50 protein-coding genes and 1 pseudogene are annotated in these 56,497 nt (G+C 59.1%); 25 read left to right on the top strand and 26 right to left on the bottom strand.

Annotation, left to right across the window (positions count from 1 at the left end):
- Positions 1-65: 65 nt before the first annotated feature.
- The 3 genes from rpoD to rpsU all read right to left on the bottom strand — a co-directional run bounded on the left by rpoD (position 66) and on the right by rpsU (position 4,658).
- Positions 66-1,913: an RNA polymerase sigma factor RpoD gene (gene rpoD / locus ASE98_RS12360; protein WP_060541642.1), complete on the bottom strand. Its 1,848-nt coding sequence runs from the start codon at positions 1,911-1,913 to the stop codon at positions 66-68.
- A 67-nt stretch (positions 1,914-1,980) separates the two neighbouring features.
- Positions 1,981-3,960, bottom strand: coding sequence for a DNA primase (gene dnaG / locus ASE98_RS12355; protein WP_060541641.1), 1,980 nt, complete (start codon positions 3,958-3,960; stop codon positions 1,981-1,983).
- A 482-nt stretch (positions 3,961-4,442) separates the two neighbouring features.
- Positions 4,443-4,658, bottom strand: a complete 216-nt coding sequence (rpsU, locus tag ASE98_RS25805; RefSeq protein ID WP_002551877.1) for a 30S ribosomal protein S21 — start codon at positions 4,656-4,658, stop codon at positions 4,443-4,445.
- A gap of 199 nt (positions 4,659-4,857) precedes the next feature.
- Between rpsU and tsaD the strand changes: the two genes are divergently transcribed.
- Positions 4,858-5,883 carry a tRNA (adenosine(37)-N6)-threonylcarbamoyltransferase complex transferase subunit TsaD gene (gene tsaD, locus ASE98_RS12345; protein ID WP_060541640.1) on the top strand — a complete coding sequence of 342 codons (1,026 nt, stop codon included), beginning with the start codon at positions 4,858-4,860 and terminating at the stop codon, positions 5,881-5,883.
- 23 nt (positions 5,884-5,906) lie between these two features.
- Here tsaD and plsY read toward each other — a convergent pair whose 3' ends face one another.
- A complete protein-coding gene (plsY, locus tag ASE98_RS12340) occupies positions 5,907-6,476 on the bottom strand; it encodes a glycerol-3-phosphate 1-O-acyltransferase PlsY (protein ID WP_060541639.1) in 570 nt (189 codons plus the stop codon).
- 74 nt (positions 6,477-6,550) lie between these two features.
- Between plsY and folB the strand changes: the two genes are divergently transcribed.
- Positions 6,551-6,907, top strand: a complete 357-nt coding sequence (gene folB / locus ASE98_RS12335; protein WP_060541638.1) for a dihydroneopterin aldolase — start codon at positions 6,551-6,553, stop codon at positions 6,905-6,907.
- Complete coding sequence (folK, locus tag ASE98_RS12330) at positions 6,898-7,416, top strand: 2-amino-4-hydroxy-6-hydroxymethyldihydropteridine diphosphokinase (protein WP_060541637.1); 519 nt, start codon at positions 6,898-6,900, stop codon at positions 7,414-7,416. The genes folB and folK overlap by 10 nt, the downstream gene beginning before the upstream one ends.
- A gap of 82 nt (positions 7,417-7,498) precedes the next feature.
- Here the strand turns inward: folK and ASE98_RS12325 are convergent, their stop codons facing one another.
- From ASE98_RS12325 to ASE98_RS12275, 11 genes are all read right to left on the bottom strand, one after another.
- Positions 7,499-8,728, bottom strand: coding sequence for a multifunctional CCA addition/repair protein (locus ASE98_RS12325; RefSeq protein WP_060541636.1), 1,230 nt, complete (start codon positions 8,726-8,728; stop codon positions 7,499-7,501).
- Positions 8,729-8,791: 63 nt separating this feature from the next.
- Positions 8,792-10,354 carry a SpoVR family protein gene (locus ASE98_RS12320; RefSeq protein ID WP_060541635.1) on the bottom strand — a complete coding sequence of 521 codons (1,563 nt, stop codon included), beginning with the start codon at positions 10,352-10,354 and terminating at the stop codon, positions 8,792-8,794.
- Positions 10,351-11,622, bottom strand: a complete 1,272-nt coding sequence (locus ASE98_RS12315) for a YeaH/YhbH family protein (RefSeq protein WP_007980218.1) — start codon at positions 11,620-11,622, stop codon at positions 10,351-10,353. The genes ASE98_RS12320 and ASE98_RS12315 overlap by 4 nt, the downstream gene beginning before the upstream one ends.
- A gap of 141 nt (positions 11,623-11,763) precedes the next feature.
- A complete protein-coding gene (locus ASE98_RS12310; RefSeq protein WP_060541634.1) occupies positions 11,764-13,686 on the bottom strand; it encodes a PrkA family serine protein kinase in 1,923 nt (640 codons plus the stop codon).
- 297 nt (positions 13,687-13,983) lie between these two features.
- Positions 13,984-14,313, bottom strand: a complete 330-nt coding sequence (glpE, locus tag ASE98_RS12305) for a thiosulfate sulfurtransferase GlpE (RefSeq protein WP_060541633.1) — start codon at positions 14,311-14,313, stop codon at positions 13,984-13,986.
- Between the two features lie 32 nt (positions 14,314-14,345).
- On the bottom strand, positions 14,346-15,227 hold the full coding sequence (locus ASE98_RS12300; protein ID WP_060541632.1) for a symmetrical bis(5'-nucleosyl)-tetraphosphatase: 882 nt from the start codon (positions 15,225-15,227) through the stop codon (positions 14,346-14,348).
- Positions 15,227-15,607: a Co2+/Mg2+ efflux protein ApaG gene (apaG, locus tag ASE98_RS12295; protein WP_060541631.1), complete on the bottom strand. Its 381-nt coding sequence runs from the start codon at positions 15,605-15,607 to the stop codon at positions 15,227-15,229. The genes ASE98_RS12300 and apaG overlap by 1 nt, the downstream gene beginning before the upstream one ends.
- 114 nt (positions 15,608-15,721) lie before the next feature.
- Entirely contained in the window at positions 15,722-16,540 is an 819-nt protein-coding gene (gene rsmA, locus ASE98_RS12290) for a 16S rRNA (adenine(1518)-N(6)/adenine(1519)-N(6))-dimethyltransferase RsmA (protein ID WP_060541630.1), read from the bottom strand.
- Entirely contained in the window at positions 16,537-17,526 is a 990-nt protein-coding gene (pdxA, locus tag ASE98_RS12285) for a 4-hydroxythreonine-4-phosphate dehydrogenase PdxA (RefSeq protein WP_060541629.1), read from the bottom strand. Before pdxA ends, rsmA begins: the two co-directional genes overlap by 4 nt.
- Complete coding sequence (gene surA, locus ASE98_RS12280; protein ID WP_177336968.1) at positions 17,523-18,845, bottom strand: peptidylprolyl isomerase SurA; 1,323 nt, start codon at positions 18,843-18,845, stop codon at positions 17,523-17,525. Before surA ends, pdxA begins: the two co-directional genes overlap by 4 nt.
- The gene (locus tag ASE98_RS12275; protein ID WP_060541628.1) at positions 18,820-21,621 is read right to left on the bottom strand and encodes an LPS-assembly protein LptD; all 2,802 of its coding nucleotides are present in this window, start codon (positions 21,619-21,621) and stop codon (positions 18,820-18,822) included. Before ASE98_RS12275 ends, surA begins: the two co-directional genes overlap by 26 nt.
- A gap of 130 nt (positions 21,622-21,751) precedes the next feature.
- Between ASE98_RS12275 and ASE98_RS12270 the strand changes: the two genes are divergently transcribed.
- The 3 genes from ASE98_RS12270 to ASE98_RS12260 are packed head-to-tail and all read left to right on the top strand — an operon-like array spanning position 21,752 to position 24,208.
- On the top strand, positions 21,752-22,771 hold the full coding sequence (locus ASE98_RS12270) for an aminoglycoside phosphotransferase family protein (RefSeq protein ID WP_060541627.1): 1,020 nt from the start codon (positions 21,752-21,754) through the stop codon (positions 22,769-22,771).
- Complete coding sequence (murU, locus tag ASE98_RS12265; RefSeq protein WP_060541626.1) at positions 22,768-23,439, top strand: N-acetylmuramate alpha-1-phosphate uridylyltransferase MurU; 672 nt, start codon at positions 22,768-22,770, stop codon at positions 23,437-23,439. Before ASE98_RS12270 ends, murU begins: the two co-directional genes overlap by 4 nt.
- Before the next feature lies 1 nt (position 23,440).
- A complete protein-coding gene (locus ASE98_RS12260; RefSeq protein ID WP_060541625.1) occupies positions 23,441-24,208 on the top strand; it encodes a DnaJ domain-containing protein in 768 nt (255 codons plus the stop codon).
- 139 nt (positions 24,209-24,347) lie between these two features.
- Here the strand turns inward: ASE98_RS12260 and ASE98_RS12255 are convergent, their stop codons facing one another.
- On the bottom strand, positions 24,348-25,337 hold the full coding sequence (locus ASE98_RS12255) for an alpha/beta hydrolase family protein (protein ID WP_060541624.1): 990 nt from the start codon (positions 25,335-25,337) through the stop codon (positions 24,348-24,350).
- Positions 25,338-25,410: 73 nt separating this feature from the next.
- Here ASE98_RS12255 and ASE98_RS12250 point away from each other — a divergent pair, with 73 nt between their 5' ends.
- From ASE98_RS12250 to trpE, 10 genes are all read left to right on the top strand, one after another.
- Complete coding sequence (locus tag ASE98_RS12250) at positions 25,411-27,801, top strand: PAS domain-containing sensor histidine kinase (RefSeq protein WP_060541623.1); 2,391 nt, start codon at positions 25,411-25,413, stop codon at positions 27,799-27,801.
- A gap of 47 nt (positions 27,802-27,848) precedes the next feature.
- A complete protein-coding gene (locus tag ASE98_RS12245; protein ID WP_060541622.1) occupies positions 27,849-28,478 on the top strand; it encodes a response regulator in 630 nt (209 codons plus the stop codon).
- A gap of 345 nt (positions 28,479-28,823) precedes the next feature.
- A complete protein-coding gene (locus ASE98_RS12240; RefSeq protein ID WP_060541621.1) occupies positions 28,824-29,948 on the top strand; it encodes an ABC transporter ATP-binding protein in 1,125 nt (374 codons plus the stop codon).
- A gap of 50 nt (positions 29,949-29,998) precedes the next feature.
- Entirely contained in the window at positions 29,999-31,042 is a 1,044-nt protein-coding gene (locus tag ASE98_RS12235) for an ABC transporter substrate-binding protein (RefSeq protein WP_060541620.1), read from the top strand.
- 238 nt (positions 31,043-31,280) lie between these two features.
- Positions 31,281-32,528 (top strand): ABC transporter permease, encoded by a 1,248-nt coding sequence (locus tag ASE98_RS12230; protein WP_060541619.1) that lies wholly within the window; start codon positions 31,281-31,283, stop codon positions 32,526-32,528.
- Positions 32,529-32,540: 12 nt separating this feature from the next.
- Positions 32,541-33,365 (top strand): ABC transporter permease, encoded by an 825-nt coding sequence (locus tag ASE98_RS12225; protein WP_060541618.1) that lies wholly within the window; start codon positions 32,541-32,543, stop codon positions 33,363-33,365.
- Between the two features lie 231 nt (positions 33,366-33,596).
- Positions 33,597-34,745, top strand: coding sequence for an iron-containing alcohol dehydrogenase (locus ASE98_RS12220; RefSeq protein WP_060541617.1), 1,149 nt, complete (start codon positions 33,597-33,599; stop codon positions 34,743-34,745).
- 115 nt (positions 34,746-34,860) lie between these two features.
- A complete protein-coding gene (gene rpe / locus ASE98_RS12215) occupies positions 34,861-35,535 on the top strand; it encodes a ribulose-phosphate 3-epimerase (RefSeq protein ID WP_060541616.1) in 675 nt (224 codons plus the stop codon).
- Positions 35,532-36,350 carry a phosphoglycolate phosphatase gene (locus tag ASE98_RS12210; protein WP_060541615.1) on the top strand — a complete coding sequence of 273 codons (819 nt, stop codon included), beginning with the start codon at positions 35,532-35,534 and terminating at the stop codon, positions 36,348-36,350. Before rpe ends, ASE98_RS12210 begins: the two co-directional genes overlap by 4 nt.
- A gap of 70 nt (positions 36,351-36,420) precedes the next feature.
- Complete coding sequence (trpE, locus tag ASE98_RS12205) at positions 36,421-37,902, top strand: anthranilate synthase component I (protein WP_060541614.1); 1,482 nt, start codon at positions 36,421-36,423, stop codon at positions 37,900-37,902.
- A 167-nt stretch (positions 37,903-38,069) separates the two neighbouring features.
- Here the strand turns inward: trpE and estP are convergent, their stop codons facing one another.
- Positions 38,070-39,980, bottom strand: coding sequence for an esterase EstP (gene estP / locus ASE98_RS12200; protein WP_060541613.1), 1,911 nt, complete (start codon positions 39,978-39,980; stop codon positions 38,070-38,072).
- Between the two features lie 408 nt (positions 39,981-40,388).
- Between estP and ASE98_RS12195 the strand changes: the two genes are divergently transcribed.
- The 4 genes from ASE98_RS12195 (at position 40,389) to ASE98_RS12180 (ending at position 43,730) form a co-directional block, all read left to right on the top strand.
- A complete protein-coding gene (locus tag ASE98_RS12195; protein WP_007906885.1) occupies positions 40,389-40,982 on the top strand; it encodes an aminodeoxychorismate/anthranilate synthase component II in 594 nt (197 codons plus the stop codon).
- 9 nt (positions 40,983-40,991) lie between these two features.
- Positions 40,992-42,041 carry an anthranilate phosphoribosyltransferase gene (gene trpD, locus ASE98_RS12190; protein ID WP_060541612.1) on the top strand — a complete coding sequence of 350 codons (1,050 nt, stop codon included), beginning with the start codon at positions 40,992-40,994 and terminating at the stop codon, positions 42,039-42,041.
- Complete coding sequence (trpC, locus tag ASE98_RS12185) at positions 42,038-42,874, top strand: indole-3-glycerol phosphate synthase TrpC (protein WP_060541611.1); 837 nt, start codon at positions 42,038-42,040, stop codon at positions 42,872-42,874. The genes trpD and trpC overlap by 4 nt, the downstream gene beginning before the upstream one ends.
- A gap of 154 nt (positions 42,875-43,028) precedes the next feature.
- On the top strand, positions 43,029-43,730 hold the full coding sequence (locus ASE98_RS12180) for a lipoate--protein ligase family protein (RefSeq protein ID WP_060541610.1): 702 nt from the start codon (positions 43,029-43,031) through the stop codon (positions 43,728-43,730).
- On the opposite strand, the gene crp is transcribed toward ASE98_RS12180, so the two are convergent.
- Positions 43,727-44,374 (bottom strand): cAMP-activated global transcriptional regulator CRP, encoded by a 648-nt coding sequence (gene crp, locus ASE98_RS12175; RefSeq protein ID WP_060541678.1) that lies wholly within the window; start codon positions 44,372-44,374, stop codon positions 43,727-43,729. The genes ASE98_RS12180 and crp overlap by 4 nt on opposite strands.
- A gap of 230 nt (positions 44,375-44,604) precedes the next feature.
- Here crp and ASE98_RS12170 point away from each other — a divergent pair, with 230 nt between their 5' ends.
- Both ASE98_RS12170 and speD read left to right on the top strand, forming a co-directional pair.
- Positions 44,605-45,027, top strand: coding sequence for an OsmC family protein (locus ASE98_RS12170; RefSeq protein WP_060541609.1), 423 nt, complete (start codon positions 44,605-44,607; stop codon positions 45,025-45,027).
- A gap of 239 nt (positions 45,028-45,266) precedes the next feature.
- Positions 45,267-46,061 (top strand): adenosylmethionine decarboxylase, encoded by a 795-nt coding sequence (gene speD / locus ASE98_RS12165; RefSeq protein WP_060541608.1) that lies wholly within the window; start codon positions 45,267-45,269, stop codon positions 46,059-46,061.
- A 119-nt stretch (positions 46,062-46,180) separates the two neighbouring features.
- On the opposite strand, the gene coq7 is transcribed toward speD, so the two are convergent.
- The 6 genes and pseudogenes from coq7 to hemJ form a co-directional block, all read right to left on the bottom strand.
- Positions 46,181-46,828 carry a 2-polyprenyl-3-methyl-6-methoxy-1,4-benzoquinone monooxygenase gene (coq7, locus tag ASE98_RS12160; protein ID WP_060541607.1) on the bottom strand — a complete coding sequence of 216 codons (648 nt, stop codon included), beginning with the start codon at positions 46,826-46,828 and terminating at the stop codon, positions 46,181-46,183.
- Between the two features lie 172 nt (positions 46,829-47,000).
- The gene (locus tag ASE98_RS12155) at positions 47,001-47,339 is read right to left on the bottom strand and encodes a histidine triad nucleotide-binding protein (protein ID WP_060541606.1); all 339 of its coding nucleotides are present in this window, start codon (positions 47,337-47,339) and stop codon (positions 47,001-47,003) included.
- A gap of 80 nt (positions 47,340-47,419) precedes the next feature.
- Positions 47,420-48,208, bottom strand: coding sequence for an SDR family NAD(P)-dependent oxidoreductase (locus ASE98_RS12150; protein WP_060541605.1), 789 nt, complete (start codon positions 48,206-48,208; stop codon positions 47,420-47,422).
- Between the two features lie 62 nt (positions 48,209-48,270).
- A pseudogene (locus tag ASE98_RS12145) lies at positions 48,271-48,936 on the bottom strand (DUF805 domain-containing protein); the annotation flags it as partial.
- Positions 48,937-49,068: 132 nt separating this feature from the next.
- Positions 49,069-50,037, bottom strand: coding sequence for an NAD(P)H-dependent flavin oxidoreductase (locus tag ASE98_RS12140; RefSeq protein ID WP_060541604.1), 969 nt, complete (start codon positions 50,035-50,037; stop codon positions 49,069-49,071).
- 32 nt (positions 50,038-50,069) lie between these two features.
- Complete coding sequence (hemJ, locus tag ASE98_RS12135; protein ID WP_060541603.1) at positions 50,070-50,501, bottom strand: protoporphyrinogen oxidase HemJ; 432 nt, start codon at positions 50,499-50,501, stop codon at positions 50,070-50,072.
- A gap of 135 nt (positions 50,502-50,636) precedes the next feature.
- Here hemJ and argC point away from each other — a divergent pair, with 135 nt between their 5' ends.
- Both argC and erpA read left to right on the top strand, forming a co-directional pair.
- Complete coding sequence (argC, locus tag ASE98_RS12130; RefSeq protein ID WP_060541602.1) at positions 50,637-51,671, top strand: N-acetyl-gamma-glutamyl-phosphate reductase; 1,035 nt, start codon at positions 50,637-50,639, stop codon at positions 51,669-51,671.
- 169 nt (positions 51,672-51,840) lie between these two features.
- Positions 51,841-52,191, top strand: coding sequence for an iron-sulfur cluster insertion protein ErpA (erpA, locus tag ASE98_RS12125; RefSeq protein WP_060541601.1), 351 nt, complete (start codon positions 51,841-51,843; stop codon positions 52,189-52,191).
- A gap of 68 nt (positions 52,192-52,259) precedes the next feature.
- Here the strand turns inward: erpA and ASE98_RS12120 are convergent, their stop codons facing one another.
- Together ASE98_RS12120 and ASE98_RS12115 are read right to left on the bottom strand one after the other, a co-directional pair.
- The gene (locus tag ASE98_RS12120) at positions 52,260-53,351 is read right to left on the bottom strand and encodes an anhydro-N-acetylmuramic acid kinase (RefSeq protein WP_060541600.1); all 1,092 of its coding nucleotides are present in this window, start codon (positions 53,349-53,351) and stop codon (positions 52,260-52,262) included.
- Between the two features lie 3 nt (positions 53,352-53,354).
- On the bottom strand, positions 53,355-54,818 hold the full coding sequence (locus tag ASE98_RS12115; RefSeq protein ID WP_060541599.1) for a peptidoglycan DD-metalloendopeptidase family protein: 1,464 nt from the start codon (positions 54,816-54,818) through the stop codon (positions 53,355-53,357).
- A gap of 212 nt (positions 54,819-55,030) precedes the next feature.
- Between ASE98_RS12115 and tyrS the strand changes: the two genes are divergently transcribed.
- Complete coding sequence (gene tyrS, locus ASE98_RS12110) at positions 55,031-56,230, top strand: tyrosine--tRNA ligase (RefSeq protein WP_060541598.1); 1,200 nt, start codon at positions 55,031-55,033, stop codon at positions 56,228-56,230.
- Positions 56,231-56,497 lie beyond the last annotated feature (267 nt).

The raw sequence follows: 56,497 nt of genomic DNA, 5'->3' as shown, positions 1-56,497 counted from the left end.
GGGAGGTCTTTGGGGGATAAATCTGCACAAAACAAAACCCCCGGCCTGGGCCGGGGGTTCTGGTATCACTCGTCGAGGAAGGAGCGCAGATGCTCGCTTCTCGTCGGGTGGCGCAGCTTGCGCAGCGCCTTGGCTTCGATCTGACGAATCCGTTCACGGGTCACGTCGAACTGTTTACCAACCTCTTCGAGAGTGTGGTCGGTATTCATGTCGATACCGAAGCGCATGCGCAGTACCTTGGCTTCACGGGCAGTGAGGCCGGACAGGACTTCGCGAGTCGCCTCTTTAAGGCTCTCAACAGTGGCAACATCGATTGGCGACTGCATCGTCGAGTCTTCGATGAAGTCACCCAGATGGGAGTCTTCGTCATCACCGATCGGGGTTTCCATGGAGATCGGCTCTTTAGCGATCTTCAATACCTTGCGGATCTTGTCCTCAGGCATTTCCATGCGTTCGCCCAGCTCTTCCGGGGTCGGTTCGCGACCCATTTCCTGCAACATCTGGCGGGAAATACGGTTGAGCTTGTTGATCGTCTCGATCATGTGCACCGGAATACGGATGGTGCGGGCCTGGTCGGCAATCGAGCGAGTGATCGCCTGACGGATCCACCAGGTGGCATAGGTCGAGAATTTGTAGCCGCGGCGGTATTCGAACTTGTCTACCGCTTTCATCAAGCCAATGTTGCCTTCCTGGATCAGGTCGAGGAATTGCAGGCCACGGTTGGTGTACTTCTTGGCGATGGAGATCACCAGACGCAAGTTCGCTTCAACCATTTCTTTCTTCGCGCGGCGGGCCTTGGCCTCACCGATCGACATGCGACGGTTGATGTCCTTGATCTCGGCGATGGTCAAACCGGTTTCGGTTTCCAGCGCGGTCAGCTTCTGCTGGCAACGGATGATATCCGGCTGCAGACGGCCAATGGCTTCAGCGTATTTGCTTTTGCCTTTGGCCAGGGCGTCGCTCCAGCTTTCGTCGACTTCGTTGCCCGGGAACTGGCGCAGGAAATCGGCGCGCGGCATACGTGCATCACGTACGCAAAGCTGCATGATCGCGCGCTCTTGCTGACGCAGGCGATCCAGGGCGCTACGAACACGCTCGACCAAGCCTTCGAATTGCTTCGGCACCAGCTTGATCGGCATGAACAGCTCAGCCAGGGCCAACAGCTCGGCAATGGTTGCCTTGTTGTTGCGACCGTGCTTTTTCAGCGCCTTGCGGGTGATTTCCATTTGATCGGCAACAGCACCAAAGCGCTGTGCAGCGATAACCGGATCCGGACCGCTTTCGGCTTCTTCCTCGTCATCCGAGGCTTCTGCGTCATCGTCGTCGGACTCGTCGTCGGCCTTGGCGGCTTTCGCATCGATCGGCGGCGGCACTTCTGCTGCAGGCGGCGCAATACCGTCGTCCGGGTCGATATAACCGCTCAGGACGTCGGACAGGCGACCACCTTCGGTGGTGACGCGGGTGTACTCGGAGAGAATATGGTCGACCGTGCCAGGGAAGTGCGCGATTGCGCTCATCACTTCACGGATGCCCTCTTCAATACGTTTGGCGATTTCGATTTCGCCTTCACGCGTGAGGAGTTCGACCGTACCCATTTCGCGCATGTACATGCGCACCGGGTCGGTAGTACGACCAATGTCGGTCTCGACCGCCGCCAATGCAGCGGCAGCCTCTTCGGCTGCGGCTTCGTCGGTATCGGCGTCGGCCAGCATAAGGGAATCCTTATCTGGCGCAACCTCGAATACGTTGATCCCCATGTCATTGATCATGCGGATGATGTCTTCCACCTGTTCCGGATCTGAAATATCCTCCGGCAGGTGGTCGTTGACCTCCGCGTAAGTCAGGTAGCCCTGCTCACGACCAAGTGTGATCAACTCTTTGATACGAGACTGCTGTTGCGCTTTTCCGGACATAACACCCTATCCACTGAAGGTCTTGGCGGGCAAAAAACAAGCCGAGGATTATACCTGAGCTATGACCTCACGCGCCAGTTGAGGTCGGGTTTGGTGCAGCCATATTGCGTTTTAATAGGTCGCGCATCTGATTTGCGATCTGATTTGCTTCCTCTGCAGTCAACCCTGGCTGCTTCGCTTTCCTGATGAGTTCTTCCAGGCTATCGGTGTGTTGACCCGCTGATAACCTAGTAATGGTGTCTAAAAACTGTTGTTCAAGGTTGTCGCCCTCAATCAGCCATTCCTTTTCTGCCAGGGCCTTGAGCAAGCGACCCTGCTCCGTGCCGTGCCAGCGAGCCATCAGCTGAATAGAGTTTAGCTTAGGATTTTTTTGCACCGCTTCGATAAGGGCAACCAGCAACTGTGCGTAGGTATTGCTCTCATTGGCGAAGTGGTTGGCGGTTTCTACCTTGCCGGCCAATTGCGGGTGATGGATTAGTGTGCGTAACGCAATCAGCGTGGGTGCCTCGACAGCAATAGGCTTGCGTGGGGCGCTCGGTTGATCGCGGTCGCCGCCGCGCTTGCCGTTCTTGTCCCAAGGCTTCTTCTCCCACTTCTTGCCGCCAGCGCCGGGTTTTTTCGGCGTCCATTCCTGCTGCGGCACATACATTTCCTGTGCGTGCGGCTGATGGTAGTCGCTTAAGTCCGGCATTGCGTCGTAATCGAAGCCCGGATCGTAGGCGGGCGGCGCTTCTTGTGGCGCGCTCTGGGCCAGCTGGCTGACGGCTTCACCGCTGAGCCCGGTGATTTGCGTCAGGCGCTGGCGCATCAGTGTGCGCAGGTTGGCCCCCGGGACTTTGTCGATCAGCGGTGCTGCGAGCGTCGCCATGTGCGCCTTGCCTTCGAGCGAGCGCGGGTCCGACTCTTCGGTCAGCTGCTGGAAGAAGTAGTCCGCCAGGGGCTGTGCGTGCTGATTGATGCGTGCGCGGAAGGCGTCGGTGCCTTCGGAGCGAACCAGGGTGTCCGGGTCTTCGCCTTCGGGCAGAAACAGAAAGCGTGCGCGACGTCCGTCCTGCAGGCTCGAAAGCGTCGCTTCCAGTGCTCGCCAGGCGGCGTTGCGGCCGGCCTGGTCACCGTCGAAGCAGAACAGCACGTTGGGCACGACGCGAAACAATCGCTTGAGGTGTTCTTCGCTGGTGGCGGTGCCCAAGGTGGCGACGGCATTTCGCAGGCCTTGCTGGGCGAGGGCGATAACGTCCATGTAGCCTTCGACGACGATGATTTCGTCGAGGTTGCGATTGTTCTTGCGCGCTTCATAAAGGCCGTAGAGTTCCTGGCCTTTATGGAAGACCGGAGTTTCCGGTGAGTTCAGGTATTTCGGTTTGTCATCGCCCAGTACCCGGCCACCAAAGGCGATGATGCGCCCGCGGCTGTCGCGGATCGGAAACATGACGCGATCGCGGAAGCGATCATAGCGTTTGCCGGTTTCGGCGTTTTCGATCAGCAGGCCGGCGTCGATCATGGCTTTTTGTTGCAGGGTATCGCTGCTCAAATGCTTGAACAGGTTATCCCAGCCCGGCGGAGCGAAGCCGAGGCCGAAATCCCGGGCGATTTCGCCGGTCAGCCCGCGGCCTTTGAGGTAATCCACTGCGGCTTTGCGCGATGGGTGGCTTTTCAGGGCTTGCCGGTAGAAGTCCGCGGCAGCGCTGAGCAACGGGTACAGCGGCGAATCAGTTGGTTGCCGCGGTTTGTGCGGTCGACCGCTTTCTTCGCGGGGGATTTCCATGCCGGCGGCTTTGGCCAGTTCTTCGACGGCCTGGACGAAATCCAGGTTGTCGTGGTCCATGATGAAGCCGAGGGCGTTTCCGCCAGCGCCGCAGCCGAAGCAGTAATAGAACTGTTTGTCGGGGCTGACGCTGAAGGACGGGGTTTTCTCTTTATGGAACGGGCAGCAGGCGGTGTGGTTCTTGCCGGCTTTTTTCAGTTGCAGGCGCGAGCTGACCACGTCGACGATGTCGGTGCGGTTCAGAAGGTCGTCAATGAAGCTCTGGGGAATTAGCCCGGCCATGGCGTTCTCGTCATCTGCGCTCAAAGGGGTCCGAAACGAAGGTTAGCCGAACGCGGGTCATTGTTAGGGGCGCGCAAGATGTGCGGCTCGACCGTTGTCGTCTGCGAAGTCGTTGTCGGGGAGTGTATCTGCCGAAAATCCACTGACGTTAATTCCAATCAGTATTCGACTATGTGAAAGTGTTGCGCTGAGTCCGCCTGCGGCCAGTCGTTGGCCTCGGATAGCTCATCATTCGGCACGCATGCAGGTGCCTTGGGCTGATCGTCGTGAGAGGAATCAGTGGGTGTGCTCGTCAGTAGCCTTGAAAGGCTCGTCAGAAAAGACGTGCACCGCTGGCAAAAGAGCCAGGTCTGACGCGGTGAAGCAGATTTGTCTTGGTCGCGTCTGCGGCTTTGACAGTGAAGCATCAAGCGTTTTACGCAAATGCCATTAGCCCGGCTGAGAGCCGGGCTTGGCAGAAGCTTGCTACGATCGTCTGTGTATTAGTACAGACGAACGGCGCGGCGCTGTTCGCGCTGAACTTTCTTGGCGTGACGCTTAACAGCGGCTGCTGCCTTGCGCTTACGCTCAGAAGTTGGCTTCTCGTAAAATTCGCGGCTACGAACTTCAGCCAGTACACCGGCTTTTTCGCAGGAGCGCTTGAAACGACGCAGAGCTACGTCGAAGGGTTCGTTCTCTTTTACTTTGACGGCTGGCATCCAGAGCTACCTTCATTCATTACCGGGGTCAACATCCTCGCGGCAAAAGTGCACTTGAAGACGTCGGTTTTTAAGGGTTGCGGATGTTAACCCCTCATCGCTCGGAATGCAAAGCCTCTGATCGAAAACCGCTGGTCGGGGCATCACGCGACGACTATTATGCGCGCCTTCGAATTCAGCCTAAACAAGGCGCAAACCCATGCTAGTACTGGGATTAGAAACCTCCTGCGACGAAACCGGCGTCGCACTTTACGACAGTGAGCGCGGTCTGCTGGCCGATGCGCTGTTCAGTCAGATCGACCTGCATCGCGCCTATGGCGGCGTGGTGCCGGAGCTGGCTTCGCGTGATCACGTCAAACGCATGCTGCCCTTGATTCGTCAGGTGTTGGCCGAGGCTGACTGCGTGCCGACAGAGATTGACGCGATCGCCTACACCGCGGGTCCTGGCCTGGTCGGTGCCTTGCTGGTGGGAGCTTCCTGCGCGCAGGCGCTGGCCTTCGCCTGGGGTATTCCGGCCCTTGGCGTGCACCACATGGAAGGTCATTTGCTGGCACCGATGCTGGAGTCGCAACCGCCGCAATTTCCGTTCGTCGCTTTGTTGGTCTCCGGTGGTCACACTCAGCTGGTGCAGGTCGATGGAATCGGTCAATACACCCTTCTGGGTGAGACGCTGGACGATGCCGCCGGTGAAGCATTCGACAAGACCGCGAAGATGATGGGACTCCATTATCCAGGTGGTCCGGAAATCGCTCGCCTGGCAGAACAGGGTATTGCGGGGCGCTTCGTCTTTCCGCGGCCGATGTGCGACCGCCCGGGCCTCGATTTCAGCTTCAGCGGCCTGAAAACCTTCGCGCTGAACACCTGGCAGCAGTGCGTGAGCGCCGGGGACGACAGCGAACAAGCTCGTTGCGACATCTCGCTGGCGTTCCAGCAAGCCGTGGTGGAGACTTTGACCATCAAGTGCAAGCGTGCCCTGAAAGCGGCAGGCATGAAGCGTCTGGTGATTGCCGGGGGCGTCAGTGCAAACAAGGCGCTGCGCTCTTCTCTTGAGAAGATGCTCGGAGACATGAAAGGTGACGTTTTTTATGCGCGACCGCAGTTTTGTACTGACAATGGCGCGATGATTGCGTTTGCCGGCTGCCAGCGTCTGCAGGCCGGTCAGCAGGAGAGCCTGGCGATCAGCGTGCAGGCACGTTGGCCGATGGAGCAGTTGTCGGCACTGTGAGGAGCGCCGCTCATGTGCGGCCGCTAAAAATGCCGTTCGCGCCCGGCAAACAGGTCGCGTAGATTGCCGCGATGGCGCCAGACGATCAGTCCGGTCAGTGCGCTCATGGGCAGCAGGGCCGCCGGTTCTTGCCAGGCCAGCAACGGCAGGGTCAGCGGCGTGGCAATGAGCGCGGCCAGTGAGCTGGTGCGGGTCAGGTAGAACGTCAGCAGCCAGGCGCAGACTGCCAGCAGGGCGGCGGGCGGATAGAGGCCCAGCAACATGCCGGCGGCGGTGGCGACACCCTTGCCGCCCCGAAAGCAAAAGTATATTGGGTACAAATGGCCGATGACGGCGCAGACGCCAATCCAGGCCTGCTCCTGCAGCGAAAGCCCTGCAAGGCTTGCAATCAGTACCGGCAGCAAGCCTTTGCAAAGGTCGCCGAGCAAGGTCAGGATGGCCAGTTTCTTGCCAGCCAGACGCAGCATGTTGGTGGCGCCGGCATTGCCTGAGCCACTCATTCGCGGATCCGGATTACCGGTCAGGCGGCTGAGCAAAATGGCGAAGGACAGAGAGCCGAGCAGGTAGGCGAGGATCGCCAGTAACCAAAACATGCTAACTATTCCGGGCGGGGACGCCCTGATTCTAACGGCGCATTGCGCCCTTGTCGTGTAGCGGAGAGAAGTGCTTGGACAGAGTGTTTATCAAGGGCCTGGAAGTCGACACGGTAATTGGTGCCTACGACTGGGAGCGAGGCATCCGGCAGTGCTTGCGTCTGGATTTGAGCTTCGCCTGGGATAATCGCCCGGCCGCCGCCGGTGATGACCTGACCCTGGCGCTTGACTACGCCAGCGTGTCCTCACGTATCCAGGCTTTTGCCGAGCAGGCGCAATTTCAGTTGGTCGAGACATTTGCCGAGCGTCTGGTCGAGGTGTTGATGAGTGAATTCAGCATCACCTGGGTGCGTCTCAAGCTGACCAAGCCCGGCGCCGTACCGGCTGCCACCGGTGGCGTAGGTGTGGAGATCGAGCGCGGATGTCGCTGACTCAGGTGTTCCTCGGGCTCGGTAGCAATATCGAGCGCGAAACCCATTTGCAGGCAGGTCTGGATGCTCTCGCGGCGTTTTTGGTGGATATCCGCTGCTCGGCAGTATTTGAAAGTGAGCCGGTAGGCATCAAGAGCGGATCGTTTTTCAATTTCGTGGTGTCGGCGTATACCGATTTGCCGCTGATGGAGCTGGATCGTCGCTTGAAATTCATTGAGGCGGATAACGGTCGTTACGCACCGGATCGCCGAGGTTTGCCGCTGGATATCGACGTTTTGCTCTACGGTGAGCTGGTGGGCAATTTCGATGGATTGGTTTTGCCGCGGGCCGAAATTCTGAAAAATGCCTTTGTGTTATGGCCTTTGTCGTTGATTGCGCCGGAGCGGGTGCATCCTGGTGTCGGCAAGAGTTTCGCCACGCTGTGGGCTGAGTCGCAGATTGATCAGGTGCTGGCGCCGGTGGCGTTTGAGTGGCGTGGGGAGCAGTTGACGCCTTCGAATTTGTTGTAAGTCGCAAGACGCCTTCGCGAGCAAGCCCGCTCCCACAGGGCTTGCGCTGAACCTGTGGGAGCGGGCTTGCTCGCGAAGCTCTTCACACGGACGCAGCTTCTTTGTAAGCCTTCAGTGCTTTGAGCCGTTCACGCTTGATCGCTTCACCCAGCTCCGGCCCCTTGAATCCTTTCTCCAGCAGCGGCTGCACCGCAACACTGCGCGCCGCCATCGCTGCCCCACGCAAATAATCCGCCTGTGGATAACTTCGCTGTTCCAGGCCTTTGCGTCCACGTGCATCCATTTCGCACGCGGCAATGAATTCCTCGAAGCGTTGCGGTCGACGATAAACGTCGAAGCTTTGCAGCAGCTCAAGCAGCGTTGAAGGCTTGAGTTCAAGGGCGCGATGCCCGTGGGTGTGATATTCGCCCACCAGCAGCGCCAGTTCCTGGCAATCCCTGGGTGCCTTGAAACGTTCGTTGACCGCTTTGATCAGCTTCAGGCCTTTGAACTCGTGGGCGATGTGCCGCGGCCATTCTTCCTCTGGCGTCAGGCCTTTGCCCAGGTCATGCAGCAGGCTGGCCCAGCGCACGGTGAGTGGCTGTTTGTGTTGTGCGGCTTGCTGCAAGACGTTCAGGATGTGCTCGCCGGTGTCGATTTCCGGGTGATGAGCTTCAGGTTGTGGCACGCCGAAGAGTGCGTCCACTTCGGGCATCAGCACCTTCAGGGCGCCGCATTCGCGCAGTACCCGAATGAACACTTGGGGCTGATCTTCCATCAGTGCGCGGGAAATTTCCTTCCAGCTGCGTTCAGCCGTCAAAGCCTCCAGTTCGCCGGATTCGCTGAGCTGGCGCATAAGCTCCAGGGTTTCTGGGGCGACGGTGAATCCCAGTCCGGCATAACGCGCGGCGAAGCGGGCTACACGCAGAACCCTGAGCGGATCTTCGGCGAATGCCGGGGAAACGTGGCGCAGCACGCGCGCTTCCAGATCACGCTGACCATGATAAGGATCGGTCAGGTTCTGTTGATCGTCTTCGGCCATGGCGTTAATCGTCAGGTCGCGGCGAATCAGGTCTTCTTCCAGAGTCACTTCGGGGCTGGCATGAAAGGTAAAGCCGCCGTAACCGCGTCCGCTTTTGCGTTCGGTACGGGCCAGGGCGTATTCCTCACCGCTTTTGGGATGAAGAAATACCGGGAAGTCCGCACCCACTGGACGAAAGCCCTTGGCGAGCATTTCATCGGTGGTAGCGCCGACCACTACCCAATCGATATCGGTGACGGGTTTGCCCAGCAGGCGATCACGTACGGCGCCGCCGACTTTATAAATCTGCATAAAAAACCTCCGTTAGCTCGACAGGATAACCGTTGCGTCGGGCTTTCGGAGGCGCAAACCGGATCAAAGATGAATGACGGCCAGGTCCAGCCGGCCGTAATCGCCTTCGCTATGCTCGTTTCTGGGTGGTACATGGTGGGTTTTCATGACCTGGTCGCCTTGCAGGGTCTCCAGGTGAATGTCGAAGCCCCAGAGGCGGTGCAGGTGTTTGAGTACTTCCTCGGTGGACTCTCCCAGGGGTTTGCGGTCGTGCTGCTGGTGGCGCAAGGTCAGGGAGCGATCGCCGCGACGATCGATGCTGTAGATCTGCACGTTCGGCTCGCGGTTGCCCAGGTTGTACTGCGCGGCCAGGGTTTCACGAATGATGCGGTAGCCGCCTTCATCGTGAATGGCCGGCACCAGCAAGTCATCCTTCTGGTCGTCATCGAGAATGCTGAACAGCTTGAGGTCGCGGATCACCTTGGGCGAAAGGTACTGCAGGATGAAGCTCTCGTCCTTGAAGCTGCTCATGGCGAACTTGATGGCTGCCAACCAGTCGCTGCCTGCAATGTCCGGGAACCAGCGACGGTCTTCTTCCGTTGGCTCTTCGCACATGCGCCGAATGTCCCGGTACATGGCAAAACCCAGGGCGTAGGGGTTGATGCCGCTGTAATAGGGGCTGTCGAAGCCGGGCTGGAACACCACGCTGGTGTGGGACGTCAGGAACTCCATCATGAAGCCGTCGGTGACCAGGCCCTCGTCGTACAAATCGTTCATCAGCGTGTAGTGCCAGAACGTTGCCCAGCCCTCGTTCATCACCTGGGTCTGGCGTTGAGGGTAAAAATACTGGGCGATCTTGCGCACGATCCTGACGATTTCCCGCTGCCAGGGCTCCAGCAACGGCGCGTGTTTTTCGATGAAGTACAGGATGTTTTCCTGGGGTTCAGCGGGGAAGCGTGCGTTGTCCTTGTCGCTGTATTTGTCCGCGCCTTTGGGGATGGTGCGCCACAGGTCATTGATCTGTTTCTGCATGTGCTCCTCCCGATCCTTCTGCCGGCGGCGTTCCTCTTCGGCAGAAATCGGATAGGGGCGCTTGTAGCGGTCGACCCCGTAGTTCATCAAGGCGTGGCAGGAATCCAGCAAGTCCTCGACCGCGTCGATGCCGTGGCGCTCCTCGCATTGCATGATGTACTGCTTGGCAAATACCAGGTAATCGATGATCGAACTGGCATCGGTCCAGGTACGGAACAGGTAATTGCCTTTGAAAAAGCTGTTATGGCCGTAGCAGGCGTGGGCGACGACCAATGCTTGCATGCAGATGGTGTTTTCTTCCATCAGGTAGGCAATGCACGGGTCGGAGTTGATCACGATTTCGTACGCCAGGCCCATCTGGCCGCGACTGTAGGACTTTTCGGTGCTGAGGAAGTGTTTGCCATAGGACCAGTGGTGATAACCCAGAGGCATGCCGACGGAGGCATAGGCGTCCATCATCTGCTCGGCGGTGATCACTTCGATCTGGTTAGGGTAGGTATCGAGGGCGTAGCCCGCCGCAATACGACTGATTTCGCGGTCATAGGCCTGGATCAGCTCGAATGTCCATTCGGAGCCGGTGGAAATGGGTTGGCGCTTCTGCTCTTTGGCGGTCATGTCACTAACCTGCGCTGGAAGAGTTCACGGAAGACCGGATAGATATCCCCGGCCGAGACCAGTTGTTGCTGGGCAAAGGTGTCGGAAAACGCTTCGGCGATGCGCTCATATTCGAACCACAGGGCCTGATGTTCGCGCGGGGTAATCTCAACGTAAGTGTAGTACTGGACGAACGGCATGATCTGGTTGATCAGGATGTCGCGGCAGATCGGTGAGTCGTCGTTCCAGTTGTCGCCGTCGGAAGCCTGGGCAGCGTAGATGTTCCACTCATTGCTCGGATAACGCTCGGCCATGATCTCCTGCATCAGTTTCAAGGCGCTGGAGACGATGGTCCCGCCGGTCTCGCGGGAGTAGAAAAACTCTTCCTCATCCACTTCGCGGGCGCTGGTGTGATGGCGGATGAACACGACATCGATCTTGTCGTAATTTCGCTTGAGGAACAGGTACAGCAGGATGAAGAAGCGCTTGGCGATGTCCTTGGTCGCCTGGGTCATCGACCCGGAGACATCCATCAGGCAGAACATCACGGCCTTGGAGCTGGGGTTGGGCTGCTTGATCAGCAGGTTGTACTTGAGGTCGAAAGTATCGAGAAACGGCACGCGATGAATGCGCGCGCTGAGTTTTTCGATTTCTGCTTCGATTTCCTGAATATCACCGAAGTTGTCCGGTTCTTCCTGCTTTAGTCGCAGAAGTTCTTCCTTGGCTTCGCGCAGTTTCGCCCGGCTGCTGCCGGACAGTGCGATGCGCCGCGCATGGGCTGAACGCAGGGTGCGGATGATGTTGATTCGTGACGGGTTGCCTTCGTTGCTGATCCCGGCACGTACGGTTTTGAAAGTGTCGGTACCGGTCAGGTTGCGCTTGACCAGGTTTGGCAGTTCGAGGTCTTCGAACATGAATTCGAGGAATTCTTCCTGGGTGATCTGGAAGACGAACTCGTCCATTCCTTCGCCGGAGTTGCCAGCCTTGCCAGGACCACGGCCGCCTCCGCCTCCCGGTGGGCGCGCGATGTGCTCGCCACTGGTGAACTCCTTGTTACCCGGGTGCACGACTGTCTGTTTGCCGCCGCGACCGTGATGAAGCACCGGTTCGTCGATGTCGCGACCAGGGATGCTGATTTGCTCGCCGTGCTCCATATCCGTGATGGAGCGACGGCTGACCGCCTCTTCGACGGCTTTTTTGATGTGATCACGGTAACGCCGCAGAAACCGCTGACGGTTCACCGTGCTTTTGTTCTTGCCATTGAGGCGTCGGTCGATCACATAGCTCATAGGCCCTCCGGGGAGCTTCGAGTCATAAGCTTCAAGCTGCAAGACAGAAGCTTCAGAAACAAGCGGCGCGCGACATATGGCCACAATTACGCAAACAGCGCGTTCTCGTTGCTGCAGTGTCGCGTGCCGTTTGCAGCTCCCTTACTGGGACTTTCTCACCCTCAAGTACCACTCGGACAGCAGCCGTACCTGTTTGTCGGTGTAACCGCGCTCGACCATACGTGTAACGAAGTCGTTGTGTTTCTGCTGGTCCTCTTTGCTCGCCTTGGCGTTGAAACTGATGACTGGCAGCAGGTCCTCGGTGTTGGAGAACATTTTTTTCTCGATGACCACCCGTAGTTTTTCGTAGCTGAGCCAGGTTGGGTTCTTGCCGTTGTTGTTGGCCCGGGCGCGCAAGACGAAGTTGACGATTTCGTTGCGGAAATCCTTCGGATTGCTGATGCCGGCCGGTTTTTCGATTTTCTCCAGTTCTTCGTTCAGCGCTACGCGGTTGAGGATCTCGCCGGTTTCCGGGTCGCGGTATTCCTGGTCCTGGATCCAGAAGTCGGCGTACAGCACATAGCGATCGAAGATGTTCTGGCCGTACTCGCTGTAAGACTCGAGGTAGGCGGTCTGGATCTCCTTGCCGATGAATTCGATGTAGCGCGGTGCCAGGTACTCCTTGAGGAAGCGCAGATAGCGTTCGCGGGTTTCGGCCTGGAACTGTTCCTGTTCGATCTGCTGTTCCAGCACGTAGAGCAGGTGCACCGGGTTGGCGGCGATTTCGTGTGGATCGAAGTTGAAGACCTTCGACAGAATCTTGAACGCGAAACGGGTGGAGAGGCCGTTCATGCCCTCGTCGACCCCTGCGTTATCGCGGTATTCCTGGATCGACTTGGCCTTCGGATCGGTGTCCTTGAGGTTCTCGCCGTCGTACACGCGCATCTTCGAATAGATGTTGGAGTTTTCTGGCTCCTTGAGGCGCGAGAGCACAGTGAACTGGGCCAGCATCTTCAGGGTGTCGGGTGCGCAATGGGCCTTGGCCAGGGAGCTGTTGAACAGAAGCTTGTCGTAGATCTTCACTTCGTCGCTGACCCGCAGGCAGTACGGCACTTTGACGATGTAGATCCGGTCGATGAAGGCTTCGTTGTTCTTGTTGTTGCGGAAGGTGTGCCATTCCGATTCGTTGGAGTGGGCCAACAGGATCCCGGTGAACGGAATCGCGCCGAGGCCTTCGGTACTGTTGTAGTTGCCTTCCTGGGTGGCGGTCAGCAGTGGGTGCAGCACCTTGATCGGCGCCTTGAACATTTCGACGAATTCCATCAAGCCCTGGTTGGCCCGGCACAGGGCCCCCGAGTAGCTATAAGCGTCGGCGTCATTCTGTGGATATTCTTCCAGTTTGCGGATATCGACCTTACCGACCAGCGCCGAGATGTCCTGGTTGTTTTCGTCTCCCGGTTCGGTCTTGGCCACGGCGATCTGGTTAAGAATCGACGGGTAGAGTTTGACTACGCGGAACTGGCTGATGTCGCCACCGAACTCGGCCAGGCGTTTAGTGGCCCATGGCGACATGATGGTGTTGAGGTAGCGCCGCGGAATGCCGAAGTCTTCCTCGAGGATCGCGCCATCTTCGGTGGCGTTGAACAGACCCAGGGGCGATTCGAATACCGGTGAGCCCTTGATCGCGTAGAAGGGCACTTTTTCGATCAATTGTTTGAGCTTTTCGGCCAGGGACGATTTACCACCACCGACAGGACCGAGCAGGTAAAGAATCTGTTTCTTTTCCTCCAGGCCCTGAGCGGCATGGCGGAAATACGAGACGATCTGGTCGATGCATTCTTCCATCCCGTGGAAGTCTTCAAAGGCCGGATAGCGACGAATCACCTTGTTGGAGAAGATTCGCGACAGCCTCGAGTTGGTCGAGGTGTCGAGCAGTTCAGGTTCTCCGATGGCCAGCAGCAGACGCTCGGCGGCGGAAACGTAGGCGCTGCGGTCGTTTTTGCACAGCTCCAGATACTCTTGCAGAGAGAGTTCTTCCTGGCGTGTGGACTCGAAGCGTTGTTGGAAGTGGCTAAAGATACTCATGACGTCACCTCGCTCGATACGTGGAGCCGACGCCGGATCATTCAGTCGATGCTGGCAGCAATCGAACAGGCGATTGCTGTTTACCCCCCAGAACTCTCCCGGAGCTGACGACTCCGAAAGCTACTCCCGATGACCCGTGCGCCGGTGTACCGGCTCTCCCCTGTTTTGGATGGCCTGCGCTTAAGGATAGTTGGGAATTCGGGAGGTAAAGGTGAGATACGTAATTAACTGTGGCAGACCGTTCGTCTGCCTCCGCGCAAGCCCACGGAGGCCGGGGCTTGCAAGGTTACAAAAAAATTATTCAGAGGTGCCTTGCGCCGTTTCCGCAGGATAGGTCGTGCGCCACAGCTCGAAACCGCCATCCATGCTGTAGACATCGGAAAAGCCCTGGCTGATCAGGTAGGCGGCAGCACCCTGACTGGAGTTGCCGTGATAGCAGACCACCACGGTCGGTGCGTCGAGGTCGGCGCCCTGAATGAAGGCGTGCAGGGAATGGTTGTCCAGGTGTCTGGAGCCTGCGATGTGCAGGGCGGCAAAAGTGGCGGGGTCGCGGACGTCAACGACCACCGCGCCTTGCTCGCGCAAGGCCTGGGCCTGTTCCGGGGGGATGCGTTTGAATTCGCTCATGTCGGGCTCCTGTGGCTCGGCTGAATGGCAGTCTAGCGCGGGGCGCTGGCTGGCGATGTTTGGGTAATGGTCGGGGCGACTGGCGGCAGGGCGTGACCGTGCTCGTCGCATTTGCAGGACAGACGTTCAAAGCTGTCGACATTCATAAGGGTCAGGGCTCCGCCCCAGACGCAACCGGTATCGAGGGCCAGGATGCCCGGCACCTCACTCTTGCCTTCCAGTGCGGCCCAATGGCCAAAGATGATTTTCAGGTCTTTGGTCTTGCGTTCCAGGTGATGGAACCAGGGCTTGTAGCCGGGTGGTGCAGTGCCGAGGCCTTCTTTGCTTTTGAGGTCAAGCTTGCCTTCGGCGGTGCAGAAGCGCATGCGCGTGAAATAGTTGGTGATTACACGCAGGCGCGTCACGCCTTTGAGGTCGCTGTCCCATTTCGCCGGGTCGTTGCCGTACATCCCGTCGAGATAAAGCGGCAGCAAGTTGTCGTCGCGCAATGCAGTCTCGACTTCGGCTGCAAGCTTCAGGGCTTTGCGCAGCGACCACTGGGGTGGAATACCGGCATGGACCAGGGCCACATTGCGTTGCTCGTCGTAGTGCATGAGCTTTTGCTGGCGCAGCCATTCGAGCAGCTCGGTGCAATCCGGGGCTTCGATAATCTCGCGCAGGGTATCCGACTTTTTCAGTCGTTCGATGTTGCGACCGGCGGCCAGCAGGTGCAAGTCGTGATTGCCCAGCACGCACACCAGCGATTCGCGAATGCTATAGAGGAAGCGCAGGGTTTCCAGCGATTGCGGGCCGCGGTTGACCAGGTCGCCCACCAGCCAGAGTCGATCCCGTTGTGGATCGAAGTCGACTTGCTTGAGCAGGCATTGCAGTGCTTGCAGGCAGCCTTGCAGATCGCCGACCGCGTAAGTTGCCATCAGTGCAAGGCTCCGGGCACCGCCAGGCGAAAGGGCGCGATGATGGCGTCGAAATGTTTGCCATCGTCGGCCAGCATCTGATAGGTGCCTTGCATCGTGCCGACTTTGGAGGTCATCACAGTGCCGCTGCTGTAGGTGTGGCTTTTGCCAGGCTCGATCAACGGCTGTTGGCCAACCACGCCTGCACCGCGCACTTCTTCGACATGCCCGTCACCATCGGTGATTACCCAATGCCGCGACAGCAACTGGGCGGGGACCAGGCCATTGTTTTGCACGGTAATGGTGTAGGCGAAGGCAAAGCGTTCGTGCTCGGGTTGCGATTGTTCTGCCAGATAGCGGGTGACGACGCTGACGTCGACCTGATAGCGAGGATCGGACATGCAAGGGGCCTTAAAAACGAAGCGGGACGCGGGGCGAAGCTGATGGATTCAGTCTAGGCCAAGTATCGGGTAGTAAACCAGAGTGGCGTCCTACCCGATAGCGCTCATCGCCTGTCAGTCTGCGGCAGGCGTCTGTACGACTTGTTCGCTGAGCTTGTCAGCCAGTCGCACAAAGGCAGCCAGGTCGAGTTGCTCCGGGCGCAGACTGCCGTCGACACCGGCGGCAGTGATCTCGTCGTTGCTCAGCAGCAGCTTGAGCGTGTTACGCAGGGTTTTACGACGCTGGTTGAACGCTTCGCGCACGACGCGCTCCAGCAGGCGGTGATCCTTGGCTGGATGCGGCAGTACGGCGTGAGGCACCAGGCGCACGATGGCTGAATCGACTTTTGGTGGCGGGTTGAACGCCCCCGGCCCAACGTTGAACAGATGCTCGACCCGGCAGTGGTACTGGACCATGATCGACAACCGGCCCCAATCGCCGCCGCCGGGACCTGCCGCCAAGCGCTCGACCACTTCCTTTTGCAGCATGAAGTGCATGTCGCGAATCAGGTGCGAGTTGTGCAGCAGGTGAAAAATCAGCGGCGTCGAGATGTTGTACGGCAGGTTGCCGACCACGCGCAGGCTGCCCGGCGCAGCATTCAGGCTGTTGAAGTCGAACTTCAGCGCATCACCCTGATGCAGGTTGAAGTTGCTCCTGCCGGCAAACTGCTGGTTGAGGATCGGGATCAGGTCCTTGTCCAGTTCCACCACGTCGAGCTGGGCGCCGCTGCTGAGCAGGCCTTGGGTCAGTGCACCCTGGCCAGGGCCGATTTCCAGCAAGCGGTCTTCGGCCTTGGCATGGATGGAGCGCAGGATGCGGTCGATAACGCCGGCATCGTGCAGGAAGTTCTGGCCAAAGCGTTTGCGCGCCTTGTGTTGGTATTGCTCGGTCATAAACGGGTCTCGGCCATCTGGTAGGCGGTTTCCAGGGCGACTTGCAGGCTGCCGGTGTCGATCTTGCCGCTGCCGGCCAGGTCCAGGGCGGTGCCATGGTCGACCGATGTGCGGATGATCGGCAAGCCGAGGGTCACGTTGACTGCCGCGCCGAAGCCTTTGTACTTCAGCACCGGCAGGCCCTGGTCATGGTACATCGCCAGCACTGCGTCGCAGTGCTCCAGATATTTGGGGGTAAACAGAGTGTCGGCGGGCAGGGGGCCACGAAGGTCCATTCCCTCGCTGCGCAGGCGCTCTAATGTGGGTTCGATGATATCGATTTCTTCATGGCCCAGGTGTCCGCCTTCACCGGCGTGGGGGTTGAGCCCGCAGACCAGGATGCGCGGCCGGGCGATGCCGAACTTGTTTTGCAGATCGGCATGCAGGATGCGTGTGACTTGCTCCAGACGCTGCGGCGTGATCGCATCGGCAATCTCGCGCAGGGGCAGGTGGGTGGTCACCAGGGCTACACGCAATCCGCGTGTAGCCAGCATCATTACCACTTGTGCGGTATGGGTCAGGTCGGCGAGAAATTCCGTGTGTCCGGAAAAAGCGATCCCCGACTCGTTGATCACGCCCTTGTGCACGGGGGCAGTGATCATGCCGGCGAAATGCCCGTCCAGGCAGCCCTGGCCTGCCCGGGTGAGGGTTTCCAGGACGAACGCGGCATTGGCCTTGTCCAGTTGTCCGGCTGTGACCCTGGCGTTGAGCGGGGTATCCCAGACGTACAGGCTGTTGGCTGGCGCCGGTGCATCCGGCCAGTTGTCCGGGGTCACTGGCAACAAGTCGACGGCCACGCCCAACTGCGTGGCCCGCTCGGAGAGCAGGTCACGGCTGGTAATGGCAATAAGGGGGTGTGGCTGGGCTTGCGAGGCGAGCAGCAGGCACAGGTCGGGACCTATGCCGGCTGGTTCGCCGGGTGTCAGCGCGAAACGTTGGGGTTTCACTGAGTTGCCTGGTCTGCGCCAGGGAGTTTGATTTCTACGTACGCCTCGTCACGGATCTGACGCAGCCAGGTTTGCAGTTCTTCGTCGTATTTGCGGTTACGCAGTACGGTCATCGCCTGTTGCTCGCGAGCCTGGGCGGTGCTGTCGGTGGCGCGACGGCCAAGGACTTCCAGAACATGCCAGCCGTATTGAGTCTGGAAAGGGCGCGACAGCTGACCTTGAGGGGTCTTGGCCATCACTTCGCGGAACTCGGGCACCAATGCGTTCGGGTCGATCCAGTTCAGGTCGCCGCCGTTGAGGGCAGATCCCGGATCTTCCGAGTAGCTTTTCGCCAGCTCGCCGAAGTCTTCACCCGATTCGATACGGGTGTAGAGCGAATCGGCCAGTGCCTTGGTTTTTGCTTCGTCGCGGATCGGGCTTGGCTTGACCAGGATGTGACGCACATGCACTTCATCGCGCATCTGGGTTTCGCCGCCACGCTTGTCGAGGATCTTCAGGATAATGAAGCCCCCCGGGGTGCGCATAGGCTGGGTCACGTCGCCAACGGTCATGCTGCTGAGCAGGCGATCGAACGGAGGTGGCAGTTGAGCGGCTTTACGCCAGCCCATGTCGCCGCCTTCCAGTGCGGTTTCGCTGGCGGACTTGGCAATGGCCAGTTGAGCAAAGTCAGCACCTTGCTTGAGCTGCTGGTAAACCGCGTCGGCCTGTCTGGCAGCATTCTGAATCGCTTCGGAGTTGGCGCTTTCCGGCGTGGGAATCAGGATGTTGGCCAGGCGGAACTCTTCGGACAGCTGCATTTTGCCAAGGTCGGAAGCCAGGAAGTTCTTCACTTCCTGCTCGGAGACCTGGATGCGTTCGGCGACGCGGCGCTGACGGACACGGCTGATCACCATTTCGCGACGAATCTGCTCACGTGCGTCGTCGTAAGACAGGCCATCGTGAGCCAGGGCTGCGCGGAACTGTTCGATCGACATGTTGTTGCGCTGGGCGATGGTGCCGACAGCCTGGTTCAGTTCTTCGTCGGTAATGCGGATGCCGGAGCGCTCGCCGATCTGCAATTGCAGGTTTTCGACGATCAGACGCTCAAGTACCTGCTGCTCCAGCACGCTGGCTGGCGGCACGGCAGAACCACGCTTGGCAATGGTTTGCTGAACTTCATTGACCCGACGGTCCAGTTGGCTCTGCATGACCACGTCGTTGTCGACGATGGCCACCACTTTGTCGATGGACTGCACTGCGGCGCTCGCCGCAGTACTCAGGAACAGCGCGCCCAGCATCAGCGGGCGCAGACAATCAGAAAGCTTGGTCTTCACGTTCACGATAACCTTGAATGCCTTTGTCGAGGAAGCTCTCTACTTTGGAGCCGGTAAGGCCGCCGAGTCCCTTCAGAACAATTTGGAGGAAGACGCCATGGTCGCCTTTTTCGTTTTCAGGAGCTTCCTGACTGAATTCGTCATAGGAAACCCAGTAACGGTTGATCAGGCGCAGTTTCCAGCAGCAGTTGTCGTACTCGAAACCACCGAAGGCTTCCAGGGTACGGTTTTGGTTGTAGTCATACTGCCAGCGGCTGATGAGGTTCCATTGTTGCACGATCGGCCAGATCACCGAGAAATCGTGCTGTACGATCTTGTAGTAATCCTTCACGTAGCCAGGCTGGCCTGGAGTGCCGTAGTCACCGCCACCGACGGTCCATTTACCAGTGTTCTGGTCGTAACGGACCTGGTCATTACGATAGCGATAGCCGGCGTTGATGACCTTGTTCGGATTGTCTTCAGGCTGGTAGTGGAACATCGCGCTGCCCGACCGAGGGCTGCGGCTGTCCGGGTCCCAGTTGTAGTCGGCCGTGGTGCGCCAGTCGCGGTTCCAGCGGTACTCGTATTCCAGTGCGTAAGGCGAAACGTCGGAATGCGCATCTTCACGGGTCTTGGCATCGATGCCCGGCAACTGGACTTCGCGATCCTTGAAGTACAAGGCCTGGCCGACGCTGACGCGTTGACGCTCGAAGCCATCGTCTTCGATCCAGCGGCTGGTCACGCCCAGGGACAGCTTGTTCTCGTCGCCGACACGGTCGGCACCGGAGAAGCGGTTGTCACGGAACAGCGACGCATAGTTGAAGGTGTATTCGCTGGTATCGAATACCGGGATGTCTTCCTGGTCTTCCTCTGGTACGTAGAGGTAGAACAGGCGTGGTTCGAGAGTCTGGCGGTAGTTCTTGCCGAACCATTGGGTGTTGCGATCGAAGTACAGGCCGCTGTCGACGCTGGCGATCGGCACCGCACGGTTCTGATTACTGTCGAAGGTCCCCAGGAGCTTGTCCTGTTCTGGAGTCTGACCGTCGATAAAGGCTTTGCCTTGACTGTCCAGGTCCAGTTGGTACTGAGTGTATTGGTACTTGAGCGACGGCTTGAGGAACCCATAAGTCCAGTTCAGCGGCAGGCTGACCACAGGTGCAAGGTTCAGGCGGTCGCCGTTTGCGCGCGCCAGGCCGACGACGTTGGTATCAAGGCGCGGCGCCACATTACCGTCTTCATCGGTGAAGCTGCCGTTTTGCAGATCCCGGTCAAACCGTACGAGTTCAGTGTTGTACGTGAAATCGAGACCGCCCGGATGGTAAGGAAGCGCACCATCGAAGGTGATCTGCGGCAACCGGTCATACGGCGTGATGTTGGAGACGCTTGCCAGCTCATAGGCATGGGCATTCAGGCGAGCGGTGTAGCTGTCACCACGGTAGGTGATGGAGCCTTGCTGGTTCACGTAATCGGCACTTTTCACGCCGATCTGGTCAGTCTGCAGATCCTGGAAGTAATACGGATCGCTGATTTCGGTGTAGTCGACCTGCGCGAGGGTCCGCGAGTCGAGGCCACCCTTGTGCTGCCAGTTATACATGTAGCGGTCTTTCTGGTAATCGCTCTGCAGCTTGCGATCGTCGTTCTCGTCGCTGAGGTACGCCGCACCGAACTGACCTTCGCTGGATTTGGTCAGGTAGCGGAACTCGCCTTCCATCAACAGGCCGCGATCGGACATGTAGCGTGGATACAACGTGGCGTCGTAGTTCGGCGCCAGGTTGAAGTAATACGGCGTAACCAGCATGAAGCCGGTGTCGGTGCCGGTGCCGATGGTCGGCGGCAGGAAGCCGGACTGGCGACGGTCGTCGATCGGGAAGTAAATGTACGGCGTGTACAGGATTGGAATGTCCTTGACCCGCAGTGTCACGTTGGTCGCGGTACCGAAGCCGGTGGCCGGGTTCAGGGTGATGTTGTTGCCCTTGAGCTGCCAGGCGTTGCTGTTCGGTTCGCAGGTGGTGTACGTACCGTCCTTGAGACGGATGATCGCGTTTTCCGCACGCTTGGCGTACAGCGCGTTGCCGCGGATACGGGATTTGTGCATCACGTATTCGGCGTTGTCGACCTTGGCTTCACCGGTGTCGAGCTGCACATCGGCGTGGTCGCCGACGATCAGGGCGCCGTTGTCGCGGATGCGTACGTCACCATTGAGTTCTGCGCGGCTCTCGGCCTGATACAGGCTGGCCTCGTCGGATTCGACCTGCATGCTGCCCTGACGCAACACCACGTCACCGGCCAGCGTGCCGACCTGGTTTTCGGTGTTGTAGCGCGAAGCCTTGGCGCCGATGAAGGTCGGTGCGTCACTTTTATTCGTCTTGTCGCTCATGCCAGGACGAATCGGCTCGATATAGGAACCAGAGCAATAAGGACCGGTTTCGGCCAATTGTGCTGCGGTGAGCTGATCGCGGGGAACCCAGTCGAGGTGACTGTAGTCTTCGCTACGCGACTTCAGGCCACGGCCCTTGGCTTCGGTGACCAGCGCCGTCTTGGCGACTGTTGCTTCGCCGGAACCGCTCTCGGCAGCTGGGGCCTCGCCGGTTGCGGAGACTGCACTGCCGTCATGCACGGGACGTGGCGGCAAAGCAGCTGCCGACGTCTTCGGCGCGCAATTCCAGGCACCCGAAGCCGAGACGGAGCAGTCATACTGTTCCGCGGCGACGACGAACGAAGTGGCGAGGGGTTGCAGTGCCAGCAAACTGCCGGTTACCAGCAACGGAAATTTTTTACGAAACGCGGGGGATTTCAATGCCATCTTATTAGTCCGGGCTTCCTGCGTGCCATCTGCCCGCGGTGTGGGCCGCACGCCTCTCGATGGTCTGAAAAAGATGCTGGATAATAAAGCATGACCCGCTTGACGGCTAGCGCCGTCGGAGACCCTTGCAATGCCTGACCAAGATGTACGTTTGCAACACCTGAAAGTTTGGCTCGACGAACAGCTGGCAAACCTTTACGCGGCACAGGGTTGGGGGATCGTACCCCCGGCCACACTGACCGCGGCCAGCAGCGACGCAAGTTTTCGGCGGTACTTCCGCTGGGAAGGCGCAGGCAAAAGTTTTGTCGTCATGGATGCCCCTCCGCCCCAGGAGAACTGCAAACCTTTCGTGGATATCGCTTTTTTGCTGGCGAAATCCGGAATAAATGTGCCAAAAATTTATGCTGAAGACCTCGAACGCGGTTTTCTTTTGCTCAATGACCTGGGCAATAAGACTTATCTGGATGTAATCGACAGCGAAAACGCCGACGATTTGTTCAAGGATGCCCTGCAAGCGCTGCTGGCTTTCCAGCAGTTGCCGATGGTGGCGCCGCTGCCGAGCTACGACGTGGCACTGTTGCGTCGCGAGCTTGAGTTGTTTCCCGAGTGGTACGTGAAGCGCGAACTGGGAATCGAGCTCGATTCGGCACAGCAGGCCTTGTGGCAACAGGTCAGCGACCTGCTGATCGACAGCGCCCTGGCCCAACCCAAAGTCCTGGTGCATCGTGACTACATGCCGCGCAACCTGATGCTCAGTGAACCGAACCCAGGGGTGCTGGACTTCCAGGACGCGGTGTATGGACCGGTCACCTACGACGTGACCTGCCTGTTCAAGGACGCCTTCCTCAGTTGGCCAGAAGAGCGTGTGCGCGGCTGGCTCCAGCTTTACTGGCAGCAGGCGGGCGCTCTGGGCATTCCCGTGCAACCGGATTTCGAGGAATTCCTGCGTGCCAGCGACCTGATGGGTGTGCAGCGCCATCTGAAGGTCATCGGTATCTTTGCCCGCATCTGCCATCGCGACGGCAAGCCGCGTTATCTGGGTGACGTGCCGCGTTTCTTCGCTTACATAGAAGCAGTGGTCGCCCGCCGTCCTGAACTGGCCGCGTTGGGTGAACTGCTGACGAGTCTGCGTGCTGGAGCGAATGCATGAAGGCAATGATTCTGGCTGCGGGCAAAGGCGAGCGCATGCGTCCGCTGACGCTCACTACGCCAAAACCGCTGGTACGCGCGGGCGGCGTGCCCTTGATCGAGTATCACCTGCGCGCGCTGGCCGCTGCCGGGTTTACCGAGATCGTCATCAACCATGCATGGCTCGGTCAGCAGATCGAAGACTATCTGGGCGATGGCTCGCGTTTCGGGGTGAGCATTCAGTACTCGGCCGAAGGTGAGCCACTGGAAACCGGTGGCGGGATTTTCCGCGCCTTGGCGCTGTTGGGCGACGAAGCCTTTCTGGTGGTCAACGGTGATGTCTGGACCGATTACGATTTCAGTGTGCTGCATCAGCCTATCAGCGGCCTGGCCCACCTGGTGCTGGCCGACAACCCGGCCCATCATCCGGGCGGAGATTTCAGCCTGATTGGTACCCAAGTGAGTGACGGTCAACCGCAAGCCGCTACCCTGACCTACAGTGGGATCGCGGTACTGCACCCACAGTTGTTCGATGGCTGTGCGGCCGGTGCCTTCAAGCTCGCGCCGCTTTTGCGCAAAGCCATGGCGGATGGGCAAGTGACGGGAGAGCGATTGAAGGGGCATTGGGTTGATGTCGGTACTCACGAACGTCTGGCTGAAGTCGAAGCATTGCTAGAAGCGAGCCGCTGACATGTTGTGGCCAGGGACTCTGATTGGAGCCGGAGCGGGCTTTGCCATCGCCAGTATTCCGGGGGCCATGCTCGGCGCGTTGTTGGGACAGGCGCTGGATCGGCGCTTGAACCTGCAGAGCTGGGGGCATTTGCGGGAAAAGCTGGGCGGTCGCCCGATGCTGCGCAACGATGAGCTGCTGTTCGTTTTACTGGGACGCCTGGCCAAGTGTGACGGACGGGTGCTGGGCGGACATATCCAGCAGGCGCGTGCGGAAATGCGCTCCCTGGAGATGTCCGAATCGGCCCAGCGTCGGGCGATTGCCGCATTCAACCGTGGCAAGTCGGGCCGCGATCGGCTTCGCAGTTATCTGCGTCGCTTGGGGGCCCAGCCCCACGCGGCCGAAGGCGTACTGCGCGCCTGCTGGCGGATGATTTGGGCTGACGGTCGTGCGGGTGGCAACGAGCTCGAACTGATCTCCCAGTGGGGCAAGTGGCTGGGCTGGGATGCCTGGCAGGTGCAGGCGCTGGCTCGCGATTATGAGCCGCAGAAGCGCCCGTTAGGCAACAGCACCGCGACCTATCAGGATGCGTTGCGGCTATTGGGTGTTTCGGCCACCAGTGAGCCGGCGCAGATCAAAAATGCCTATCGGCGCCTGCTCAGTCGCCATCACCCAGACAAGATTGCCGGCAGTGGCGCTACGGCAATGCAGGTTCGCGAGGCTACTGACAAGACTCGTGAGCTGCATAACGCCTACACATTGATTCGGGAGCGGCGGGATTTCCGCTGACCCGGGCTGAAGTGTTGTTTGTGCTGCCTTCTTCGCGGGCAAGCCACGCTCCCACAGGTTTTATGTCGATCACAAAAGTTGCATGCGACTCAAATCCTGTGGGAGCGTGGCTTGCCCGCGATGAGGACGACCCGGTCTGTCAGTCTGCCGCTTTCTGCGGATTCAACCAGCCCCGCACCCGGCGCACCAGTTGTTCCTGCTGCGCCTTGTTGTCACCGGGGATTGCCTTGAGCGCGACCTGACTGAATGCCGTCGTCTTCACGCGTTTGCTGGCCTGCAGGCGGGCGAGCGCCGCGTTGCGATCAGCCGGCTTGTCCATATAGAAGATGTCAGCAGTGGGCAACTTCAATGTGGGCGCGAGTTCATCCAGTTCGGGTTTTGCCTGCCCGGGCGTTTGAGCGGCGACCATGATGAATTTTTCGATCTGTGGTGGTTGCCTCTCGCTCAGATAGCGTGCAGTCCAGTAGGCACCCGTGCCGTGCCCCAGCACTACGATGCTGCGAGCACTCTGTTGTTCGGCGAATGCGATAGCGGCGTCGATCCGGGTGAAAATTCGTTCGGCATCGGCCTTTGTGTGTTCCTCGGGAGTTTCGATCGTTGGCTTGTCGACTACATCCGCCTCGCCGCCGGCTGCCTGTTCGATAGGCGCAGCGGTGGTCGAGTCTTTGCTGGCGCTCTCGGGTGTCTTCACCACGGGTGCCACTTCAGCGACTCTTGGCGCAATGGCATCGCTTTGCAGGTCGGGCAAGGTGATACTGAGGCTGCTCCAGTCGGCATCCGGCAATTTACGCCGCAATGGACCGATTGCCTGCGGCCAGTCGACTGTTTCACCAGCGCCCGGGATGATTATCACCGCGCCTTTGGCATCGGCGGTATTGGCCGGCTTCCACAGGGCCAGAAATGTGTCGCTGCCCGCTTGTAACTGCTGCTGCTCCTGAGTCGGTATTTTCCGCTCAAGTGCTGTTGCCTCTTCCTGGCTACGCTCTGGCAGCGGCTGACGTTCGAGTGGTTTTTCTTCTGCGGGCTTTTGCTCGGCAGGCAGCGGATCGGCCGCCTCGACGGAAAAAGCGCAAGGCAGGATCAACGACAGGCACAATGCTGGCAGCGCCAGGCGGTAGACAGGGGGCATCGGATATTCCAGGCCAGAAGTTATTCCGGCAGCCTAATGGGTTGGTCAGTATTTGTCAGTGAGCGGGATTTCAATGATGCGTTTTCGCTGCCTGTGGGTTATCGGCTGTTTGTGGTTTCCCTTGATGGGCTGGGCGGCATCTGCGCCGCCGACGCACACGGTGCAATTGTCGCCAATGCAGCAGCAATGGCTGGCGCAGCAAGGTGAATTGCGGGTCGGTGTGGTATTGCAGGCGCCCTATGCGCAATACGATCGCCGCCTGCAACTGCTCTCCGGGATCAACGTCGAACTGATGAAGTGGCTGGCCAAGAGCCTCAAGGTCGAACTGAGCTGGCGTAATTTTCCTGACCTTGAGCAGCTAGAGAAAGCGGCCCGAGAGGGTGAAATCGATATCGCCCCGGGACTGACGCAAACGCCCGGGGGGCTGCGCTTCTGGCAGTTTTCCGACCCCTACATGCGGGTGCCGCAACTGGTGGTCAGTGAGCGCAAAAGCACCGGCGCTGTGGAGCTGGAAAAGCTCGACAGCCAGACCCGCGTTGCCGTACGCATGCCCGGCGCTACGGCCGATTACCTGCGCAACACCTATCCGCACTTGAATTTGCAGGGCGTGCCGATCGAGCGCCAGGCATTGCAGTTGTTGTTGAGTCAGCAGGCTGCCTACGCGGTGGTCGACGAGGCGCAACTGGGTCGTCTGGCCGTCGAGCCGGAATTCGCCGGGCTGGTGGTGGTAGGGGATATTGGCTTGCCGCAATTGCTACGGGTGGCCACGCGGCGCGACAAGCCGGAGTTGGCGGCGATTGTCGAAAGTGCGCTACGGGCGATCCCGGCCAAAGACCTGGAGCAGTTGCACAACCAATGGCTGCAGCCCAAGTATCCGCGGCTGACCGAGTCGCGGGGGTTCTGGCAAAACCTCTGCCTGCTGCTGGCGGTGCTGGCGCTGAGTTGCATGGCCATCGTGTACTGGCAGCGTCGCCAGCAACACAATCTGGAGCAACGTCTATCTGCGGCGCAGGCAGACATTGCCCTGCGTGCCGCCAGCGAGGAGGCGCTGCGCCTCACGCAGTTTTCCATCGACCAGAGCACTGTCGGCATTCTCTGGGTCAATTGGGACAGCCATGTGCGCTACGCCAACCGCGCGGCGGAAAACATGCTCGGGTACCCGCCCGGGGGGATCATCGAGCGGCCCTTGATCGACTTTGAGCCTGGCCTGCACATGGACCGCTGGCTGAACCTGTGGCGGCGGGCCCGAGCCAGCGACGAAGGCCCGCAAAGTTTCGAGACCAGCTGTGTGCGGGCCGATGGCAGCATCCTGCCCGTTGATGTTTCATTGAGCTTTTTACGTTTTCGTGATGGCGAGTATCTGGTGGTCTACCTCACCGATGTGACCGAGCGCCGTCGCGCCCTGGCTGCGTTGCAGGAAAGCGAGGCGCGACTGCAAGGCATCGCCGCCAACGTTCCCGGGCTGGTCTTCAGGCTTGAGCGGGCACCGGTGACAGGGCAGATCGACTTTGCCTACATCAGTGAAGGCAGCGAAACGCTGGTCGGTTACTCCCCTGCCACTTTGGCTCACCGCGACAAAGGCCTGCGCAGCCTGGTGCATCCGGATGACAGGGCGGGCTATCACCAGACCCAGGATCATGCGCTGGACACCGACAGCGATTGGTCATGGCAGGGGCGTATCCTGACGCGTCAGGGCGAGCAGCGCTGGGCGGAAATCAAGGCCATTACCCGCCGGCTTGAAGACGGCGCCTATGTCTGGGATGGCATTGTCTGGGATATCAGCGAGAGCAAGCGTATCGAACTCGAGCTGGCCAGTTCCCGTGAACAATTGCGTGAGTTGTCCGCGCATCTGGAGAGCGTTCGGGAAGAAGAAAAAGCGCGTATCGCCCGGGAAGTTCACGACGAACTGGGTCAGATGTTGACCGTACTCAAGCTGGAAACGTCCATGTGCGAACTGGCCTACGCGCAGCTTGACCCGGGCCTGAATGAGCGCCTGACCAGCATGAAGCGCCTGATTGCCCAACTGTTTCAATTGGTCCGCGATGTGGCGACGGCGTTGCGCCCGCCGATTCTCGATGCCGGGATCGCTTCGGCCATTGAATGGCAAGCCCGGCGTTTCGAAGCGCGTACGCAGATTCCGTGTCTGGTGCAGGTGCCGGACAATTTGCCGCAGCTCAGCGATGCCAAGGCGATCGGCTTGTTCCGCATCCTTCAGGAAGCGCTGACCAATGTCATGCGCCATGCCCAGGCGCATACTGTTGAGCTGACACTGGCGCTGGAAGACGACGAGTTGTGCCTGACGGTCAGCGATGATGGCGTAGGATTTATCCCTACTACCGACAGGCCGACATCTTTCGGCGTGGTGGGAATGCGCGAGCGGGTGTTGATTATGGGTGGAGCGTTGTCGCTTGAGAGTGAGCCGGGGGAGGGCACGACCCTGAGTGTTCGAGTGCCGCTGGATTGATAAAAGATCCCTGCCTTCGGCATCAACGCATTAACGAGGAGAAACAAGTGATCCGTGTATTGGTAGCCGAAGACCACACCATTGTCCGTGAAGGCATCAAGCAATTGATCGGCCTGGCCAAGGACTTGCTGGTGGTGGGGGAGGCGAGCAATGGCGAGCAGTTGCTCGAGACCTTGCGTCATGTGCCCTGCGAAGTGGTGCTGCTGGATATCTCCATGCCGGGCGTAAACGGTCTGGAAGCGATTCCGCGGATTCGTGCGCTCAACAACCCGCCGGCGATCCTGGTGCTATCGATGCACGACGAAGCGCAAATGGCCGCACGGGCGTTGAAGGTCGGGGCCGCCGGTTATGCGACCAAGGATAGCGACCCCGCTCTGTTGCTGACGGCCATCCGTAAAGTCGCAGCCGGTGGGCGCTACATTGACCCGGACCTGGCTGACCGCATGGTTTTCGAGGTCGGCCTGACCGATTCGCGACCGTTGCATTCCTTGCTTTCGGAGCGTGAGTTTTCGGTATTCGAGCGCCTGGCCCAGGGCGCCAACGTCAACGACATCGCCCAGCAGCTGGCGTTGAGCAGCAAGACCATCAGCACCCACAAAGCGCGCTTGATGCAGAAGCTCAACATCACCTCCCTTGCGGATTTGGTGAAGTACGCCATGGAACACAAACTGCTCTGAAGAACACCATTGTCCCCCATGTGGGAGCGGGCTTGCTCGCGAAGGCGGAGTGTCAGCAGCAGATGTGTCGACTGGCACTGCGCCTTCGCGAGCAAGCCCGCTCCCACAGTTCTGGGGATGGCATACCCATTTACGACACGCCCTGACTGCGCTTTTGCCGTTGCTCGTGGCTTGCAGCTGACAACTTGTCCCTGCGTTTGCCAAAACGCGCCATCCTTGTAGGGCAATCCCTACCCCCGGCCTTCCATCCGGCTGAGGCGAATCTCTCTTGCGCCCCGATTTGCGTGGTCCCCAGTGTCCACTAGGCTTAACCGCACAGCAGTCATCAACAACAAAGGTGTGGGTATGAGCCAGGTCGATTCAAGCGCAGGGGCCAATGATGTTCTGGTCAGCTTTCGTGGAGTGCAGAAAAGCTACGACGGCGAGAACCTGATCGTCAAAGACCTCAACCTGGACATTCGCAAAGGCGAATTCCTCACCTTGCTCGGGCCGTCCGGCTCCGGCAAGACCACCAGCCTGATGATGCTTGCCGGTTTCGAAACGCCGACGGCCGGTGAAATCCTCCTGGCAGGACGCGCGATCAATAACGTACCGCCGCATAAACGCGACATCGGCATGGTGTTCCAGAACTATGCGTTGTTCCCGCACATGACGGTGTCCGAGAACCTGGCGTTCCCCCTGACCGTGCGCGGCATGAACAAGAGTGACGTCAGTGACCGGGTCAAGCGGGTCCTGAGCATGGTGCAGCTCGATGCCTTCGCCCAGCGCTACCCGGCGCAACTGTCCGGCGGCCAGCAACAGCGTGTGGCTCTGGCCCGGGCGCTGGTGTTCGAACCCCAGCTGGTATTGATGGACGAACCCCTCGGCGCCCTCGACAAGCAATTGCGCGAACACATGCAGATGGAAATCAAGCACCTGCACCAGCGCCTCGGTGTGACCGTGGTCTACGTGACCCACGACCAGGGCGAAGCCCTGACCATGTCGGACCGTGTGGCGGTGTTTCATCAAGGCGAGATCCAGCAGATCGCGCCGCCGCGCACGCTCTACGAGGAGCCGAAAAACACCTTCGTGGCCAACTTCATCGGCGAGAACAACCGTCTCAATGGCCGTTTGCATAGCCAGGCCGGCGACCGCTGCATCGTGGAACTCGGTCGTGGTGAAAAGGTTGAAGCCCTGGCGGTCAACGTCGGCCGGACCGGCGAACCTGTCACCTTGTCGATTCGCCCGGAACGCGTGAGCCTCAATGGTTCCAGCGAGTCGTGCGTCAACCGCTTCTCGGGAAGGGTGGCGGAATTCATCTATCTGGGCGACCACGTCCGGGTGCGCCTGGAAGTCTGCGGCAAGACCGATTTCTTCGTGAAACAACCGATTGCCGAGCTCGATCCAACGCTCGCGGTCGGTGACGTGGTACCGCTTGGCTGGCAGGTCGAACACGTTCGCGCGCTCGATCCGCTTCTAGAGGCGCATTGATCGCCCCCCGGCTTCAACAACACCAACCCTGCACGTGGAGAGAACAATAAATGTTGAGATCCCTGAAATTCACCGCTTTGGCACTGGGCATGATGGGCGCAGCGGGCGCGATGGCGGCTGGCCCGGACCTGACCGTGGTGTCCTTTGGCGGGGCGAACAAGGCGGCGCAGGTCAAGGCCTTCTACGCACCGTGGGAAGCGGCAGGTAACGGCAAGATCGTCGCCGGCGAGTACAACGGTGAAATGGCCAAGGTCAAAGCCATGGTCGACACCAAGAGTGTTTCCTGGGATCTGGTGGAAGTAGAGTCGCCAGAGCTGTCCCGTGGTTGCGACGAAGACATGTTCGAGCCCCTGGATCCTGCGCTGTTCGGCAAGAACGAAGACTACGTCAAAGGCGCCATCCAGCCTTGCGGCGTGGGTTTCTTCGTGTGGTCGACGGTGTTGGCCTATAACGCTGACAAGCTGAAAACCGCTCCGACCAGTTGGGTGGATTTCTGGGACACCAAGCAGTTCCCGGGCAAGCGCGGCCTGCGCAAGGGCGCCAAGTACACCCTGGAATTCGCTCTGATGGCCGACGGCGTTGCGCCCAAAGACGTCTACAAAGTGCTGGCCAGCAAGGATGGTCAGGATCGCGCGTTCAAGAAGCTCGATGAACTCAAGCCAAGTATCCAGTGGTGGGAAGCCGGTGCACAGCCGCCGCAATACCTCGCTTCCGGTGACGTGGTCATGAGCTCGGCCTACAACGGCCGGATCGCCGCAGTGCAGAAAGAAAGCAACCTGAAGGTCGTTTGGAACGGCGGCATCTACGACTTCGACGCATGGGCTATTCCAAAAGGTCTGGACAAGGCGCGGGCGGAAGCGGCGAAGAAATTCATCGCCTTCTCGGTACAGCCACAGCAGCAGAAGACCTATTCGGAAAACATCGCCTACGGCCCGGCCAACATCCAGGCGGTACCGCTGCTGTCCAAGGATATCCTGAAGGACATGCCGACCACCCCGGAAAACATCGCCAACCAGGTGCAGATCGACGTCAGCTTCTGGGCTGACAACGGCGAGCAACTGGAACAGCGCTTCAATTCCTGGGCCGCTAAGTAACTTGAGGGCTCGCGCTCCTGTGAGCGCGGACCTCTGTGGCGAGGGGCTTGTCGAAATGCCGCATCACCCCGTTGGGCCGCGAAGCGGTCCCAATACCTGAAATCACGGTGTATCAGATACACCGAGTGCGATGGTTTCAAGACGGCCGCCGGACGGGGTGATGCGGCATTCCGGCAAGCCCCCTCGCCACAAGTTCTCTCCCTCATTATTGATTGATCAAAGATTTCCGGAGTACGCCATGGCTATCGCCGTTCCCGCGAACGCGGGCACTGACCCCACCTTGAAGCAGCGGCTCAAGCACGCCGAGCGGGTCAACCGCTGGAAGGCCCAGGCCTTGATCGCGCCATTGGTGCTGTTCCTGTTGCTGGTGTTCCTGGTGCCGATAGCGGCGCTGCTCTATAAAAGCGTGGGCAACCCGGAAGTGGTCGGCGGCATGCCGCGCACCGTGACGGCCATCGCCAGTTGGGACGGTCGCGGGCTGCCCGCTGAACCGGTTTACAAAGCGGCCGCCGAAGACCTCGCCGAAGCCCGCAAGAATCAAACCCTGGGCGACTTGTCCAAACGCCTGAACATGGAACTGGCCGGCTACCGCAGCCTGCTGACCAAAACCGCCCGCGCCTTGCCGCTGGCCACTGAACCGGCCTCCTATAAGGAAGCGCTGGAAGGTCTCGACGAGCGCTGGGGCGATCCGGCGTACTGGCAAGCGGTGCGCCGCAACACCAGCAGCATCACCCCGTATTACCTGCTGGCTGCCGTCGATCATCGCATCGACGACCTCGGCGAAATCGCCCCGGCCACCCCGGACCAGGCGATCTACCTCGACATTTTTGCCCGCACGTTCTGGATGGGTCTGGTCATCACCGTAATCTGCCTGGTGCTGGCGTATCCCCTGGCTTACCTGCTGGCCAACCTGCCATCGCGGCAAAGCAACCTGCTGATGATTCTGGTGCTGTTGCCGTTCTGGACGTCGATTCTGGTACGGGTCGCAGCCTGGATTGTATTGCTGCAATCGGGTGGCCTGATCAACAGCGGCCTGATGGCCATGGGCATCATCGACAAACCGATCGAGTTGGTATTCAACCGTGTGGGTGTCTACATCTCGATGGTACATATTCTGCTGCCGTTCATGATCCTGCCGATCTACAGCGTGATGAAAGGCATCTCGCCGACCTACATGCGCGCCGCAATTTCCCTGGGCTGCCATCCGTTCGCCAGCTTCTGGCGGGTGTACTTCCCGCAGACCTATGCCGGTGTCGGCGCCGGTTGCCTGTTGGTGTTCATCCTCGCCATCGGCTACTACATCACCCCGGCGTTGCTGGGCAGCCCGAACGATCAAATGGTCAGTTACTTCGTCGCCTTCTACACCAACACCAGCATCAACTGGGGCATGGCGACCGCACTCGGCGGGCTACTGCTACTGGCGACCGTCGTGCTTTATCTGATTTACAGCTGGCTGGTGGGCGCCAGTCGCCTGCGCCTGAGCTAAGGGGGAAACGAAATGCTGAGTCCTTATATGTCGCCCATCGAACGGGCGTGGTTCTACAGTTTGCGGATTCTCTGCGGCCTGATTCTGTTGTTCCTGATTCTGCCGGTGCTGGTGATCATTCCGCTGTCGTTCAATTCCGGCAGTTTCCTGGTGTATCCGCTGCAAGGTTTCTCGCTGCAGTGGTACCACGACTTCTTCGCCTCGGCGGAATGGATGCGCGCATTGAAGAACAGCATCATCGTCGCCCCGGCGGCGACGGTGCTGGCCATGATCTTTGGCACCTTGGCGGCCATCGGCTTGACCCGGGGCGGATTCCCCGGCAAGGCGCTGGTGATGGCGTTGGTGATTTCGCCGATGGTGGTTCCCGTGGTGATCATCGGTGTGGCCAGCTATCTGTTCTTCGCACCGCTGGGGCTGGGTAACAGCTTCTTTTCGCTGATCGTGGTGCATGCGGTGCTGGGCGTGCCGTTTGTGATCATCACGGTGTCGGCGACCTTGCAGGGGTTCAACCAGAACCTGGTGCGCGCCGCTGCGAGCCTCGGTGCTTCGCCGCTGACCGCGTTTCGTCGGGTGACCTTGCCACTGATTGCGCCGGGCGTGATCTCGGGTGCGTTATTCGCCTTTGCGACGTCGTTCGATGAGGTGGTGGTGACGCTGTTCCTCGCCGGTCCCGAGCAAGCGACGCTGCCACGGCAGATGTTCAGCGGCATCCGCGAAAACCTCAGCCCGACCATTGCAGCAGCGGCAACCCTGTTGATTGCCTTCTCGGTGATCCTGCTGCTGACCCTGGAGTGGTTGCGCGGGCGCAGCGAGAAACTGCGTACCGCCCAGGTCTGAAACCGCACACCGATCACCTGTAGGAGTGAGCCTGCTCGCGATGGACTCAAGAACACCACGGGGAAGCAGACTTCCCGCGTTATCGTTTACGACCATCGCGAGCCTGCTCGCTCCTACAGTTATGTTTTGTGGTATCCAGGGGGCACGGTCATTCATGACCTGAATAGCAGACAACTCCCAATCCCCAGCTACTATTGTGCCCAGCTCCCACTCCTGTAAGAGGCTGCGCACATGAGTCTTTCCTCTTTCAAAATCGCTCACAAACTGATCACCGGGGCAGGCGCCATCGAGCAGCTGGCCGCAGAGTTGACGCGTCTGGACATCGACAACCCGCTGATCGTCACCGATGCCGCCCTTGTCAAATCCGGCACGGTCGAACTGGCCTTGGCGCAGTTGGGCGAACGCTCCTACGAAATTTTCGACCGGGTGCTGCCCGATCCGGAAATCGCCATCGTCGAGGACTGCATGCAGGTCTACCGCGACGGTGGGCATGACGGGTTGATCGGTCTGGGTGGCGGCAGCGCCATCGACATTGCCAAGAGCGTTGCGGCCTATGCCGGTTACCACGGTGCTCTGGAGGACCTGTTCGGCGTCGACCAGGTGCCACGCAAGGGGCCGCCACTGATCGCCATTCCGACCACCGCCGGCACCGGCTCGGAAGTGACTAACGTCGCGATTCTTTCCGACAAGGTCGCGCAGTTGAAGCGGGGGATTGTCAGCGACTACCTGTTGCCCGACGTGGCGCTGGTCAGTCCGCAAATGACCATGACTTGTCCGCGCAGTGTGACGGCCGCCAGCGGTGTTGACGCATTGGTCCACGCCATCGAGTCCTACCTGTCGGTCAATGCCTCGCCGATTACCGACGCCCTGGCCATCGGCGCCATCAAGCTCATCGCCAGGGCATTACCCAAGGCTTATGCCAATCCGTCGAACCTGCAAGCCCGGGAAGACATGGCCACCGCCAGCCTGATGGCCGGCATGGCGTTCGGTAATGCCGGGGTTGGTGCGGTGCATGCGCTGGCGTATCCGCTGGGTGGGCGGTTCAATATTGCCCATGGCGTCAGCAACGCGCTGCTGCTGCCCTATGTCATGACCTGGAACAAGATGGCCTGTGTCGAGCGCATGCAGGATATCGCTGAAGCCATGGGGGTGAAAACCGCTCACCTGAGTGCCGGCGAGGCGGCTGATAAAGCCGTGCAAGCCATGACCGAGTTGTGCGCAGCGGTGGAAATTCCTCAGGGCCTGCGCAGTTTCGGGGTGCCCGAAGACGCGATCCCGACCATGGCGGTAGAAGCCGCGGGGATCGAGCGCTTGATGCGCAACAACCCGCGTAAACTGAGTGCCGTCGATATCGAGAAAATCTATCGCGCGGCGTACTAGAGCCTTTACCGTTGATGGCTGATGGCAAAGGTCAATCATCGCAGTCACGGTGCGCGCGTCAAAGCATGAGGTATACAATGCGCGCCATCGTGATTCTGCTCAGAAAAGGTGCGTCATGCAGCCCTTCGTAATTGCTCCGTCGATTCTCTCCGCCGACTTCGCCCGCCTGGGTGAAGAAGTGGATAACGTCCTGGCCGCCGGCGCCGACTTCGTGCATTTCGATGTCATGGACAACCATTACGTGCCAAACCTGACCATCGGCCCGATGGTCTGTTCGGCGCTGCGCAAGTACGGCGTGACCGCGCCGATCGACGCGCACCTGATGGTCAGCCCGGTGGACCGCATCGTCGGCGATTTCATCGAGGCCGGCGCGACCTACATTACCTTCCACCCGGAAGCCACGCAGCACGTTGATCGTTCCCTGCAACTGATCCGCGAAGGTGGCTGCAAGTCGGGCCTGGTGTTCAACCCGGCGACCCCGCTGGACGTGCTCAAGTACGTGATGGACAAGGTCGACATGATCCTGCTGATGAGCGTCAACCCTGGCTTCGGCGGGCAGAAGTTCATCCCGGGCACCCTCGACAAGCTGCGTGAAGCGCGGGCGCTGATCGATGCCTCGGGCCGTGACATCCGCCTGGAAATCGACGGCGGCGTGAACGTGAACAACATTCGTGAAATCGCCGCGGCCGGTGCCGACACGTTCGTCGCCGGTTCGGCGATCTTCAATGCGCCGAACTATCAGGAAATCATCGAAAAAATGCGTTCCGAACTGGCGCTGGCTCGCCCATGAGTGGTTTTGAGCAGCTGTTCCCGGGGCAACTACCGCGGTTGGTGATGTTCGATCTGGATGGCACGTTGATCGATTCGGTCCCGGACCTGGCGGCGGCTGTGGATAACATGCTGCTCAAACTTGGCCGCCAGCCGGCCGGCATCGAAGCCGTGCGCGAATGGGTCGGCAATGGCGCGCCAGTGCTGGTGCGCCGTGCGCTGGCAGGCGGCATCGATCATTCGGCGGTCGATAACCATGAAGCGGAAAAAGCGCTGGAATTGTTCATGCAGGCCTATGGCGCGAGCCATGAGTTGACCGTGATCTATCCCGGCGTGCGCGAAACCCTCAGGTGGCTAAAAAAGCAGGGTGTCGAGATGGCGCTGATCACCAACAAGCCGGAGCGTTTCGTCGCGCCGCTGCTGGATCAGATGAAGATCGGCCGGTATTTCCGCTGGATCATCGGTGGCGACACTTTGCCACAGAAAAAACCGGACCCGGCCGCGCTGTTTTTCGTGATGAAAATGGCCAACATTCCGGCCTCGCAATCCTTGTTCGTCGGCGATTCGCGCAGCGATGTGCTGGCGGCGAAAGCAGCGGGGGTCAAGTGCGTGGGTTTGAGCTATGGCTACAACCATGGCCGGCCAATCGCCGAAGAGTCGCCGTCGATGGTGATCGACGATCTGCGCAAACTAATTCCCGGTTGCCTGGATCCGGCCGCTGAGATAACGTTGGCCGACGCTGTTCAATCCCCTCCTGGAAACTCCATCGTGGTGGTCACTCGCAAACTCTGGATGAAAGTCATGAAGGCCCTGGCCCGCTGGCGTTGGCGCGCCTGACTTGATTCTGGCCGGTTGTCCGGCACGTTTGCATACCTGACTGTTAGACCCTCAAGCCACGAGGCACCTCATGATCCGCGAAGAATTCCTGCGTTTGGCCGCTGCCGGCTACAACCGCATCCCGCTTGCCTGCGAAACCCTGGCGGACTTCGACACGCCGCTGTCGATCTACCTGAAACTGGCCGACGAACCGAACTCCTACCTGCTGGAGTCGGTGCAGGGCGGAGAGAAGTGGGGCCGTTACTCGATCATCGGCCTGCCGTGCCGCACCGTGCTGCGGGTTCACGATCATCACGTCAGCGTGACCATCGATGGCGTCGAAACCGAAAGTCATGACGTCGAAGACCCGTTGGCCTTCGTCGAAGCGTTCAAGGCCCGTTATAACGTGCCGACCATCCCCGGCCTGCCGCGTTTCAACGGCGGTCTGGTGGGTTACTTCGGTTATGACTGCGTACGTTATGTGGAAAAGCGTCTGGGCAAATGCCCGAACCCGGACCCGCTGGGCGTACCGGACATTCTGTTGATGGTTTCCGATGCGGTGGTGGTTTTCGATAACCTCGCCGGCAAAATGCATGCGATCGTGCTGGCCGACCCGGCGCAGGACGACGCTTTCGAACAAGGTCGTGCACGCCTTGAAGAGCTGCTGGAAAAGCTCCGTCAGCCAATCACGCCGCGCCGGGGCCTGGATTTCAGCAAGCAACAAGCGGCTGATCCGGTGTTCCGTTCGAGTTTCACCCAAGGCGACTACGAAAAAGCCGTCGACACCATCAAGGAATACATCCTGGCTGGAGACTGCATGCAGGTTGTGCCGTCCCAGCGTATGTCGATCGACTTCAAGGCTGCGCCAATCGACCTGTACCGGGCGCTGCGCTGCTTTAACCCGACGCCTTACATGTACTTCTTCAACTTCGGCGACTTCCACGTGGTCGGCAGTTCGCCGGAAGTGCTGGTGCGGGTCGAAGACAACCTGATCACCGTGCGCCCGATTGCCGGTACCCGTCCGCGTGGTGCCAACGAAGAAGCCGATCTGGCCCTGGAAAAAGACCTGCTGTCCGACGACAAGGAAATCGCCGAGCACCTGATGCTGATCGACCTGGGGCGTAACGATACCGGTCGGGTGTCGGAGATTGGTTCGGTGAAACTCACCGAGAAAATGGTTATCGAGCGTTACTCCAACGTGATGCACATCGTGTCCAACGTTACCGGGCAACTGAAGGCAGGGCTGACTGCCATGGATGCATTGCGGGCAATTCTGCCGGCGGGCACCTTGTCGGGTGCTCCGAAGATTCGCGCGATGGAAATCATCGACGAGCTGGAACCGGTCAAGCGTGGCGTTTATGGCGGCGCGGTCGGTTACTTCGCGTGGAACGGCAACATGGACACCGCGATTGCGATCCGCACGGCGGTGATCAAGAACGGTGAATTGCACGTACAGGCTGGTGGCGGCATCGTCGCCGACTCGGTACCGGCGCTGGAGTGGGAAGAAACCCTGAACAAGCGCCGCGCGATGTTCCGTGCCGTGGCCCTGGCCGAACAAACCCCGAACACCTGAAATCACTTGGTACCTGTGGGAGCGGGCTTGCTCGCGAAAGCGGTGTATCAGTCGACAATGATTCTGAATGACATACCGCTTTCGCGAGCAAGCCCGCTCCCACAGGGGGGCTGCGGATAAAAAAACGCGGCGTCTTCACAGGCGCCGCGTTTTTTATTGCTTGCGAATCAGAAGTCCAGTGCAACACCTACGTTGATGCCTTGCTGGGTAAAATCATCATCCTTGCGAATGCTATAGCTGGCGCGCAGTGCCAGGTCCTTGGTGAGGTTGTGACTCACCCCCAGGTTCACCCGGTTCAGGCTGGTTTGCGGAACGTAGCCTTCCAGTGTGAACTGATTACCCGGCAAGCTATTGAGGTTGATGGACACGTCCTCTGTATCGTCGTTGTACTCACGCTCGTGAGCTACTTCGCCAAACACCTGGGTTTGTGCCGTGATCTGGTATTTGCCCTGCAAGCCGATACCCAGACGCCGGGAAATACTCTCCTGATCGGCATAGGTCAGTGCTGTGGAGTTAAAGCCGTCCTCCGAGTAGCCATCGACTTCTACCTTGGAGAAGTCGGCGCTGACAAACGGCGACAGGTGCCAAGGGCTGCTGGCTTGCTGCGCGATGTCGTAACCCAGGCGAGCACTGAAGGCCTCGACGTAGCCACTGGTATCGCCTTTTTCGCCACGCTCGTTGGCGCCTAGCTGGAACTTGCGCTTGAGGCTGTCGTAATCCAGATGACCGGCCGTCAACGCCGCGTCTGCCCATACACGGTTTTGCTGATACTGGGCGAATGCCGTGCCCAGATAAGTGTTGAGCTTGTAGTCGGAATCATTGTTGCCGGCTTCGAGTTCCTGGTTGTAGAAACCGGCCACCAGACCAACACGCCAGGCGTCATCAAGGCGGTAGCTGCCACCAATGTTCAGGTTGGCTCCGTTGCCGTCGGCGCTTGCCACGCTGTCCTGGCCGTCAAAATCCTGATGTTGGCCTCCGCCGGCGACGATGGCTCGCCATTGGCCAACGCCTTGCCAGTTTTCCCAATCGGCCAGCCACTGATTGCGCAGCTCATCCTGATGCGCACGCACGGTGCCCTGGGCCATCTGTGGCAGCAGCGTCAGCTCCCACGGGGCCGCCAACAGAGAGTACGCATAATCGGCAATCAGGCGTTGCCCGGCTTCGGTGGGGTGCACCGAGTCGTTGTAGATCAGCTTGGTCGGGTCCGGTGTGGCGCTATTGATACCGAAGCGGGCGTTCTCGGTACAACCGTTGCCGCTGAAGCAGGTGGCGATGAGGTTCTGGTCGGTGGCCAGGCCAAACTGTGCCGGGTTGGCGAATGTCTCTTTGAGCAGTACCGGAATGTTGAGCGGAATGACTTCGGCATTGATGTTTTGCAGTCGGCTAACCAGTTCAGTGTTGAACTGGGCGCTTAGCTGGGACGTGAACGCTTGCAACGGGGTGCCGTTAAACGCCGGGGTAAAGCCGATATCGGGCAGCAACCAGACCATGACGTATTTGGCGCCGGCGGTTTGCAGCGTCTGCACACTGTCGGCGAGACGGCCGGCGGCGGCACTGGCCTGAGGCAGGCTGGTCACGCGGCCCTGCAGGAAGTCGTTGCCGCCACCCGAAAGGTAATACAGCGCATTCGGGTCGGCACGGAAGTTGTTCGACGGCAGGTAGCCGGCGCGGGTGCGCTCGCCGGTGGCGGAAGTGCTGGTGATCGAATCCAGAATCTGATCGGTGCGGTAACCGCCGACGGCCCAGTTGTTGCCATCGGGCTGGCCATTGCTGGCGCGCACTGCCGAGGATGATGACGCCGTCTGGTCTGGCGAGAATCCCAGTTTCCCACCGAGGATCTGCGTGGAGTTGAGCGAGCGGATTTCGCCACTGCCATCCAGATAGATCGGCCCTGTCCGATTGGTATAGCGTTGCGTCGCCCCCGCAGGACCACCCGGATCGGCAAAGGTCCCTGCGTCGTTGAGGCTGTCGCCGAAGACGACGAAGTTGGTATAGGGATTCGGCGCGGCGTTCGCCTGGGCGCAAGCCATTGCGAGCAAGCATCCTGCGAGCGGTACAAACATCGTCTGTTTGATCATGAGCAAGTCCGTTTATTTATTGTTTTAGTGAACGAAACGACAGTACCAAAAACTCCGGGCCTTTTGCCATCTGTCGCGAAGCCCTTAATAGTTTCGCGAGCAGCAGCCCCGGCCATATTGCACGCTCTGCCCAGCTAAGTTACTGTGCCGAGACGTATGAATGAGACCTTCCCCGTGTTGATCATCAGTAAACTCCTGGATCAAGTCATCAAGGCACACGCCCGCTGGCGTTGGCGCGCCTGAATTCTTTTGCCGGCCCCGCCGGCCCTGTACCGCTTTGCCTTCTTTACCTGTTTGATATGCCGCTTTGCTGGCGCTACCCCAGCATCTGCCAAAGCGCAGCGCGCTGCGGGTAAATCATTCGAAGGCCATCTTCAAAGTCAGTGAATTCAAGAGGTTCTTAACGCCATGTTGCTGATGATCGATAACTACGACTCTTTTACCTACAACGTTGTGCAATACCTCGGTGAGCTGGGCTCCCAGGTCAAGGTTGTGCGCAACGATGAACTGACCATCGCTGAAATCGAAGCCCTCAACCCTGAGCGCATCGTAGTATCCCCCGGTCCTTGCACCCCGACCGAAGCCGGGATCTCGATTGAAGCGATCAAGCATTTCGCCGGCAAGCTGCCGATTCTTGGTGTCTGCCTCGGCCATCAGTCCATCGGCCAGGCCTTTGGCGGCGATGTGGTTCGCGCCCGCCAAGTGATGCACGGTAAGACTAGCCCGGTATTTCACGAGGACAAGGGCGTATTCGAGGGCTTGAATCGTCCATTGACGGTGACCCGCTACCATTCGTTGATCGTCAAGCGCGAAACCCTGCCCGATTGCCTGGAGCTGACGGCCTGGACTCAGCTTGAGGACGGCTCGGTTGACGAGATCATGGGCCTGCGCCACAAGACATTGAACATCGAAGGCGTGCAGTTCCACCCCGAGTCGATCCTCACCGAACAGGGCCACGAACTGTTTGCCAACTTCCTTAAACAAACCGGCGGCACGCGCTAAGGACCTTTCATGAATATCAAGACAGCCCTGAGCCGAATCGTCGATCACCTCGACCTCAGCACCGATGAGATGCGCGATGTGATGCGTGAAATCATGACCGGGCAATGCTCGGATGCGCAAATCGGCGCATTCATGATGGCCATGCGCATGAAAAGCGAAAGCATCGACGAGATCGTCGGCGCTGTATCGGTGATGCGCGAACTGGCGGACAAAGTCGAACTCAAGACCCTCGATGGTGTAGTGGACGTAGTCGGCACCGGAGGGGACGGCGCCAACATTTTCAACGTATCGACCGCATCGGCTTTCGTGGTCGCTGCGGCCGGTTGCACCGTGGCCAAGCATGGCAACCGTGCAGTGTCGGGCAAGAGCGGCAGCGCCGACCTGCTGGAGGCAGCTGGTATCTACCTGAACCTGACCCCGGTTCAGGTAGCGCGTTGCATTGACAACGTTGGTATCGGTTTCATGTTTGCCCAGACCCATCACTCCGCGATGAAATACGCCGCCAGCCCGCGCCGTGAACTGGGGTTGCGGACACTGTTCAACATGCTCGGCCCGCTTACGAATCCGGCCGGTGTGAAACATCAGGTGGTCGGCGTATTTACTCAGGCACTGTGCCGGCCACTGGCTGAAGTGTTGCAGCGTTTGGGCAGCAAGCATGTGTTGGTGGTGCATTCGAAGGATGGCCTGGACGAGTTCAGTCTCGCCGCGCCGACCTTTGTCGCAGAACTCAAAGATGGCCAGATCACCGAGTATTGGGTCGAGCCGGAAGACCTGGGCATGAAAAGCCAGAGCCTGCATGGCCTGGCGGTGGAAAGCCCGGCGGCTTCCCTGGAATTGATTCGCGATGCCCTGGGCAAGCGCAAGACCGAAAACGGTCAGAAGGCAGCCGAGATGATCGTGCTCAATGCCGGTGCCGCGCTGTATGCCGCCGACCATGCCAGCAGCCTCAAAGAAGGCGTTGCCCTGGCGCACGATGCGCTGCACACCGGCCTCGCTCGGGAAAAACTCGAGGAGCTGGGTGCATTTACCGCGGTATTCAAAGTGGAGAATGAAGGATGAGTGTACCGACGGTTCTGGAAAACATTCTGGCGCGCAAAGTCGAGGAGGTCGCCGAGCGTAGCGCTCGCGTCAGCCTTGCCGAGCTGGAAAGTCTGGCCAAGACGGCCGATGCACCCCGTGGTTTTGCCAACGCATTGCTGGCCCAGGCCAAGCTGAAACAGCCGGCGGTCATCGCGGAAATCAAGAAAGCTTCGCCGAGCAAAGGTGTGATCCGCGAGAACTTCATTCCCGCCGACATCGCCAAAAGCTACGAGAAGGGTGGCGCGACCTGTCTGTCGGTGCTTACCGATATCGATTACTTCCAGGGCGCCGATGCGTATCTGCAACAGGCCAGTGCGGCGTGCAAGCTGCCGGTGATCCGCAAGGACTTCATGATCGATCCATACCAGATCGTCGAAGCCCGTGCGTTGGGCGCCGATTGCGTGCTGTTGATCGTTTCCGCTCTGGATGACGTGAAAATGGCCGAACTGGCGGCAGTGGCCAAAAGCGTCGGCCTCGATGTACTGGTGGAGGTCCACGATGGCGACGAGCTGGAGCGTGCCTTGAAGACCCTCGACACGCCACTGGTCGGGGTGAACAACCGCAACCTGCACACGTTCGACGTCAGCCTGGAAACCACCCTCGACCTGCTGCCGCGCATCCCGCGCGATCGTCTGGTCATCACTGAGAGTGGCATTCTCAATCGCGCCGATGTCGAGCTGATGGAGATCAGCGATGTTTACGCGTTCCTGGTCGGCGAAGCCTTCATGCGCGCCGAAAGCCCGGGCACTGAATTGCAGCGATTGTTCTTCCCAGAGCGCGGCGTTCCGGTCAGCGGTTCGACCCTCGATTGATTTTTTGCCGGTAAATCGGGGCGCGACCTTCGCGAGCAAGCCCGCTCCCACATATGATCGGCGTTGCCCGTAGAGCGCCACTAATGTGGGAGCGGGCTTGCTTGCGAAAGGGCCCTTAAACATTCCTGAAGATCCAAGCCTTGCGGAGTTGTCCATGAACCAGCCGATCAACATGACCATCGAAGCCGGCCTGCAGGCCGAACAGGATCTGTTGGCATCGGTCTGTGCCGGCGACGCGGAGTTTGGCCTGTTGTTCTGGCAACCGAGCGATCGCGCACTGGTCATGCCGCGCCGCTTGAGTCGTCTGCCCGGTTTCGAGGTCGCGTGCGAGGTGTCAGCGGCAGCGGGTTGGCCGGTGCTGTTGCGCGAAACTGGCGGTGAGCCGGTGCCACAGTCGGCCTCGACGATCAATATCGCGCTGGTTTACGCACCGCCACGCAACGAAGGCGATCTGAACCGCATCGAGTCCGGATACCGGCGTCTGTGCGACCCTATCTGCCAGCTGCTGGATGAGCTGGGCGGCACGTCGTCACTGGGTGAAATCGAAGGGGCGTTCTGTGATGGTCGCTTCAACGTCAACCTGGACGGGCGCAAGATGGTCGGCACCGCCCAGCGCTGGCGTCAGAGTCATGGAGGCCAACGACCGGTGGGGTTGGTGCACGGAGCGATGCTGATCGACAATGAGCGTGAATCAATGGTCGCGGCCGTCAATCGCTTCAACGAAGCCTGCGGTCTGGAGCAGCGGGTGCGCGCTGAAAGCCATATTGCATTGCATGAGAAGTTTACGGCGCCAGGGGCCCTGGCTCGTCTCGACGAACTCTACCGGCTGATGCTCAAGCAGATGTTCTGCGCCTAGCGCGTACCGAAGACCACCATGGTCTTGCCCTTGACGCCCACCAGGTTGCGTTCTTCCAGATCCTTGAGCACGCGGCCGACCATCTCGCGAGAGCATCCGACGATCCGCCCGATTTCCTGACGGGTCACTTTGATCTGCATGCCGTCGGGATGGGTCATCGCATCGGGTTGCTTGCACAGTTCCAGCAGGCAGCGCGCAACGCGACCGGTCACGTCGAAGAATGCCAGGTCGCCAACTTTGCGCGTGGTATTACGCAGGCGTTGTGCAATTTGTCCGCTAAGCACGTAAAGAATGTCGGGATCCTGCTCAGACAGTTCGCGGAATTTTGCATAACTGATTTCGGCAACTTCACATTCAATCTTGGCTCGCACCCATGCGCTGCGCTCCTGCTCCAGGCCTGCCTGTTCAAACAGCCCCAACTCTCCGAAAAAATCCCCGGCATTGAGATAGGCAATGATCATTTCCCGGCCATCATCATCTTCGATCAGGATGGTGACTGAGCCTTTGATGATGAAGAACAGTGTTTCCGAGCGGTCGCCAGCACAAATGATGTTGCTCTTGGCCTGATAGCGACGGCGCTGGCAATGCATCAACAGCTTGTCGAGGTTCTTGATCCTGGGGGTGGGGGGGGTAATAGCAACCATGGTTGTATCCCGAAAATGCTGCACGGTGTGTTTGGCTTTTTTATGAATGCAGAAGCTGGCGCCAAAGCTGGCTATGCGCCAGCGAATTGGCGCCAGCTTAACAGACACTTCCTGCAATATTCGAGCATTTACCTACAGCGTTGCAGGATATCTCTCAGGAAGGCTAACAGTGTCAATCACGGGGCCTGTGCTAAGCTGGCGACCCTTTTTTATACAGTGGAGTCTTGGCGATGAAGGCACGCATCCAATGGGCTGGCGAAGCCATGTTCCTCGGCGAATCCGGTAGCGGTCATGTCGTGGTCATGGACGGTCCACCTGAAGCTGGCGGACGTAACCTGGGCGTCCGGCCGATGGAAATGCTCCTGCTGGGTGTCGGCGGTTGCAGCAATTTCGATGTGGTCAGCATTCTCAAGAAATCCCGCCAGGCCGTGGAAAGCTGTGAAGCCTTTCTCGAGGCCGAACGTGCAACTGAAGATCCCAAGGTCTTCACCAGGATCCACATGCACTTCGTGGTCAAGGGCCGCGGGTTGAAAGAGGCCCAGGTCAAGCGCGCCATCGAGCTGTCCGCAGAAAAGTATTGCTCGGCCTCGATCATGCTTGGCGCGGCGGGTGTGGCGATTACCCACGACTATGAAATCGTCGAGCTTGGCTGAGTCGACATTCAACTATCATAAAAGCAGTGCAGACTCTGGCGATCCCAAGCTGACGTCTGCATAATGCGCCACTTTTTTCAGGGTAGTGGCCGGTCAATCGATAGGCCTCGCACCCGAACAGACAACCAAAATCGCCATCGCGAAGAGGTGTTAACCGTCCTACGCAGGTGCGTTGTTCGCATCTGACGGGCATGCTTGATCACGCGGCCGGGCCGCAAGCACATAGAGAGTTTTTAACGGTGAAAAGCAAACTCAAGCTCCACGGGTTCAATAACCTGACAAAGACCTTGAGCTTCAACATCTATGACATCTGCTACGCGGAAACCCCGCAAGACCAGCAGGCTTACGTCGAGTACATCAATAAAGAGTACAACGCGAAACGCCTGACGCAGATCCTCACGGAAGTTGTCGATATCATTGGTGCCAACATCCTGAACATTGCCAGTCAGGACTACGAACCACAGGGCGCCAGCGTCACGATCCTGATTTCTGAAGAGCCGGTAACCCCGACCGAGAGTCAGATCGAAGAATCTCCGGGCCCGTTGCCCGAGATCATTCTGGCCCACCTCGACAAGAGCCACATCACGGTGCACACCTATCCGGAAATCCATCCGGTGGACGGTATTGCAACCTTCCGTGTGGACATTGACGTGTCGACCTGCGGGGTCATTTCACCGCTTAAAGCGCTCAACTTCCTGATTCACCAGTTCGATTCGGACATCGTGACAGTGGACTACCGTGTGCGCGGTTTCACCCGTGACATTGAAGGCAAGAAGCACTTCATCGATCATGAGATCAACTCGATCCAGAACTACCTCTCCGAAGACACCCGCGACGCGTACCAGATGACCGACGTGAACGTGTACCAGGAAAACCTGTTCCACACCAAAATGCTGCTGAAGAACTTCGAACTGGATAACTACCTGTTCGGCGATGCCACCAGCAATCTGTCGTCTGAGCAGCGTGCCCAGGTGACCGAGCGGGTGAAACACGAAATGCTCGAAATCTTCTACGCGCGCAACATGCCGAACTAAGGTTCTTCGAGCACAAAAAAGGCGACTACCTCAGGGCAGTCGCCTTTTTTATTACACTGAATACTGCCCCTGTGGGAGTTGGCTTGCCTGCGAAGAGGCCCTCCCGGGAAACCAAAGTATCAGATCCGATAGGTACTCTTGGTCATCACTTTAGCCATCAGGCTCATCCCGAACTTCACGGGTGCCGGAAAACGGAACCCACCGGCATCCAGTGCGCTTTCGGCATGCTGTTCTTCGTCAATGCGCATCTGCTCAAGAATCGCCCGGGACTTTTCATCCTCGGCCGGCAGTTGCTCCAGGTGTTCGTTCAAGTGTTTGCACACCTGATCTTCAGTCGCCGCAACGAACCCCAGGCTGACTTTGTCGCTGATCAGCCCCGCAACCGCTCCAATCCCGAAGGACATGCCGTAGAACAGTGGGTTAAGAATGCTGGTGTGGCTGCCCAACTGATGGAGGCGTTGTTCGCACCAGACCAGGTGATCGATTTCTTCTTCGGCTGCATGCTCCATGGCTGCACGCACCTGCGGCAGCCTGGCGGTCAGGGCCTGGCCTTGGTACAGCGCCTGGGCGCAGACTTCGCCGGTATGGTTGATACGCATCAGGCCGGCAACGTGGCGGGTGTCTTCATCGCTCATTTTTGCATCCGGCTGGACGATGGCAGGCGATGGACGGTATGGCTGGCCACTGAAGGGCAGCAGGGTACGCATCGCGGCATCGGCTTGCAGCAGAAGACGGTCAATCGGCGAGTAGTGACGTTGGGTAGTCATGCGGACCTCCGGGGGAATCTCGGCGGCCAGTTTAACCCAATCGGCGAGGGGAAGGTTTGCGTTGGGTCATGTGTGGCGTCACCACCACTCCTGCAGGAGCCGGCTTGCTGGCGATGGCGATCTCAATGACGCCATCGCCAGCACGCCGGCTCCTGCAAGGGCAGCCTGAGAATCAGCCCGGCGGCCAGTTCATCTGGCGCTGGCCGAGTACGTGCATATGAATGTGATAGACGGTCTGCCCGCCTTCTTCATTGCAGTTCATGACCACACGGAAGCCTTTTTCGCAGCCCAGTTCCAGCGCCAGGCGCTGAGCGGTGAACAGAATGTGTCCGGCCAATGCCTTGTCGTCTTCAGTCAGGTCGTTCAAGGTTCGCACCGGTTTCTTCGGAATGACCAGAAAATGTACCGGTGCCTGTGGGGCGATGTCGTGGAAGGCCAGTACCTGGTCGTCCTCGTAAATGATCTTCGCCGGGATTTCCCGGTTGATGATCTTGGTGAACAGAGTATCCACAGCTGTTTCTCCGTTGTTTGGGCTGGCCTGAGTGTACTTACAAGGGGATGCACCAGCCCAGTGTTTTACCGTAGGACATTTCAACGAGGGCAGTGGGCTTTGATGACCATGCCTGCAATTGTCCGGTTCAACCAGCGCGAACCGAGCCGCGGCAGGAAGGCGAACCAGCGATTGCGCCGCCCGGGAATGATGATCGCGCGATTCTTTTCAAGCGCCCGCACGGTATACAAAGCGACTTCTTCGGGACTCATCAGCAGCTTGTTGCCGGCAAGTTTGTCGGTATTGAGTTGCGCGGTGCGGAAAAACCCCGTGCGGGTCGGGCCGGGGCAGAGCACCGATACCTTGACCGCGCATTTCTTCAGCTCGACGCGCAAGGCTTCGGAAAAATGCAGCACATAGGCCTTGCTGGCGTAGTAAGTGCTCATCCACGGTCCCGGCTGAAACGCGGCCACCGAGGCCACATTCAGAATTTGTCCGCCGCCTTGCAGCGCCATGCTGTTGCCGATCGCGTGGCACAGGCGGGTGAGGGCAAGGATGTTCACTTCGATCAGGTCTTGCTCGGTCATCCAGTCCTGGGCCAGAAAAGGTCCGCAGGTGCCAATGCCGGCGCAGTTGACCAGCAAATCGATGTGCCGGTCACCTTCCTCCAGTTCCAGCAGAAATCCGGACAAGCGTAGCGGTTCGCCCAGATCACAGGCACGGAACAGCACCTCGACGCCGAAACGTTGGGTCAGTTCGATCGCAATACTTTCCAGCTGATCACGTTGTCGGGCCACCAGAATCAGGCTGCGGCCGCGCCGTGCCAGGGCTTCGGCCATCGCAAGGCCGATGCCGCTGGAGGCACCAGTGATCAGAGCGTAACGGGTCATTCAGTTCTCCATCGCAAACAGCTCCGCGCCGCGACGCAGGTGTCACGGGCCTGGAGCGCTGTTCATTCTTTGGCAGAGTCTACAGGGGGCTGGGCCTCTTCGGCTGCATCGCCAGGAGAATTTGGTTGCAGTTCGTTATCGACGTCGATTTCGTCGGAAGTGGCCGAGCCGGTTCCATAGCTGCCCTGCAAGACGTTTTCGTACTCTTGCTGAATCGCCGAAAGACTCCCGGTCAATGCGCCGGCGAAGACCAGCGCGATAAAGAGCAACCACAGTAAAGACAACAGCTTTACTGCGGTGCTGTTGGGTGGGGGTGGTGGGCCATAGCGGTTTGTGGTGCTGTTGCCAGGCACGACCGTGATCACGAACGGGAAGACACTGGCTACAAATGGAACGAGGTTCAGTAGCCACAGCCAGCCTGACCAGCCGATGTCATGCAGGCGCTGAACGGTGATCTGGATGCTGATGAAGGCGATGGCAACAAACAGGATAAAGGCCAGCAAGCCACCGATGATCAGGCCGGCCGACGAGTCAGCGCCGATCAGGGCCAGGGCAATCGAGGCGAAGCCTGCGCAAGCAGCCAGCAGAGCCAGGGTCAGGACCATCGTCCAGGCAAGGTAACGCAAACGACCAATGCGCCCATCGAAGCTGAACGGGTTGAGCGCTGCGAACTGCGGCAAGGCTTCACCGACTGCGGCGTGGGTCGGGCCGTAAGGAGATAGAGGATCCGTCGGCGGGACGGGATCTTGAGAGCGGTTTTCGTCCATGTTCGAGTCATCCTTGTCATGAAACATTAGATTCAGAGTGTCGCGTCCGGGCGACTGTAAGGCCCGCCGATGGCGGCAGGCCTTACTCCATTGTCAGCGTGGCCAGCGCTTGGGTAGTTGCGCGGCATGCTCCAGAGCCTTGCGATACTCGGCATCTAGACGCGCAACCAACTGCTCGACGCTTGGCAGGTCATCGATTGCGCCCACACCCTGGCCTGCGGACCACACGGTTTTCCAGGCTTTGGCCTCATCGCTGACCGGCTTGAGCTTGGCGCCGAAGTTGATTTCGCCCTTGCCCTGCAGCGCCGCCATATCGAAACCGGCCGCCTCCAGGCTTTGGCGCATGAAGCTGGCGGGAATGCCGGACACTGCTGGAGTATGGATGATGTCTGCTGCCTGGGAAGTCAGCAGCATCTCTTTGTAAGCGTCAGGCGCATGACTTTCAGTGGTGCCGATAAATCGCGTCCCGAAGTAGGCCAGGTCCGCGCCGAGTAATTGTGCGGCGAGGATTTCATGGCCGTGATTCAGGCAGCCGGCCAACAGGAGAGTCTTGTCGAAGAACTGACGGATCTCGGCAATCAGTGAGAACGGGCTCCAGGTCCCGGCGTGTCCACCGGCACCTGCGGCCACAGCGATCAAGCCATCTACACCGGCTTCGGCGGCTTTTTCCGCGTGGCGACGTGTAGTGACGTCATGGAATACCAGGCCGCCGTAGCTGTGGACTGCATCGACCAGTTCTTTCACGGCGCCTAGGCTGGTGATCACGATCGGTACTTTGTGCTCCACGCAGATATCCAGGTCTGCCTGCAGCCGCGGATTGCTGTTGTGGACAATCAGATTGACGGCGTAGGGCGCAGGTTTGTCCAGGGTTGCCAGCCCGGCTTCGATTTCTTCCAGCCAGGCCTTGAAGCCGCTGCTCTCACGCTGATTCAACGCAGGAAAACTACCGACTACACCGTTGCGACAGCAGGCGAGCACCAATTGCGGGTTGGAAATCAGGAACATTGGCGCTGCCACCACTGGCAGACGCAGACGTTGTTCGAGCAGAGCGGGCAGCGACATTGGAAGTACCCCGTTAAATGCGGCTAGTAGGATTAGAACGGCCGAACCACGACCAGAATTACGATGGCCAGCAATAGCAGAACCGGGACTTCATTGAACCAGCGATAAAAGACATGGCTGCGGGTGTTCTCGCCACGGGCGAAGCGTTTTACCTGGGCACCGCACATGTGGTGATAGCCGATCAGCAATACCACCAGCGTCAACTTGGCGTGCATCCAGCCGCCCTGGGTGAAATAGGCGCCAGGGTTGAGGCTGATCAACCAGCCGCCAAAGATCAGTGTAGCGATCATCGCCGGGCCCATGATGCCCCGGTACAGCTTGCGCTCCATGATACTGAAGCGTTCCTTGCTGACAGCGTCTTCGCTTTGCGCGTGATATACGAACAGTCGCGGCAGGTAAAACAGACCGGCAAACCAACAAACCATACTGACGATGTGAAGCGCTTTGAGCCATAGATAAAGCATTTTTGGTTATTCCAGAATTCACGGTAGGCCGAATAGTAGAGGCTTGAGGCTCCGCACGTCACCTTGACGGTTGTCGCAGGGGCTTGCGGCCCCTATTATCGACGGCTTTCCAGTGGGTTCGTTGAGGGCAGGTTTATGGTCAAGGTCGGTATCGTCGGCGGCACGGGTTACACCGGTGTCGAACTGCTGCGTCTGTTGGCGCAGCATCCGCAAGCAGAAGTGGTTGTCATCACTTCCCGATCCGAGGCTGGCCTGGCCGTTGCCGACATGTATCCGAACCTGCGAGGCCATTACGACGGCCTCGCGTTCAGCGTTCCGGACATCAAGACCCTGGGGGCTTGCGACGTGGTGTTCTTCGCCACACCGCACGGCGTTGCCCACGCCCTGGCGGGTGAGCTGCTGGCGGCGGGGACCAAGGTCATCGACCTGTCGGCCGACTTCCGTCTGCAAGATGCCGCGGAATGGGCCAAGTGGTACGGCCAGCCCCACGGTGCGCCGGAGTTGCTCGACGAAGCGGTCTACGGCTTGCCGGAAGTCAATCGTGAGCAAATCAGGAAGGCGCGCCTGATTGCCGTACCGGGTTGCTATCCAACTGCCACGCAACTGGGCTTCCTGCCATTGCTTGAAGCCGGTCTGGCGGACACCAAAGGTTTGATCGCGGACTGCAAGTCTGGCGTCAGCGGTGCCGGTCGTGGTGCTGCGGTCGGCTCGCTGTACTCCGAGACATCGGAAAGCATGAAGGCCTACGCGGTCAAAGGTCACCGTCATTTGCCGGAAATTCGCCAGGGGTTGCGTCGCGCCGCGGGCAAGGATGTCGGCCTGACCTTCGTTCCGCACCTGACGCCGATGATCCGTGGCATTCACTCCACGTTGTATGCGACCGTAGTCGATCGCTCGGTGGACCTGCAGGCGCTGTTTGAAAAGCGTTACGCCAACGAGCCGTTCGTCGACGTCATGCCGGCCGGCAGCCATCCGGAAACCCGCAGCGTGCGCGGTGCCAACGTTTGCCGGATCGCGGTGCATCGTCCACAGGACGGCGATCTGGTGGTGGTGCTCTCGGTGATCGACAATCTGGTCAAGGGCGCGTCGGGTCAGGCGGTGCAGAACATGAACATCCTGTTCGGGCTGGATGAGCGTCTGGGTCTGTCCCACGCCGGCATGCTGCCTTGAGGCCTTAATGCTGCTCAGTAAAAAGGCCCTTTATACGGGCCTTTTTGCATTCCGGGTCGGCGCCTGGGTTGGTTGATATACCATAACAATAGTTGACCGCTTTTCTAGGAGAAGCGGATAATGCGCGTCATCACGCAATATGACGGCGTAACGCCGGGAGATAGTCAGCATGAGCGTCGAATCCTTCACCCCCACGGCTTTGCAATTCACCCACGGTGCCGCGCACAAGGTGAAGAGCCTGGTCGATGAAGAGGGGAATGATCGCTTGAAGCTGCGCGTATTCGTTACGGGCGGCGGTTGTTCAGGTTTTCAGTACGGCTTCACCTTCGATGAAGAAGTGGCCGAAGACGACACCATTGTCGAGCGCGAGGGTGTGAGTCTGGTTGTCGATCCAATGAGCTTCCAGTACCTGGCGGGAGCCGAGGTGGATTACCAGGAAGGTCTGGAAGGTTCGCGTTTTGTCATCAAGAACCCGAATGCGACTACGACCTGTGGTTGTGGCTCTTCGTTCTCGATCTGATCAGCGAGTCTGCATTACCCAGCGCCGCATGGCTCCAGAGCCCTGCGGCGTTTTGCTGTCTGGAGGATTTACGCGGGGTAGATGGCACCGAGTACGCGCAAGCCGCGGGCGCCGGTAACGCTTGGGCGGTTGGCGGCGATGCCTTCCAGGCAGCAATGCGCCAGCCAGGCGAAGGCCATGGCTTCGACCCAGTCAGGGTCTACATCGTAAGCGGCAGTGCTGCTGACTTTTGTATTCGGTAGCAGGCTGGCCAGGCGGTTCATCAGCGTGGTGTTATGCGCGCCCCCGCCGCATACCAACAGTTCCCGAGTGTCTGTCTGGGCACTCTGCAGCGACTCGACGATGGTCAGAGCGGTCAGTTCAAGCAATGTTGCCTGCACGTCTTCTGCCGCGAAGGTCGACAAGTGCGAAAGATGCTGTAGCAGCCACGGCAAGTTGAACACTTCGCGGCCGGTGCTCTTCGGGCCTTTGGTGACAAAAAATGGATCGCCAAGCAGGGCCTTCAGCAGTGTCGGTTCGACCTTGCCCGTAGCGGCCCATTGGCCGCCGCGATCATAGTTGTGGCCACGCTCCCGATGGATCCAGGCATCCAGCAACACATTTCCCGGGCCGCAGTCGAAGCCTGCAACAGGCTGGCCGGGCTCGATCAGGCTGAGGTTGCTGAAGCCGCCAACGTTCAAGACTGCGCGGTTGCCTTCCCGCTCTTCAAACAGGGCTTCATGAAAGGCTGGAACCAGCGGCGCGCCTTGCCCGCCAGCGGCTACATCGCGGCTGCGGAAGTCACTGACCACGGTGATGCCGGTCAGTTCGGTCAACAGGGCCGGATTGCCAATCTGTACAGTGAACCCGCGCGCCGGTTCGTGGCGAATGGTCTGGCCATGGCTGCCGATCGCGCGAATGTCGTGAGGTTCGAGTTGCTGCTGGGCAAGGAGGGCGTGAATGCCCTGTGCTGCCAGACTCACCCAGTTCTGTTGGGCGATGGCGGAGCGGGCGATTTCGTCCGGACCGCTGGCGCACAAGCCAAGCAGCTCGGCGCGCAGGGATTCGGGCATGGGGATGTAGTGCGTGGCAATCAGCTTGATCGCCGGGGTCAGTTCGATCAGTGCAATGTCCAGTCCATCCAGGCTGGTCCCGGACATCACACCTATATAGCGCGTCATGGCTTAGCGCTTCGAAGCCAGCATGGTGGACTTCTCTTGATCCATGCGCGCCATCAGCGGCTGGCTCTGTGCGAGGAAGCGTGCGCGTTCGCCCTTGGAGATCGGATCGGCCATCGCTACTTTTTGGCCCAGCGGGTCAACGTGTACACCATTGACCTGGAACTCATAGTGCAGGTGCGGACCGGTGGACAATCCAGTGGTACCGATGTAGCCGATCACCTGGCCCTGTTTGACCGCGCCGCCGGTCTTCACGCCTTTGGCGAAGCCTTGCATGTGGCCATACAGCGTGGTGTAGGTAGCGCCGTGCTGGATGATCACGGTGTTGCCATAGCCGCCACGACGCCCCGCCAGCAGAACTTTGCCATCACCGGCGGCCTTGATCGGAGTGCCGCGTGGTGCTGCATAGTCAACGCCTTTGTGGGCGCGGATCTTGTTCAGGATCGGGTGTTTGCGGCCCATGGAAAACTTCGAACTGATGCGGGCGAAATCCACCGGTGTACGGATGAACGCCTTGCGCATGCTATTGCCGTCAGCGGTGTAGTAGCTGCTATTGCCTTGTTTGTTGGTGTAACGCACGGCGGTGTAGGTCTTGCCGCGGTTGGTGAAGCGTGCCGACAGGATCGGGCCGTTACCGACAGCCTTGCCATTGACGACCTTCTGCTCGTAGATGACGTCGAACTCGTCACCCTGGCGAATATCCTGGGCAAAGTCGACGTCGTAGCCAAACACGCTGGCCATGTCCATGGCCAGGCTGTGAGACAGGCCGGCGCGAGCGGCGGACTGCGACAGTGAGTTGTTGATCACTCCGTGAACATACGCGGAGCGCACGGTCGGCTTGGCGGTAGTGCGGTTGAACGTGTAGCCCTTGTCGTTTCTGGTCAGGCTGATGCTTTCCAGGTCGTTCAGCTTGCTGTGCAAATTGGTCAGTTGACCGTCGGGGCTCAGTTCGAATTCGAGTTTCTGTCCGTGTTTGAGCTGGCTGAATTGCTTGGCCTGCTTGTTGCTGGCCAGCAGTTCATGCACAGAGGTGGTTGGCAGGCCGACTTTCGCGAACAGCGTGGAAAGCGTATCGCCTTTGCCGACGATCACTTCCCTGTGGGTTTCAGCCTTCTTTTCTTCGGCGGCCGGTGCGGATGCAGTTACCGGCGCCTGTGCCTGTGCCGGTTCCGGTGCAGCTACGGGTGCAGTCTGGGCGGTTTCCTGGGTGTCCTCTGCGCTGTTTTCTATCTGCGCGAAGGGCGAGGCTGTTGACTCATTTGTGGCTTGGACGGCGTCAGCAGCGTCTTGATCTTGTGTCAGTTGTTCAGCAGGACTTTCCAGTTCAAGACTCAGGGTCGTCTTTTTGGCTTCAACATCGCTGGAAGGGAATACCAGGAGCGCCAGGCTGAGAAGGGCGGCGATCCCACTTGCGGCAAGCAGGTGGGTCTTCGGGTAAAGCGGTGGCGCTTTAGACGGTTCAGTGGTCATAAGTGATTTTGACTTTGAAAAATGATGAATTGGAAAAGATGAATGACATGATGAAGATGAAATAACTGTATAAAATATAACCAAATCATCTCTGAAGCAAGTCCGTGGGTGCTCTGCCTGTGGATTGGCGTCCGTGCGCCGGGCAAAACTTGTATTTGACGCGCGATCTTGTATGGTTGGTTCCCTTTGATTCTGAGCCTTGCAGGTTGGTTATGAAGTCGGTTGAAGAGCAGCTAGCGCTGATCAAACGTGGTGCGGAAGAACTGTTGGTCGAGTCCGAGCTGATCGAGAAGCTCAAGCGTGGCCAGCCACTGCGTATTAAGGCAGGCTTCGATCCGACCGCTCCGGATCTGCACCTGGGTCATACCGTGCTTATCAATAAGCTGCGCCAGTTCCAGGAGCTGGGGCATCAGGTGATCTTCCTTATTGGTGACTTCACCGGGATGATCGGTGATCCGAGCGGCAAGAGCGCCACGCGTCCTCCGCTTACCCGTGAGCAGGTTCTCGAGAATGCCGAGACCTACAAGACTCAGGTGTTCAAGATTCTTGATCCGGCGAAAACCGAGGTGGCGTTCAACTCCACCTGGATGGATCAGATGGGGCCTGCGGACTTCATTCGCCTGACTTCGCAGTACACCGTGGCGCGCATGCTCGAGCGCGATGACTTCGACAAGCGCTACACGACCAACCAGCCAATTGCCATTCACGAGTTCCTCTATCCGCTGGTTCAGGGTTACGACTCGGTCGCTTTGCGTGCGGACGTCGAGCTCGGTGGTACCGACCAGAAGTTCAATCTCCTGATGGGTCGTGAGCTGCAGCGTGGTTATGGTCAGGAGGCTCAGTGCATTTTGACCATGCCGTTGCTGGAAGGTCTGGATGGCGTGAAGAAGATGTCCAAGTCGTTGGGCAACTACGTCGGTATCCAGGAAGCACCGGGCGTAATGTACGGCAAGCTGGTTTCCATTCCGGATGCGTTGATGTGGCGCTACTTCGAGCTGCTCAGCTTCCGCTCCATGGAAGAGATCAATGCATTTCGTGCTGATGTGGAGGCAGGGGCCAACCCGCGCGACATCAAGATCAAGCTGGCCGAAGAGATCGTTGCGCGTTTCCATGGTGAGGAGGCTGCGGCTAACGCTCATCGCGCGGCGGGTAACCGCATGAAGGAAGGCGAGCTGCCGGATGATCTGCCGGAGGTCGAATTGACTGCTGCCGAAGATATGCCTATTGCTGCCGTCCTTAATAAGGCGGGCCTGGTGAAGAACTCGGCGATGGCGCGGGACCTTCTTGGTTCGGGCGGTGTGCGTATAGATGGTGAAGTGGTTGATCGCACCTTTATATATGCAGTGGGTGCGACCCATGTTTGCCAGGCTGGCAAGAAGGCTTTTGCACGAATTACGCTGAAAGCCGAATAAAACCGAAATAGAGGTTGACGGCGAATTTTAGAAGCCTATAATTCGCCCCACTTCCGGCGCAGTCGAAACGGAAAACTCCTTGGTAAACAATGAGTTACGCAGTTTTCGACAGTAAGTTGCTTCAGTTCATCGAAGCCGAAAGGGAGTTGAAAAAGAGGTGTTGACAGCAGCGTGTAACGCTGTAGAATTCGCCTCCCGCTGACGAGAGATCGAAAGCGCAAGTGGTTGAAGTTGTTAAGGATTCCTTGAAAACTTCTGAAAATAACC

It is taken from the genome of Pseudomonas sp. Leaf48, from assembly GCF_001421885.1.
In the GTDB taxonomy this organism is placed as follows: Bacteria; Pseudomonadota; Gammaproteobacteria; order Pseudomonadales; family Pseudomonadaceae; genus Aquipseudomonas.
Note: the sequence above shows the minus strand (reverse complement) of the source record. Positions and strands in the feature narration are given on the sequence as shown.

What these genes read in the sequence shown, in the direction of transcription:
- plsY (WP_060541639.1), bottom strand. Translation starts at nt 6,476, where the DNA reads ATGTTTTGGTTACTGGCGATCCTCGCCTACCTGCTCGGCTCTCTGTCC.
- ASE98_RS12320 (WP_060541635.1), bottom strand. Translation starts at nt 10,354, where the DNA reads ATGACCGCCAAAGAGCAGAAGCGCCAACCCATTTCCACCGGCTCCGAA.
- ASE98_RS12275 (WP_060541628.1), bottom strand. Translation starts at nt 21,621, where the DNA reads ATGGCATTGAAATCCCCCGCGTTTCGTAAAAAATTTCCGTTGCTGGTA.
- ASE98_RS12240 (WP_060541621.1), top strand. Translation starts at nt 28,824, where the DNA reads ATGAGCCAGGTCGATTCAAGCGCAGGGGCCAATGATGTTCTGGTCAGC.
- dnaG (WP_060541641.1), bottom strand. Translation starts at nt 3,960, where the DNA reads ATGGCCGGGCTAATTCCCCAGAGCTTCATTGACGACCTTCTGAACCGC.
- folK (WP_060541637.1), top strand. Translation starts at nt 6,898, where the DNA reads ATGTCGCTGACTCAGGTGTTCCTCGGGCTCGGTAGCAATATCGAGCGC.
- ASE98_RS12255 (WP_060541624.1), bottom strand. Translation starts at nt 25,337, where the DNA reads ATGCCCCCTGTCTACCGCCTGGCGCTGCCAGCATTGTGCCTGTCGTTG.
- glpE (WP_060541633.1), bottom strand. Translation starts at nt 14,313, where the DNA reads ATGAGCGAATTCAAACGCATCCCCCCGGAACAGGCCCAGGCCTTGCGC.
- trpD (WP_060541612.1), top strand. Translation starts at nt 40,992, where the DNA reads ATGAATATCAAGACAGCCCTGAGCCGAATCGTCGATCACCTCGACCTC.
- trpE (WP_060541614.1), top strand. Translation starts at nt 36,421, where the DNA reads ATGATCCGCGAAGAATTCCTGCGTTTGGCCGCTGCCGGCTACAACCGC.
- trpC (WP_060541611.1), top strand. Translation starts at nt 42,038, where the DNA reads ATGAGTGTACCGACGGTTCTGGAAAACATTCTGGCGCGCAAAGTCGAG.
- ASE98_RS12270 (WP_060541627.1), top strand. Translation starts at nt 21,752, where the DNA reads ATGCCTGACCAAGATGTACGTTTGCAACACCTGAAAGTTTGGCTCGAC.
- ASE98_RS12210 (WP_060541615.1), top strand. Translation starts at nt 35,532, where the DNA reads ATGAGTGGTTTTGAGCAGCTGTTCCCGGGGCAACTACCGCGGTTGGTG.
- ASE98_RS12260 (WP_060541625.1), top strand. Translation starts at nt 23,441, where the DNA reads ATGTTGTGGCCAGGGACTCTGATTGGAGCCGGAGCGGGCTTTGCCATC.
- ASE98_RS12235 (WP_060541620.1), top strand. Translation starts at nt 29,999, where the DNA reads ATGTTGAGATCCCTGAAATTCACCGCTTTGGCACTGGGCATGATGGGC.
- ASE98_RS12180 (WP_060541610.1), top strand. Translation starts at nt 43,029, where the DNA reads ATGAACCAGCCGATCAACATGACCATCGAAGCCGGCCTGCAGGCCGAA.
- ASE98_RS12120 (WP_060541600.1), bottom strand. Translation starts at nt 53,351, where the DNA reads ATGACGCGCTATATAGGTGTGATGTCCGGGACCAGCCTGGATGGACTG.
- crp (WP_060541678.1), bottom strand. Translation starts at nt 44,374, where the DNA reads ATGGTTGCTATTACCCCCCCCACCCCCAGGATCAAGAACCTCGACAAG.
- ASE98_RS12315 (WP_007980218.1), bottom strand. Translation starts at nt 11,622, where the DNA reads ATGAGCTATGTGATCGACCGACGCCTCAATGGCAAGAACAAAAGCACG.
- ASE98_RS12225 (WP_060541618.1), top strand. Translation starts at nt 32,541, where the DNA reads ATGCTGAGTCCTTATATGTCGCCCATCGAACGGGCGTGGTTCTACAGT.
- murU (WP_060541626.1), top strand. Translation starts at nt 22,768, where the DNA reads ATGAAGGCAATGATTCTGGCTGCGGGCAAAGGCGAGCGCATGCGTCCG.
- rpe (WP_060541616.1), top strand. Translation starts at nt 34,861, where the DNA reads ATGCAGCCCTTCGTAATTGCTCCGTCGATTCTCTCCGCCGACTTCGCC.
- ASE98_RS12140 (WP_060541604.1), bottom strand. Translation starts at nt 50,037, where the DNA reads ATGTCGCTGCCCGCTCTGCTCGAACAACGTCTGCGTCTGCCAGTGGTG.
- ASE98_RS12250 (WP_060541623.1), top strand. Translation starts at nt 25,411, where the DNA reads ATGATGCGTTTTCGCTGCCTGTGGGTTATCGGCTGTTTGTGGTTTCCC.
- tsaD (WP_060541640.1), top strand. Translation starts at nt 4,858, where the DNA reads ATGCTAGTACTGGGATTAGAAACCTCCTGCGACGAAACCGGCGTCGCA.
- ASE98_RS12115 (WP_060541599.1), bottom strand. Translation starts at nt 54,818, where the DNA reads ATGACCACTGAACCGTCTAAAGCGCCACCGCTTTACCCGAAGACCCAC.
- ASE98_RS12230 (WP_060541619.1), top strand. Translation starts at nt 31,281, where the DNA reads ATGGCTATCGCCGTTCCCGCGAACGCGGGCACTGACCCCACCTTGAAG.
- rsmA (WP_060541630.1), bottom strand. Translation starts at nt 16,540, where the DNA reads ATGACCGAGCAATACCAACACAAGGCGCGCAAACGCTTTGGCCAGAAC.
- rpsU (WP_002551877.1), bottom strand. Translation starts at nt 4,658, where the DNA reads ATGCCAGCCGTCAAAGTAAAAGAGAACGAACCCTTCGACGTAGCTCTG.
- rpoD (WP_060541642.1), bottom strand. Translation starts at nt 1,913, where the DNA reads ATGTCCGGAAAAGCGCAACAGCAGTCTCGTATCAAAGAGTTGATCACA.
- ASE98_RS12325 (WP_060541636.1), bottom strand. Translation starts at nt 8,728, where the DNA reads ATGCAGATTTATAAAGTCGGCGGCGCCGTACGTGATCGCCTGCTGGGC.
- coq7 (WP_060541607.1), bottom strand. Translation starts at nt 46,828, where the DNA reads ATGACTACCCAACGTCACTACTCGCCGATTGACCGTCTTCTGCTGCAA.
- ASE98_RS12170 (WP_060541609.1), top strand. Translation starts at nt 44,605, where the DNA reads ATGAAGGCACGCATCCAATGGGCTGGCGAAGCCATGTTCCTCGGCGAA.
- apaG (WP_060541631.1), bottom strand. Translation starts at nt 15,607, where the DNA reads ATGTCCGATCCTCGCTATCAGGTCGACGTCAGCGTCGTCACCCGCTAT.
- estP (WP_060541613.1), bottom strand. Translation starts at nt 39,980, where the DNA reads ATGATCAAACAGACGATGTTTGTACCGCTCGCAGGATGCTTGCTCGCA.
- ASE98_RS12300 (WP_060541632.1), bottom strand. Translation starts at nt 15,227, where the DNA reads ATGGCAACTTACGCGGTCGGCGATCTGCAAGGCTGCCTGCAAGCACTG.
- tyrS (WP_060541598.1), top strand. Translation starts at nt 55,031, where the DNA reads ATGAAGTCGGTTGAAGAGCAGCTAGCGCTGATCAAACGTGGTGCGGAA.
- argC (WP_060541602.1), top strand. Translation starts at nt 50,637, where the DNA reads ATGGTCAAGGTCGGTATCGTCGGCGGCACGGGTTACACCGGTGTCGAA.
- ASE98_RS12220 (WP_060541617.1), top strand. Translation starts at nt 33,597, where the DNA reads ATGAGTCTTTCCTCTTTCAAAATCGCTCACAAACTGATCACCGGGGCA.
- hemJ (WP_060541603.1), bottom strand. Translation starts at nt 50,501, where the DNA reads ATGCTTTATCTATGGCTCAAAGCGCTTCACATCGTCAGTATGGTTTGT.
- ASE98_RS12195 (WP_007906885.1), top strand. Translation starts at nt 40,389, where the DNA reads ATGTTGCTGATGATCGATAACTACGACTCTTTTACCTACAACGTTGTG.
- ASE98_RS12310 (WP_060541634.1), bottom strand. Translation starts at nt 13,686, where the DNA reads ATGAGTATCTTTAGCCACTTCCAACAACGCTTCGAGTCCACACGCCAG.
- erpA (WP_060541601.1), top strand. Translation starts at nt 51,841, where the DNA reads ATGAGCGTCGAATCCTTCACCCCCACGGCTTTGCAATTCACCCACGGT.
- ASE98_RS12150 (WP_060541605.1), bottom strand. Translation starts at nt 48,208, where the DNA reads ATGACCCGTTACGCTCTGATCACTGGTGCCTCCAGCGGCATCGGCCTT.